Origin of the sequence: Bacillus sp. FSL L8-0528, assembly GCF_038593085.1 — a bacterium.
GTDB lineage: Bacteria > Bacillota > Bacilli > Bacillales > Bacillaceae > Bacillus > Bacillus paralicheniformis.
This window is the reverse complement of the sequence record NZ_CP151961.1, coordinates 3,151,485-3,207,326: the sequence shown is the minus strand read 5'-3', so window position 1 is coordinate 3,207,326 and position 55,842 is coordinate 3,151,485. Positions and strand designations below refer to the sequence as shown.

Annotated in this window: 62 protein-coding genes, 2 riboswitches and 1 other annotated feature (1 of these 65 cut by a window edge); of the genes, 41 read left to right on the top strand and 21 right to left on the bottom strand. The window is 46.0% G+C overall.

Going from position 1 to position 55,842, the window contains the following annotated elements; translation table 11 throughout:
• On the bottom strand, positions 1 to 115 hold the 5' portion of the coding sequence (locus MHI30_RS16330; protein ID WP_023855818.1) for a cytochrome ubiquinol oxidase subunit I. The gene continues 1,211 nt to the left of window position 1, outside the view; only the first 115 of its 1,326 coding nucleotides appear in the window; the start codon lies at positions 113 to 115; its stop codon lies off the left edge, out of view.
• Positions 116 to 307: 192 nt separating this feature from the next.
• Here MHI30_RS16330 and MHI30_RS16325 point away from each other — a divergent pair, with 192 nt between their 5' ends.
• Positions 308 to 553: a type B 50S ribosomal protein L31 gene (locus tag MHI30_RS16325; protein ID WP_003184624.1), complete on the top strand. Its 246-nt coding sequence runs from the start codon at positions 308 to 310 to the stop codon at positions 551 to 553.
• 287 nt (positions 554 to 840) lie between these two features.
• Here MHI30_RS16325 and MHI30_RS16320 read toward each other — a convergent pair whose 3' ends face one another.
• Positions 841 to 1,833: a zinc ABC transporter substrate-binding protein gene (locus MHI30_RS16320; protein WP_075751860.1), complete on the bottom strand. Its 993-nt coding sequence runs from the start codon at positions 1,831 to 1,833 to the stop codon at positions 841 to 843.
• 98 nt (positions 1,834 to 1,931) lie between these two features.
• On the bottom strand, positions 1,932 to 3,113 hold the full coding sequence (locus MHI30_RS16315) for a GTP-binding protein (RefSeq protein ID WP_075751861.1): 1,182 nt from the start codon (positions 3,111 to 3,113) through the stop codon (positions 1,932 to 1,934).
• A gap of 126 nt (positions 3,114 to 3,239) precedes the next feature.
• Between MHI30_RS16315 and MHI30_RS16310 the strand changes: the two genes are divergently transcribed.
• Complete coding sequence (locus MHI30_RS16310) at positions 3,240 to 3,809, top strand: carbonic anhydrase (protein WP_075751862.1); 570 nt, start codon at positions 3,240 to 3,242, stop codon at positions 3,807 to 3,809.
• Here the strand turns inward: MHI30_RS16310 and yidD are convergent.
• The gene (gene yidD / locus MHI30_RS16305; RefSeq protein ID WP_075751863.1) at positions 3,806 to 4,033 is read right to left on the bottom strand and encodes a membrane protein insertion efficiency factor YidD; all 228 of its coding nucleotides are present in this window, start codon (positions 4,031 to 4,033) and stop codon (positions 3,806 to 3,808) included. The genes MHI30_RS16310 and yidD overlap by 4 nt on opposite strands.
• Before the next feature lie 137 nt (positions 4,034 to 4,170).
• Here yidD and MHI30_RS16300 point away from each other — a divergent pair, with 137 nt between their 5' ends.
• Positions 4,171 to 4,644 (top strand): S-ribosylhomocysteine lyase, encoded by a 474-nt coding sequence (locus tag MHI30_RS16300; protein ID WP_020452682.1) that lies wholly within the window; start codon positions 4,171 to 4,173, stop codon positions 4,642 to 4,644.
• Between the two features lie 131 nt (positions 4,645 to 4,775).
• Complete coding sequence (locus tag MHI30_RS16295) at positions 4,776 to 5,219, top strand: FixH family protein (protein ID WP_075751864.1); 444 nt, start codon at positions 4,776 to 4,778, stop codon at positions 5,217 to 5,219.
• Here the strand turns inward: MHI30_RS16295 and ytzI are convergent.
• Positions 5,213 to 5,356, bottom strand: a complete 144-nt coding sequence (ytzI, locus tag MHI30_RS16290; RefSeq protein ID WP_020452680.1) for a YtzI protein — start codon at positions 5,354 to 5,356, stop codon at positions 5,213 to 5,215. The genes MHI30_RS16295 and ytzI overlap by 7 nt on opposite strands.
• A gap of 133 nt (positions 5,357 to 5,489) precedes the next feature.
• Here ytzI and MHI30_RS16285 point away from each other — a divergent pair, with 133 nt between their 5' ends.
• The 4 genes from MHI30_RS16285 to ytkD all read left to right on the top strand — a co-directional run bounded on the left by MHI30_RS16285 (position 5,490) and on the right by ytkD (position 7,509).
• Positions 5,490 to 5,927, top strand: coding sequence for a Dps family protein (locus tag MHI30_RS16285; RefSeq protein ID WP_003184609.1), 438 nt, complete (start codon positions 5,490 to 5,492; stop codon positions 5,925 to 5,927).
• 150 nt (positions 5,928 to 6,077) lie between these two features.
• Entirely contained in the window at positions 6,078 to 6,482 is a 405-nt protein-coding gene (locus MHI30_RS16280; protein ID WP_020452679.1) for a phage holin family protein, read from the top strand.
• 47 nt (positions 6,483 to 6,529) lie between these two features.
• The gene (locus tag MHI30_RS16275) at positions 6,530 to 6,853 is read left to right on the top strand and encodes a hydrolase (protein WP_075751865.1); all 324 of its coding nucleotides are present in this window, start codon (positions 6,530 to 6,532) and stop codon (positions 6,851 to 6,853) included.
• A 179-nt stretch (positions 6,854 to 7,032) separates the two neighbouring features.
• Positions 7,033 to 7,509, top strand: a complete 477-nt coding sequence (ytkD, locus tag MHI30_RS16270; protein ID WP_020452677.1) for an RNA deprotection pyrophosphohydrolase — start codon at positions 7,033 to 7,035, stop codon at positions 7,507 to 7,509.
• Positions 7,510 to 7,539: 30 nt separating this feature from the next.
• Here the strand turns inward: ytkD and MHI30_RS16265 are convergent, their stop codons facing one another.
• The 3 genes from MHI30_RS16265 to MHI30_RS16255 are packed head-to-tail and all read right to left on the bottom strand — an operon-like array spanning position 7,540 to position 10,084.
• Positions 7,540 to 8,364, bottom strand: coding sequence for an ABC transporter permease (locus MHI30_RS16265; protein WP_075751866.1), 825 nt, complete (start codon positions 8,362 to 8,364; stop codon positions 7,540 to 7,542).
• Positions 8,351 to 9,115, bottom strand: coding sequence for an ABC transporter ATP-binding protein (locus MHI30_RS16260; protein ID WP_075751867.1), 765 nt, complete (start codon positions 9,113 to 9,115; stop codon positions 8,351 to 8,353). The genes MHI30_RS16265 and MHI30_RS16260 overlap by 14 nt, the downstream gene beginning before the upstream one ends.
• Before the next feature lie 12 nt (positions 9,116 to 9,127).
• Entirely contained in the window at positions 9,128 to 10,084 is a 957-nt protein-coding gene (locus tag MHI30_RS16255) for an ABC transporter substrate-binding protein (protein ID WP_237562606.1), read from the bottom strand.
• A 145-nt stretch (positions 10,085 to 10,229) separates the two neighbouring features.
• On the opposite strand from MHI30_RS16255, the gene MHI30_RS16250 reads away from it, so the two are divergent.
• Entirely contained in the window at positions 10,230 to 11,054 is an 825-nt protein-coding gene (locus MHI30_RS16250; protein WP_065643611.1) for a prolyl oligopeptidase family serine peptidase, read from the top strand.
• A complete protein-coding gene (locus MHI30_RS16245; protein ID WP_009329422.1) occupies positions 11,055 to 11,297 on the top strand; it encodes a DUF2584 domain-containing protein in 243 nt (80 codons plus the stop codon).
• A 41-nt stretch (positions 11,298 to 11,338) separates the two neighbouring features.
• Here MHI30_RS16245 and MHI30_RS16240 read toward each other — a convergent pair whose 3' ends face one another.
• The 3 genes from MHI30_RS16240 to pckA form a co-directional block, all read right to left on the bottom strand.
• Positions 11,339 to 12,523, bottom strand: coding sequence for a dicarboxylate/amino acid:cation symporter (locus MHI30_RS16240; protein WP_075751869.1), 1,185 nt, complete (start codon positions 12,521 to 12,523; stop codon positions 11,339 to 11,341).
• A 123-nt stretch (positions 12,524 to 12,646) separates the two neighbouring features.
• The gene (locus tag MHI30_RS16235) at positions 12,647 to 12,781 is read right to left on the bottom strand and encodes a hypothetical protein (protein WP_256700606.1); all 135 of its coding nucleotides are present in this window, start codon (positions 12,779 to 12,781) and stop codon (positions 12,647 to 12,649) included.
• Positions 12,774 to 14,357 (bottom strand): phosphoenolpyruvate carboxykinase (ATP), encoded by a 1,584-nt coding sequence (gene pckA / locus MHI30_RS16230; protein ID WP_075751870.1) that lies wholly within the window; start codon positions 14,355 to 14,357, stop codon positions 12,774 to 12,776. Before pckA ends, MHI30_RS16235 begins: the two co-directional genes overlap by 8 nt.
• 194 nt (positions 14,358 to 14,551) lie before the next feature.
• Positions 14,552 to 14,689, top strand: a riboswitch (SAM riboswitch).
• 390 nt (positions 14,690 to 15,079) lie between these two features.
• Between pckA and metK the strand changes: the two genes are divergently transcribed.
• On the top strand, positions 15,080 to 16,282 hold the full coding sequence (gene metK, locus MHI30_RS16225) for a methionine adenosyltransferase (RefSeq protein WP_003184586.1): 1,203 nt from the start codon (positions 15,080 to 15,082) through the stop codon (positions 16,280 to 16,282).
• A 144-nt stretch (positions 16,283 to 16,426) separates the two neighbouring features.
• On the top strand, positions 16,427 to 18,325 hold the full coding sequence (gene asnB / locus MHI30_RS16220; protein ID WP_075751871.1) for an asparagine synthase (glutamine-hydrolyzing): 1,899 nt from the start codon (positions 16,427 to 16,429) through the stop codon (positions 18,323 to 18,325).
• Positions 18,326 to 18,366: 41 nt separating this feature from the next.
• Here asnB and MHI30_RS16215 read toward each other — a convergent pair whose 3' ends face one another.
• From MHI30_RS16215 to MHI30_RS16205, 3 genes are all read right to left on the bottom strand, one after another.
• On the bottom strand, positions 18,367 to 19,503 hold the full coding sequence (locus MHI30_RS16215) for a glycosyltransferase family 1 protein (RefSeq protein ID WP_075751872.1): 1,137 nt from the start codon (positions 19,501 to 19,503) through the stop codon (positions 18,367 to 18,369).
• 58 nt (positions 19,504 to 19,561) lie between these two features.
• Positions 19,562 to 20,086, bottom strand: coding sequence for a phosphatase PAP2 family protein (locus tag MHI30_RS16210; RefSeq protein WP_075751873.1), 525 nt, complete (start codon positions 20,084 to 20,086; stop codon positions 19,562 to 19,564).
• Between the two features lie 174 nt (positions 20,087 to 20,260).
• Positions 20,261 to 20,779, bottom strand: a complete 519-nt coding sequence (locus MHI30_RS16205; RefSeq protein ID WP_075751874.1) for a gamma carbonic anhydrase family protein — start codon at positions 20,777 to 20,779, stop codon at positions 20,261 to 20,263.
• Between the two features lie 43 nt (positions 20,780 to 20,822).
• On the opposite strand from MHI30_RS16205, the gene MHI30_RS16200 reads away from it, so the two are divergent.
• The gene (locus MHI30_RS16200) at positions 20,823 to 21,602 is read left to right on the top strand and encodes an alpha/beta hydrolase (protein ID WP_075751875.1); all 780 of its coding nucleotides are present in this window, start codon (positions 20,823 to 20,825) and stop codon (positions 21,600 to 21,602) included.
• A 14-nt stretch (positions 21,603 to 21,616) separates the two neighbouring features.
• Positions 21,617 to 22,696: a tetraprenyl-beta-curcumene synthase family protein gene (locus MHI30_RS16195; RefSeq protein ID WP_075751876.1), complete on the top strand. Its 1,080-nt coding sequence runs from the start codon at positions 21,617 to 21,619 to the stop codon at positions 22,694 to 22,696.
• 40 nt (positions 22,697 to 22,736) lie between these two features.
• Here MHI30_RS16195 and gltP read toward each other — a convergent pair whose 3' ends face one another.
• The 3 genes from gltP to MHI30_RS16180 form a co-directional block, all read right to left on the bottom strand.
• A complete protein-coding gene (gene gltP, locus MHI30_RS16190; RefSeq protein WP_075751877.1) occupies positions 22,737 to 23,987 on the bottom strand; it encodes a glutamate-aspartate/proton symporter GltP in 1,251 nt (416 codons plus the stop codon).
• 165 nt (positions 23,988 to 24,152) lie between these two features.
• Positions 24,153 to 24,737, bottom strand: a complete 585-nt coding sequence (locus MHI30_RS16185; protein ID WP_075751878.1) for a class I SAM-dependent methyltransferase — start codon at positions 24,735 to 24,737, stop codon at positions 24,153 to 24,155.
• On the bottom strand, positions 24,734 to 25,702 hold the full coding sequence (locus tag MHI30_RS16180; RefSeq protein WP_075751879.1) for a TIGR01212 family radical SAM protein: 969 nt from the start codon (positions 25,700 to 25,702) through the stop codon (positions 24,734 to 24,736). The genes MHI30_RS16185 and MHI30_RS16180 overlap by 4 nt, the downstream gene beginning before the upstream one ends.
• Before the next feature lie 153 nt (positions 25,703 to 25,855).
• On the opposite strand from MHI30_RS16180, the gene MHI30_RS16175 reads away from it, so the two are divergent.
• From MHI30_RS16175 to MHI30_RS16145, 7 genes are all read left to right on the top strand, one after another.
• The gene (locus MHI30_RS16175; RefSeq protein WP_003184568.1) at positions 25,856 to 26,128 is read left to right on the top strand and encodes a YtzC family protein; all 273 of its coding nucleotides are present in this window, start codon (positions 25,856 to 25,858) and stop codon (positions 26,126 to 26,128) included.
• Between the two features lie 125 nt (positions 26,129 to 26,253).
• Entirely contained in the window at positions 26,254 to 26,382 is a 129-nt protein-coding gene (locus MHI30_RS16170) for a hypothetical protein (RefSeq protein WP_256164402.1), read from the top strand.
• A 41-nt stretch (positions 26,383 to 26,423) separates the two neighbouring features.
• A complete protein-coding gene (locus MHI30_RS16165; protein ID WP_075751880.1) occupies positions 26,424 to 26,816 on the top strand; it encodes a GntR family transcriptional regulator in 393 nt (130 codons plus the stop codon).
• Positions 26,809 to 27,687: an ABC transporter ATP-binding protein gene (locus tag MHI30_RS16160; RefSeq protein WP_075751881.1), complete on the top strand. Its 879-nt coding sequence runs from the start codon at positions 26,809 to 26,811 to the stop codon at positions 27,685 to 27,687. The genes MHI30_RS16165 and MHI30_RS16160 overlap by 8 nt, the downstream gene beginning before the upstream one ends.
• Positions 27,681 to 28,658 (top strand): ABC transporter permease, encoded by a 978-nt coding sequence (locus MHI30_RS16155; RefSeq protein ID WP_020452659.1) that lies wholly within the window; start codon positions 27,681 to 27,683, stop codon positions 28,656 to 28,658. The genes MHI30_RS16160 and MHI30_RS16155 overlap by 7 nt, the downstream gene beginning before the upstream one ends.
• Positions 28,659 to 28,683: 25 nt before the next feature.
• Positions 28,684 to 29,382, top strand: a complete 699-nt coding sequence (locus MHI30_RS16150; RefSeq protein ID WP_075751882.1) for an ABC transporter ATP-binding protein — start codon at positions 28,684 to 28,686, stop codon at positions 29,380 to 29,382.
• Entirely contained in the window at positions 29,372 to 30,703 is a 1,332-nt protein-coding gene (locus MHI30_RS16145; protein ID WP_075751883.1) for an FtsX-like permease family protein, read from the top strand. Before MHI30_RS16150 ends, MHI30_RS16145 begins: the two co-directional genes overlap by 11 nt.
• A 27-nt stretch (positions 30,704 to 30,730) precedes the next feature.
• Here the strand turns inward: MHI30_RS16145 and MHI30_RS16140 are convergent, their stop codons facing one another.
• A complete protein-coding gene (locus MHI30_RS16140; RefSeq protein WP_075751884.1) occupies positions 30,731 to 31,411 on the bottom strand; it encodes a hypothetical protein in 681 nt (226 codons plus the stop codon).
• A 130-nt stretch (positions 31,412 to 31,541) separates the two neighbouring features.
• Positions 31,542 to 31,649: riboswitch (SAM riboswitch) on the top strand.
• A 56-nt stretch (positions 31,650 to 31,705) separates the two neighbouring features.
• Here MHI30_RS16140 and MHI30_RS16135 point away from each other — a divergent pair.
• The 5 genes from MHI30_RS16135 to MHI30_RS16115 all read left to right on the top strand — a co-directional run bounded on the left by MHI30_RS16135 (position 31,706) and on the right by MHI30_RS16115 (position 37,987).
• A complete protein-coding gene (locus tag MHI30_RS16135; protein WP_075751885.1) occupies positions 31,706 to 32,530 on the top strand; it encodes a MetQ/NlpA family ABC transporter substrate-binding protein in 825 nt (274 codons plus the stop codon).
• 120 nt (positions 32,531 to 32,650) lie between these two features.
• The gene (locus tag MHI30_RS16130; RefSeq protein ID WP_026579040.1) at positions 32,651 to 33,832 is read left to right on the top strand and encodes an MFS transporter; all 1,182 of its coding nucleotides are present in this window, start codon (positions 32,651 to 32,653) and stop codon (positions 33,830 to 33,832) included.
• 220 nt (positions 33,833 to 34,052) lie between these two features.
• Positions 34,053 to 34,382 (top strand): DUF4257 domain-containing protein, encoded by a 330-nt coding sequence (locus tag MHI30_RS16125; protein WP_142238592.1) that lies wholly within the window; start codon positions 34,053 to 34,055, stop codon positions 34,380 to 34,382.
• Between the two features lie 102 nt (positions 34,383 to 34,484).
• Positions 34,485 to 34,691 (top strand) — a binding site (T-box leader).
• Between the two features lie 112 nt (positions 34,692 to 34,803).
• Positions 34,804 to 37,218: a leucine--tRNA ligase gene (gene leuS / locus MHI30_RS16120; RefSeq protein ID WP_075751887.1), complete on the top strand. Its 2,415-nt coding sequence runs from the start codon at positions 34,804 to 34,806 to the stop codon at positions 37,216 to 37,218.
• A 364-nt stretch (positions 37,219 to 37,582) separates the two neighbouring features.
• Entirely contained in the window at positions 37,583 to 37,987 is a 405-nt protein-coding gene (locus MHI30_RS16115) for a VOC family protein (RefSeq protein ID WP_075751888.1), read from the top strand.
• 5 nt (positions 37,988 to 37,992) lie between these two features.
• Here the strand turns inward: MHI30_RS16115 and MHI30_RS16110 are convergent, their stop codons facing one another.
• Positions 37,993 to 38,886: a LysR family transcriptional regulator gene (locus MHI30_RS16110; RefSeq protein WP_020452651.1), complete on the bottom strand. Its 894-nt coding sequence runs from the start codon at positions 38,884 to 38,886 to the stop codon at positions 37,993 to 37,995.
• A 127-nt stretch (positions 38,887 to 39,013) separates the two neighbouring features.
• On the opposite strand from MHI30_RS16110, the gene MHI30_RS16105 reads away from it, so the two are divergent.
• From MHI30_RS16105 to MHI30_RS16085, 5 genes are all read left to right on the top strand, one after another.
• Complete coding sequence (locus tag MHI30_RS16105; protein ID WP_075751889.1) at positions 39,014 to 40,264, top strand: amino acid permease; 1,251 nt, start codon at positions 39,014 to 39,016, stop codon at positions 40,262 to 40,264.
• A 31-nt stretch (positions 40,265 to 40,295) separates the two neighbouring features.
• Positions 40,296 to 41,183 (top strand): dienelactone hydrolase family protein, encoded by an 888-nt coding sequence (locus MHI30_RS16100; protein WP_075751890.1) that lies wholly within the window; start codon positions 40,296 to 40,298, stop codon positions 41,181 to 41,183.
• A gap of 18 nt (positions 41,184 to 41,201) precedes the next feature.
• Complete coding sequence (locus tag MHI30_RS16095) at positions 41,202 to 41,966, top strand: NAD(P)-dependent oxidoreductase (protein WP_075751891.1); 765 nt, start codon at positions 41,202 to 41,204, stop codon at positions 41,964 to 41,966.
• Positions 41,967 to 42,107: 141 nt separating this feature from the next.
• Entirely contained in the window at positions 42,108 to 42,986 is an 879-nt protein-coding gene (locus MHI30_RS16090) for a carbohydrate ABC transporter permease (protein WP_020452647.1), read from the top strand.
• A gap of 16 nt (positions 42,987 to 43,002) precedes the next feature.
• The gene (locus tag MHI30_RS16085; protein WP_020452646.1) at positions 43,003 to 44,508 is read left to right on the top strand and encodes an extracellular solute-binding protein; all 1,506 of its coding nucleotides are present in this window, start codon (positions 43,003 to 43,005) and stop codon (positions 44,506 to 44,508) included.
• Between the two features lie 31 nt (positions 44,509 to 44,539).
• On the opposite strand, the gene MHI30_RS16080 is transcribed toward MHI30_RS16085, so the two are convergent.
• A complete protein-coding gene (locus MHI30_RS16080; RefSeq protein ID WP_075751892.1) occupies positions 44,540 to 46,849 on the bottom strand; it encodes a helix-turn-helix domain-containing protein in 2,310 nt (769 codons plus the stop codon).
• Between the two features lie 215 nt (positions 46,850 to 47,064).
• Here MHI30_RS16080 and MHI30_RS16075 point away from each other — a divergent pair, with 215 nt between their 5' ends.
• The 10 genes from MHI30_RS16075 to MHI30_RS16030 all read left to right on the top strand — a co-directional run bounded on the left by MHI30_RS16075 (position 47,065) and on the right by MHI30_RS16030 (position 54,132).
• The gene (locus MHI30_RS16075; protein ID WP_020452644.1) at positions 47,065 to 48,030 is read left to right on the top strand and encodes a sugar ABC transporter permease; all 966 of its coding nucleotides are present in this window, start codon (positions 47,065 to 47,067) and stop codon (positions 48,028 to 48,030) included.
• Positions 48,031 to 48,058: 28 nt separating this feature from the next.
• Positions 48,059 to 49,180, top strand: a complete 1,122-nt coding sequence (locus MHI30_RS16070) for a glycoside hydrolase family 105 protein (RefSeq protein ID WP_075751893.1) — start codon at positions 48,059 to 48,061, stop codon at positions 49,178 to 49,180.
• Entirely contained in the window at positions 49,177 to 49,665 is a 489-nt protein-coding gene (locus tag MHI30_RS16065; RefSeq protein ID WP_075751894.1) for a lipoprotein YteS, read from the top strand. Before MHI30_RS16070 ends, MHI30_RS16065 begins: the two co-directional genes overlap by 4 nt.
• Before the next feature lie 21 nt (positions 49,666 to 49,686).
• Positions 49,687 to 50,964 (top strand): Gfo/Idh/MocA family oxidoreductase, encoded by a 1,278-nt coding sequence (locus MHI30_RS16060; RefSeq protein WP_075751895.1) that lies wholly within the window; start codon positions 49,687 to 49,689, stop codon positions 50,962 to 50,964.
• A gap of 14 nt (positions 50,965 to 50,978) precedes the next feature.
• Positions 50,979 to 51,626 (top strand): YesL family protein, encoded by a 648-nt coding sequence (locus tag MHI30_RS16055; protein ID WP_075751896.1) that lies wholly within the window; start codon positions 50,979 to 50,981, stop codon positions 51,624 to 51,626.
• 37 nt (positions 51,627 to 51,663) lie between these two features.
• Complete coding sequence (locus MHI30_RS16050) at positions 51,664 to 52,023, top strand: DUF1992 domain-containing protein (protein ID WP_023855528.1); 360 nt, start codon at positions 51,664 to 51,666, stop codon at positions 52,021 to 52,023.
• A gap of 103 nt (positions 52,024 to 52,126) precedes the next feature.
• The gene (locus MHI30_RS16045) at positions 52,127 to 53,245 is read left to right on the top strand and encodes a hypothetical protein (RefSeq protein WP_162009189.1); all 1,119 of its coding nucleotides are present in this window, start codon (positions 52,127 to 52,129) and stop codon (positions 53,243 to 53,245) included.
• Positions 53,242 to 53,376 (top strand): hypothetical protein, encoded by a 135-nt coding sequence (locus tag MHI30_RS16040; RefSeq protein ID WP_256700609.1) that lies wholly within the window; start codon positions 53,242 to 53,244, stop codon positions 53,374 to 53,376. The genes MHI30_RS16045 and MHI30_RS16040 overlap by 4 nt, the downstream gene beginning before the upstream one ends.
• Before the next feature lie 82 nt (positions 53,377 to 53,458).
• Positions 53,459 to 53,773, top strand: coding sequence for a rhodanese-like domain-containing protein (locus MHI30_RS16035; RefSeq protein ID WP_075751897.1), 315 nt, complete (start codon positions 53,459 to 53,461; stop codon positions 53,771 to 53,773).
• 176 nt (positions 53,774 to 53,949) lie between these two features.
• Complete coding sequence (locus tag MHI30_RS16030; protein WP_003184510.1) at positions 53,950 to 54,132, top strand: sporulation protein Cse60; 183 nt, start codon at positions 53,950 to 53,952, stop codon at positions 54,130 to 54,132.
• 34 nt (positions 54,133 to 54,166) lie between these two features.
• On the opposite strand, the gene MHI30_RS16025 is transcribed toward MHI30_RS16030, so the two are convergent.
• On the bottom strand, positions 54,167 to 55,702 hold the full coding sequence (locus MHI30_RS16025; RefSeq protein ID WP_142238593.1) for a BCCT family transporter: 1,536 nt from the start codon (positions 55,700 to 55,702) through the stop codon (positions 54,167 to 54,169).
• Between the last annotated feature and the right edge of the window lie 140 nt (positions 55,703 to 55,842).

The window sequence follows — 55,842 nt, the reverse complement described above, 5'->3', positions numbered from 1 at the left end:
AGATCAGCTCGGCCAGCAAAATCATTAAAGGAATTCCGACACCGAGCGAGGCGAAAATAATATGGAACCCCATCGTTGTTCCGAAAAGGCTTCTTGCAAAAATCAAGTCATTCATCCGGAAAACCACCTTTCATTTACACCATTTTGCTTTTTATTGTTTACCGCCTTTTTTAGATTATTCTTCCTGTGAGCGGTTAAAATGGATAAGGTGTTCAGAACATGGCAAATGAACATTCATTTTTGACACAAGCATATGAAAGGTATATAATAAAACGTAATAATTACGTTTTGTTAGGAGGAATGGCACATGAAACCAAATATTCACCCGAAAACTTATCAAGTGATCTTTCAGGATGTAAACAGCGGGTACCGTTTTTTAAGCCGCTCAACTAAAACTTCCGATGAAACGGCCGAGTGGGAAGACGGCAAGACATATCCCGTTATAAAAGTTGAGGTAAGCTCAGACACCCATCCGTTTTATACCGGAAGACAGAAATTCAATGAAAGAGGCGGAAGAGTCGAACAGTTCAAGAAAAGATTTAATATGGATTAAATGAAAAAGACCGGATGTTTCCGGCCTTTTCAGATTGTTGACAAAATCCCAAAACGGCTCTTAGTTTTGGGATTTTGTCATCCTTTCAGCGTGATTGAAAACCCTTGCAGTCTAGGAAGGCCGAGCATTGGAGCGGAGCGAATGTTGGAATTCGTGAGCACCGACGCGCAGGCCTGACAACGAATGCGAGGGTTTGGCGACACGCTGAAAAAGACCGGATGTTTCCGGTCTTTTTTTCGTCTATATAAAAAACAAGCGCATGAGGTCTCTCATGCGCTTGATCTTTGTTATTTGTTTGATAAAGCTTTTTTCAAGACGTCCAGGTTTTCTTTCATGATGGTGGTATAATCTTTGCCGCTTTCAATGTCTTCTTTTGTTACAGATTCAAGGTTTTTCATCGTCAGGCTTTCGGCTCCGATTTCTTTTTTGATGATCTCGGAGATTTTGCTGCTGACATTGTTTTCAAAAATGACATATTTAATTTTATGTTCTTTCGCTGTTTTAACAATGTTTTCAAGCTGCTTTTGTGAAGGTTCTTCAGTAGGCGAAAGGCCGAGAACGCTTATTTGTTTAATGCCGTAGCGTTTTTCCCAGTAGCCGTAGGCGGCATGTGAGACGAGAATTTCTTTTTTATCAGCTTTGTCGACGGTCTGTTTAAAGTCTTTGTCAAGCTGCTCCAAATCTTTTTTTAGAGATTCATAGTTTTTCGTAAACGTTTTTTCGTGTTCCGGTTCTAATTTTACGAGTTCGTCTTTAATGTTTTCGGCCATTTTTGCAGAAAGGACAGGATCGAGCCATACGTGCGGGTCATGATCTCCGTGGTCGTGATGATCGTGGCCTTCGGCTTCTCCGTGTTCATGTTCTTCTTCATGAGCATGCTCATCGTGTTCGCCTTCCTCTTCACGTGACAGAAGGTCAATGCCCTCTCCGGCTTTGACGATTTTGACGTCGCTGTTTTTTAATGTGTTTACAGCTTTGTCTGCGAATCCTTCCACACCGACTCCAGAGTAAATAAAGGCATCCGAGTCGGAAATCTCCGCCATCGTTTTTGAGCTTGGCTCGTAAGTGTGCGCCTCAACGTTTGGCGGGTAAACACTTTTGACGTTCACATATTCTCCGCCGATCTTTTTGGTGAAGTCTTCAAGCGGATAAATGGTTGTATAGATATCCAGCGTGTCTTTATTTTCTTTTTGTTCACTGGAAGTGCCGTTGCTTGAACAACCGGCTGCTAATCCGGCAGCAAGAATGAATGCAGATGCTAATCCGAATGTTTTTTTCATGGTATTTCTCCTCTCAATGTAAAACTGTAATGGTTCCGATTTAATGGTCCTGTATCATTGTATCGTAATAATTACGATTTGAAAAGAGGAAATGATAGTTAAATATACTCAGGCAGTGAATCATGGAAGGTCGACCAGTCTGAATTCATTTCTTTATCTGTAAGAAGGGTTTGATCCAGGGAGCGGATCACGTCTTCCTGATTCATGTCAATGCCGATAAAAACGATTTCCGTTTTCCGGTCTCCGTATGTTTCATCCCAGTCCGTTTTTAAATGGGGATCCTCTTCAAACGCGAGCTTTTGTTCTTCCTCGGGAGACGCTGCAATCCAGGGGCCTGCGCTTTGGATCATCAGAGAAGAGCCTGCCTGGGACAGAAGGCCTGCTGTGTCATTTCGAGAAGCAAGCCAGAAGAAGCCTTTTGCTCTGATAATATGAGGCGGCCAGTTTTCAAGCCAGCGCTTCAGTCTTTCAGGATGGAAAGGCCTTTGTTTTTGATAGACGAAGGAAGAAATTCCGAATTCCTCTGTTTCAGGTGTGTGCTCTTCATTCAGTTCTTTGATCCACCCCGCTGACTGACTTGCTTTTTCAAAATCGAACGATTTCGTATTCATGATAGCCGAGAGCGGCACTTTTGCGAATGTCGAGGAAATGATTCTGCAGTCCGGATTCAGTTTTCTCAGGGACCAGAAAAGCTTTTCCTGCTCTTCTTTATTGAGTAAATCAGTTTTATTCAAAATGAGGACATCGGCAAATTCGATTTGCTCAATTAAAAGATCGGCCACTTCACGGCTGTCTGTTTCATCTGCCGCCTGTTTCCGTTCCAAAAGGCTCTCGCCCGAAGCGAAGTCCTCAAAAAAACGGCTCCCGTCGACGACGGTGACCATTGTATCAAGTCTGCAATATTTGCCTAAATCAATATCCAGATCCTCATCTTTGTAAGTAAAGGTTTGGGCAACGGGAATCGGCTCGCTGATACCGGAAGATTCGATGAGAATATAATCGATTCCGCCGTTCTCCGCCAGCTTTTGGACTTCGATGAGCAAATCGTCTCTCAGCGTACAGCAAATGCAGCCGTTCTGCATTTCGACAAGCTTTTCATCCGTGCGGATAAGATCCCCTTTTTTCACCAGGGAGCCGTCGATATTTATTTCACTCATGTCATTGACGATCACGGCGATTTTCATGCCGTGCGCTTCATGCAGGACATGCTGCAGCAGCGTCGTTTTCCCGGACCCGAGATAGCCGCTTAAAACAGTGACAGGAATCAGGTTTTGCGTCATGTTTTTCACTTCCTTTAAAACGTAATTATTTCGATTTATACAAAGGAAATCTTACTTGACTTATGAAAAAAATACAAGAAATATGTTATATTTAGATATAAAAAGCGTTTAGAAAGGAAATGAGCCATGAAACTTTTGGAAAGCATTCTACAGTTCAATCACCAGTTTGTTGAGCGGCAGGACTATCAAAAATACCAAACAAGCAAGTTTCCCGATAAGAGAATGGTGATTCTGTCTTGCATGGACACAAGGCTTGTCGAGCTGCTTCCTCATGCCATGAATATGCGGAACGGGGACGTGAAGATCGTTAAGAGCGCGGGTGCACTCGTGGCTCATCCTTTCGGGAGTATTATGCGGAGCATTCTCGTTGCGGTATACGAACTGAACGCTGATGAAGTATGCGTGATCGGCCACCATGACTGCGGAATGAGCAAGCTGAGCTGCGACAGCTTTTTGGATAAAGTCGTTAAGCGAGGCATTCCGAAAGAACGGATTGAGACACTTGAGTACTCCGGCGTCGATTTTGAACAATGGCTGAAAAGCTTTGATTCTGTAGAGGACAGCGTCAGGGACAGTGTAAGCGTGATTCGAAACCATCCGTTGATGCCGGAGGAAGTACCTGTTCACGGACTTGTCATCGATCCGGAAACAGGCAGACTGGATCTTATTGTCAACGGATATCCGGAAGAGCGCTAATCCTTTTGCTTTTTTTCCGGAACGGGATCTATCCCGCCGGGATGGAACGGATGGCATTTCAGAATCCGCTTAATGGTGAGCCATCCGCCTTTAAATGCACCGTGCTTTTCGATCGCTTCACGGCCGTAATTGGAGCATGTCGGATAAAAACGGCAGGTCGGCGGAAGAGCCGGTGATATCCATTTTTGATAAAAGCGGATGAGCAGCAGGAATAAGGTTTTCATGTTTTTCGCACCTTTTTTATTTTGACCTTATTATAATATAAGCAAAAAACTGATAAAAAGGAAAAGCATTGACCTAAAAACTTATCGGTAAAGTATGATATAATACAAAAAGACCGATTAGAGGGGAGAGAGGAACCATGCCTTCAGTTGAAAGTTTTGAACTTGACCATAATGCAGTAAAAGCGCCTTACGTCAGACACTGCGGCGTCCATAAAGTGGGATCGGACGGCGTCGTCAACAAGTTTGACATCCGTTTTTGCCAGCCGAATAAACAGGCGATGAAACCTGATACGATTCATACTTTGGAGCATCTCCTTGCATTTACGATCCGCACGTATGCGGAAAAATATGACCACTTTGATATTATCGACATTTCGCCGATGGGCTGCCAAACAGGTTATTACCTGGTGGTGAGCGGTGAACCGAAAGTGGAAGAAATCGTTGATTTGCTTGAGGATACGTTCAAAGAAGCCGTTGAAGTGACTGAAATTCCGGCGGCTAACGAAAAACAGTGCGGCCAGGCAAAGCTTCACGATCTAGAGGGCGCAAAGCGCATGATGCGTTTTTGGCTTTCGCAAAATAAAGAAGATCTGCTCAAAGTGTTTGGATAAAACGTTTGAAATAAACCGGCTCAGAAGAGAGCCGGTTTTCATTTTTTGTTCACAAAGAAAATAATGCCATATATCCCTGAACTTTGCTACACTTTATATTGTAATACATATCATAGAAGAAGGGTGATAGGATGCGTTTGGGAAAATGGTTTATTCTCTTATGTTTAGCAGTCGGTCTTTCCGCCTGCAGCCAGGGGGACAAGCAGGCGGCATCAGATGAGGAGCCCAAAGTGCTGACGGCCAAACTGGCGGCTCCTGAAGCGGCGGCCAAAAATGAAAAGGCTGTCATAAAAGCGACCGTGCGCTATGGGGACGAGCCTGTTGCAGATGCCGATGAGGTGGAGTTTGAATGCTGGAAGGCCGGGAGTAAGGAAGATAGCGAGCTAATCAAAGCGAAGAATGAAGGAAAAGGCGTATACAGCATTGAAAAAGCGTTTCCTGAAGATGGCCATTACAAAGTCCAAGTCCATGTCACGGCGAAAAAACAGCATACAATGCCGGTTGCAGACATTAAGGTAGGGAAGGCAACGGATGTGACTGATGAAGATGAAAAAGAAGAAGCCCACCATCACTGATGAGGCTGTTCTTCTTCCCGCGACGGAAGGGGATCGACTTCATGCTTGTAGTCATAAGCTTTTGATGTTGTAACAAGCGATACGGCCAGAACGGCGCCGGTAATCAGAATTCCTACAATAATCCAAAAGAGGATCATCACTTACCTCCGAATAGCTTTTTCCATTAGTTTACCATATCAGGCAAAGAAAATCATGATAAAGAGTAAAAGAAATGTTTCCTGCACAAGCTAAACGGGTAAATCAAAAGTAAACGAAAAGGAGGACGACCTTATGTCTGAAAAATTGAAAGCAACCGTCAACAAACAAGTCGCGAACTGGACCGTTCTATATGTGAAGCTACATAATTATCATTGGTATGTGAAAGGGAAAGATTTCTTTACGCTGCATGAAAAATTTGAGGAACTTTACACAGAAGCGGCAGAGCATATCGATGATTTGGCTGAACGCCTTTTGGCTATACAGGGCTCCCCGGTCGGAACGATGAAGGAATGCCTTGAAATGTCCGCGATTAAAGAAGCGGACGGAAGCGAGTCTGCTGAACAAATGGTGCAAAATATTTATAATGACTTTTTAACGGTGGCTGAGGAGCTGAAAAGCGGAATGGAGCTTGCCGATGAAGTCAATGATGAAACGACGGGAGACATGCTGCTCGCGATTCATCAATCGATCGAAAAACACAACTGGATGCTGAAAGCCTACTTAGGGTAAGAAAAGCTCGGGCAATGCCTGAGCTTTTTTTTATTTTCGTTCTTTTTAAAGCCTTTTTTAGAAATTGTCAAACAATTCATCCAAGCCTTTCAAAGTCTTTTTTCATAGGATAAGCTATGAAAAGTCTTTTTTGAAAGGATGTTGAAGCATATGTTTAAGGACTTAAGCATCTTTTCGCTCTTTACAATCGGTTTATCGGCCATCGGATTTTTGTTTGGCCGAATCGAATATTTATTTATGATCTTAATAACGCTCATGGGAATTGAATTTGTCAGCAAAAGCTTGAACGAATGTGTGGAAGATCGATTTACAATGAAGAGGCTGTTTACAAGGCTGGCGAAAAAATTGGTGACGCTCTTTCTTATATCCGTTGCCCACCTTTTTGATCAGATGCTGCAAACAGGCAGTTCGATCCGCGATTTTTCTATCATGTTTTATATTTTATATGAAGCGTTTCAAATCATAAGCACGGCTCATTCGTTAGGAATCCCCGTGCCGCAGATGTTATTGGATATTTTAAATACCATAAAGGAAAAACTCCGGGGAAAGCCGTAACATTTTAAAACAACTGGTCATACTAACACGAAAAAGGATGATTGGCTTTGGAAAAAAGGACATACTATGTTTCGGTGCAAGATGGAATGATTTCACAGAGCTCAGACGCTTCCCCGTGGGAATTTCAAATTTCAGCGACAGATGATGACATCATTATATTAAGGGAGTATTTTGATCAGCTGTATTCAGAAGACTGGATTAACTTTTTCAGAGCTCACGTGCCGGCAGTCGAATACCATTATGACAGTGCAAATGACAAAATGGACGAACTGCGCAAAGACATTTACTCGATGCTTTACCGTCTGGGCAATGAAGAAACCAAGTTGTTTATCAGTGAAAACGGACTTGCCGAACTCAATTCAGCAGATTAAACGAAGCACCATCAAGCACGGAGTTACCCAGCCTTGCCGCCTTCTCACTCAGAAATGGACACTGAAGTTCTGAGGGAACAATAAAATTACTGAGCTGAACTGGACAAAAACTCTACCGAAAGAACCAATATATGATATGATGAGTGGAAGAAGCAAGGAAACGGATAAGAGGGATTAGGATGTACGAATTTAAAGATTTTTACCGTAATACGGTTCAGCTTTCTTTTGAAAAGGAACCTTTTTCAAAAGAACCAAAGCATGTGTGGGTGATCTGCCGTTACGAAGATCAATGGCTGTTGACAAATCATAAAGACAGGGGCCGTGAATTCCCAGGCGGCAAAGTCGAACCAAGCGAAAATGCTGAGGAAGCGGCTTTGCGGGAAGTGAAGGAAGAAACAGGCGCTGTCGTAAGAAAGCTGACCTATCTCGGACAATATAAAGTTCTTGGCAGAGAGAAAGTGATCGTCAAAAATATTTATTTTGCCGATATCGAAAAGATCGAAAAACAGCAGACATACTATGAGACAAATGGCCCTGTTTTGCTGAAGAGCCTCCCGAAAGATATCGCTAAAAACAGAAATTACAGTTTTATAATGAAAGATTCCGTCCTGACGATCAGTCTTGAAAAGCTGAAAAAGGCCGGCATCATCAAATAAAAAGCCCTGCATTTGCAGGGTTTTTTCATGTTATACTCTGCCTTTCATCCACTTTCTTTCCAATAGCTCGACACCCTGATACATCATCGTTGCGAAGACGGCGATGATCAGGAGGCTCAGCATGACGAGGTTGAAATTAAAGACTTGAAAGCCGTAGATGATCATATAGCCGAGGCCTTGAGCCGACACTAAAAATTCTCCTACGATGACACCGACCCAGCTCAAGCCGACGTTGACCTTCAGTGTAGATATGATTGTCGGAATGGAAGCGGGCAGAATGACTTCTTTGAAAATCTCGCGTTTCGTTGCACCGAACGTCTTCATGACTTTTAAATAGTTTTCATCGATTTCTTGAAAGGACGTGTAGACGACGATTGTCGTAATGATAACGCTGATGATGGCGCCCATTGCAATAATACTCGTCAAGCTGGGGCCGATCGCCACGATGAGAATAGGGCCAAGCGCCACTTTCGGCATCGCATTTAAGACGACAAGATACGGATCCAATATTTTGGAGAGCCTCGGGAACCACCATAGAAGGGCGGCCAGAAAAGTTCCAAGCAATGTTCCGGCCAGAAAGCCGAGGATGGTTTCAAATACGGTGACACCGATATGCCCCGGCAATGATCCGTCTCCCATCTTTTCGAGGAAAAGCGACCAGACGGCTGAAGGAGAGCTGAAGATCAGCGGATCGATCCACGCCAGACGGCTTGCGGTTTCCCACAGTGAAAAGAAAACGATGAAAATCGCGATTTGATAAAAGCGGACCCGCCTTTTTTCGGCCTGCTGCTCCTTTAAAAAATCCTCATGAAGGAAGTCAATTTTTGATTTCAGATGTTTGTTATTCAAGGTCATTGAGCTCCTTCCATATGTTCTGAAAGAGGGGCTGAAATTCCGGTTCCTGCCTCGCTTCAAACGGTGTCAGCTTCCTGATCGGTTCAGGAACGGCAAATGTTTTATGGATGGTGCCCGGCTGCTTTGAAAATAGCAATATCCGATCGCTCATCGCGATCGCTTCACCGATATCATGGGTCACGAGCACCGCTGTTTTTTGATACGTCTTTAACGTGTTGAACACCAAATCTTCGAGGTTCAGTTTTGTCTGATAGTCAAGGGCTGAAAAAGGTTCATCAAGCAGGAGGATATCGGGATCGACAGCGAGTGTGCGGGCAAGCGCCGCCCTTTGTCTCATACCGCCTGAGAGCTCTTTTGGATACTTTTTTTCAACCTCGTAAAGCCCGAATTTTTTCAGCAGGCCGAGAGCGGTTTCCTTTGTTTCCGGTCCGAATTTTTTGGAAATATGCAAACCGATTAAGACGTTTTCTTCAATGGTTTTCCAGGGAAATAAATAATCCTGCTGGAGCATATAACCGATGTGGCGATCCTCTTCGTCAGGCGTGCATCCTTCCACCAGGACGCTTCCTTCCGTGGGGGAAACGATGCCGGCGATGATCGATAAAAGTGTTGTTTTGCCGCATCCGCTTGGGCCGAGAAACGAAACAAATTCGCCTTTTTCGACTTCAATGCTGACGTTTTCCAGCGCTGCTGTTTTTTCCTTTAATGAAAAGTAAGTATGTGTGACATCCTGAACTTGCAAAAAAGACACTGCGGCCACCTCCTAGTGATTTTTTGTGACCTTTTCGGCGATCTTTGTATTGACCAGCTCTTGATGCGGGGTGCGCTTCGGCAGCTCGCCTGCCTCATCCATGATGGTTTGAAGCTGGTTCCATTCTTTTTCATCCAAAACAGGCTCAAGGGCAAAAGACCGTTGTTGTTTATACCGTTCGATTGAAGATTCAATGATTGAAAGCTCGGTATCTTTAAAATAATCTTGAATGCTTTCGGCAGCTTCTTTTGCAGAGTGCGTCTCCACCCACTGCTGCGCTTTATAAACCGCGCGGGTGAACTTTTCGACCGCTTCTTCGTTTTTCGTTAAGTAGCTTTGTTTAGCCATGAATGTCGTATATGGAATTCGGCCCGATTCTTTTCCGAAGGAGGCGACAATGCGGCCGATGCCTTCTCTTTCAAAAATGGAGGCCTGGGGTTCAAATAATTGAACATAATCGCCTGTACCAGATGCAAAGCTGTTTGCGATATTCGCGAAATCAATCGTTTGGATCAGGTCCACATCCTTTTGGGGATTGATGCCTTTCTGTTTCAGGACAAATTCGCCCGCCATCTGCGGCATTCCGCCTTTGCGCTGGCCAAGGAACGTTTTGTTTTTCAAATCATTCCAGCTGAAATGCCCCGAATCGTTCCTGGCGACGAGGAATGTTCCGTCCGTCTGGGTGAGCTGTGCAAAATTAATCACCGGATCGCTTGCGCCCTGGGCATTCACGTATATTGACGTTTCCGAGCCGACAAGCGCAATATCGGCGCCGTTTGACAGAAGGGCAGTCATCGTTTTATCTCCGCCCCAGGTCGTTTTCAGCTCAACATCAAGGCCTTCTTCTTTAAACAAACCTTCAGACAAGGCGATATATAAAGGCGTGTAGAAAACGGAACGGGTCACTTCCGCCAGACGGATCTTTTCGAGCTTTTGACCGCCGCATGAAGCAAGGATAAACAGCATCATAATGAAGGATAATATGGTAAAAAAGAAACGCTTCAAACCGATTTCCCTCCTTTGATTTCGGTTATTTTCGGCATAAAATAGTTTATGTTATATACTAAACAGGTGTGAGAGGCAGCTGCGGATTAAAAAAGAGGTGACGTGACGAATGTGGTTAGAAAAAAGAAGGTTTCCATCGCCGAACAAAAAGGTGCGTCTGTTTTCCGTCACATACCTTTCGCAAGGACTCAAGGTTAAGGGGCTCTTGGCGGAACCGGCCGCTCCCGGACATTATGACGGATTTTTGTATTTGCGCGGCGGAATTAAAAACGTCGGGATGGTCAGACCGGGCCGAATCGTCCAGTTCGCTTCACAGGGCTTTGTCGTTCTTGCTCCGTTTTACAGAGGCAATCAAGGAGGAGAAGGCGATGAAGACTTTGCGGGTGATGACCGGGAAGATGCTTTTGCCGCTTTTCGTCTTCTTCAGAAGCACGAACTGGTAAAAGACGGACGCGTACACATTTTTGGCTTTTCCCGCGGCGGGATCATGGGTATCTTAACGGCAATCGAAATGAAAGAAGCGGCCGCTTCGTTTGTGTCTTGGGGCGGTGTCAGCGATATGGTCATGACCTATCGCGAACGCAAAGATTTGCGGCGGATGATGAAGCGGGTCATCGGCGGGACGCCTGAAAAGGTTCCTGAAGCGTACGAATGGAGGACGCCTTTTGATGAGCTGGAGAAGATTGAAGCGCCCGTGCTTTTGATCCACGGAGCAAACGATGAAAATGTCTCCATCGAGCATGCGCGGCGTCTAGAGCGCGAACTCCTGCAAAGAAACAAGTCTGTGGATACGTGGTATTTCAGTCGATATACCCACTATTTTCCTCCGCGGGAAAACAGGCGGATTGTAAGAGAATTGTCTCAATGGATGAAAAGCCGGCCTTGGACAAGTTATGGTAAACTAAAGGAAAAGAGAAAAGGAGGGGGACTTTAGGTGGGAATGCCAGTTGAATTTAACACGATGATTGTGACTAAAGGAAAAGAAACACGGGTTGAGGAAAATGTGTTTACACTTGAGAAAGAAGGTTATCGGGTTTACCCTCTTCATGTGCCGCTTGAAGTCAGAAAGACTAAGCGGGGCGACATTACCGGCACCGCGCAGGCGGAGCGTCTTGAATGGTCAGACGGACGGACTCATTTAACATACAGGCTCGTATCATTAAATTCGACGAATTAAAAAAAAGCCAAGGCGCGGATAGCGTCCTTGGCTTTTCTGTATTATGCAGGCACATCTTCCTCTTTTCCGATACCTTTTTTGGAAGTCAGCCTGTGAATCAGCATGGTGAGAGCGCCGTCTCCTGTCACGTTCGTTGCTGTACCCAAGCTGTCTTGAGCAAGGTAAAGTGCGATCATCAATGATACGCTGGTTTCATTAAAGCCGAGCATCGACTGCAGCATTCCGGCCGCGGCCATGACGGCACCCCCCGGGGCACCGGGGGCTGCGACCATTGTGACGCCAAGCATTAAAATGAACGGCATCATGATCGAAAAAGTCGGCGTTTGACCGTTTAGAATCATCACGCCCATTGCACAGCTCGTCAGTGTAATCGTGCTACCTGACAAATGAATATTGGCCAGGAGCGGAACGGCGAAGTCAGCCACTTTTTGGCTTGCTCCCGTTTTTCTGACTTGTCTCAACGTGACGGGAATCGTTGCCGCTGACGATTGTGTGCCGAGCGCGGTGAAGTATGCCGGCGCCACGATTTTCAACAGCGACAGCGGATTTCTGCCGTTTGCGGCGCCCGCAACGGAGTACTGAATCAAAAGTATGACGAGGTGAAGGACGATAATCATCACGAAAACTTTTGCAAATACGGATAAAATCGTCTGCACCTGACCGCCGAACGTCATATTGGTGAAAATACCGAAAATATGAACAGGCAGTAGCGGAATAATAATATATGATATCAGCTTTTCAACGATCGTTTGAAATTCATCGAACGCGTTTTTTAATGTTTTTCCGGGCAGATAAGCGATTCCGATTCCCATGATGAAAGCAAAAATCAGTGCGCTCATCACGCTCATAAACGGCGTCATTTCAATTGTGAAAAATCCTGCTTGCAAAACTTCTTCCGGATTTTTAAATTCCTGCAGCTGATGGCCGGTAATGATCGCGGGGAGAAGATTTGATCCGACAAGGTACGCCAGGAGGCCGGCAAAAATGGTTGACGTGTAGGCGATACCTGCTGTAATGCCAAGGATTTTTCCGGCGCCGCGGCCGATTTGTCCGATGCCGGGAATAATAAAAGCGATAATAATAAAAGGAATGACGAATTTAATGAAGTTTCCAAAAATATCATTGAAAGTAGCGGCTGTTTTGACAAACCAAAGCGGAGCAAAGCTTCCGACGATAACACCAAGAACAATTGCCGTAATAATTCTCGGCAGTAATCCAAATTTCATAGATGTGTCCTCCTGATATATACAAATGTTCTTATCATATTATCATATGAAAGATTTCTTTTGTAAAAAATAAAAAAAGTCTGTATTTTCAAATAATAACAGCCGAGAATTGGAAGCGTTTCATCACAGGCGGTGCTTGATTGTCATCTTGATCATTGTCCAGAAAATGGCATCGGTCGCTGACGGGCGAAGGGGATTTTTAATAAACTGCAGCAGCGCAGAATACCTGCGCTGCTGCAAGCGGGCTGAGTTAAACAAGCGGTCCTCCGGCTTTTTCGATGTTTTCGGTATTAGAGAATTTTTTGAAATTCTTTTTGAATGCATTCGCCAAGTGGATCGCTTTTTCCTCGTATTCGTTTTCATTTGTCCAAGTTTTAGCCGGGTCAAGCACTTGGTCAGGCACACCCGGAACATGGACCGGTGAATGAAGTCCGAAAATGCGGTCAGTCTTCATTTCGGCGTTATCCAGTTCTCCTTCTATCGCAGCCTGAACCATCGCTCTCGTATAAGCGAGGCTCATTCTTTCCCCTGTTCCGTATCCGCCGCCGGTCCAGCCTGTATTGACGAGAAAGACGCTGACGCCGTGCTCATCGATTTTTCTTCCGAGCATTTCAGCGTACACATGTGCAGGGAGCGGAAGGAACGGGGAACCGAAGCAGGTCGAGAATGTGGCTTCAGGAGCGGTGATCCCGCGTTCGGTGCCGGCGAGCTTGCTTGTATATCCGCTCAGGAAATGATACATGGCTTGTTCTTTCGTTAACTTGCTGATCGGAGGAAGCACGCCGAAAGCATCTGCCGTCAGAAATACAATGGTCTGCGGGTGTGCTGCGATGCTCGGCTTGACGATGTTGTCAATCGCGTCAATCGGGTAAGCCGCTCTCGTGTTTTCCGTATAGAATGCGTCGGAATAGTCCGGCTCCCCGGTTTTACCGTCAACCACGACATTTTCAAGAACGGAACCGAAGCGGATCGCATTGTAAATCTGCGGTTCTTTTTCTTTGCTTAAGTTAATGCACTTGGCGTAGCAGCCTCCTTCAATGTTGAAAACGCCTGTGCTGGACCAGCCGTGTTCGTCGTCACCGATCAGCTTCCGCTTCGGATCGGCGGAAAGCGTCGTTTTGCCTGTGCCTGACAATCCGAAGAAGAGAGCAGTTCCGCCTTCCTCGCCAATGTTTGCCGAACAGTGCATCGGTAAAATGTTTTGTTCAGGAAGAAGATAATTCATAATAGAAAAAATCGATTTTTTCATCTCTCCGGCATATTCAGTGCCTCCGATTAAAATCGTACGCTTCTCAAACGACACGATGATAAACGTTTCAGATCTGGTTCCGTCAATGAGCGGATCGGCTTTGAAATGCGGAGCGGAAAGAATCGTAAACGGCTGTTCTTCAGGTTTTTTATCATGTTCTTCAGGTCTGATGAACAACTGTCTTGCAAACAGGTTGTGCCAGGCGAACTCGTTGACAACTGTAATCGGAAGCCGGTATTTTTCGTCTGCTCCTGCAAACCCTTCAAATACATACAATTCATCGCGTTCCTTTAAATAGCTGAGCACTTTTGTGTACAGCCGGTCAAAGGCGGCTTCTGAAATCGGCTGGTTCACTGCGCCCCAATCGATTTTGTCCTTTGTGCTCGCTTCTTCCACAATGAATTTGTCTTTTGGCGAGCGGCCGGTGTATGTACCGGTTGTAGCCCGCACGGCTCCGGAAGATGTTAAGACTCCTTCTTTGCGTTCAAGGACTTTTTCAACCAAAAGGGGAACGGATAAGTTCAGCTGAACGTTTTCGCCCGTTAATAACGTTTGTAAGTCAGTTGTTAAATCTACAGAATTCATAAAAAACCTTCCTTTGCGTGTTTTTTAATGTGTATAACATTAATGTAGAATTAGTATAACACATTTACTCTTATAGTCTATACCGTTTCTTCATTTTTCGTTCGGGTTTTTTCTCGAAAGACAAGTTTAAATTTATTTCGGCCGATATTGACATAACAAGCCATTTTAAGATAAGATATTTCATTGAGCGGATACTCTTATCCCGAGCTGGTGGAGGGACAGGCCCAATGAAACCCAGCAACCGGTTTCTCTTATTAATGGAAAAAAACAGTTTCTGAGACAACTACGGTGCTAACCTGATGCAAGGTGTTCAATACCTTGAGCGATAAGAGTGAAAGGCACGCAATACCAGACCCTTTCCTCAGCGAATAGGAAAAGGTTTTTTTATTGCATAAATCGAGATACAAAAATTGCTAAAAAAACTGCCTTCAGGAGGAAGGTACTCGGCGTTTTTCACAGGACGTGAAAGGTTTTAGCCGAGTATCAAGCAGGAGGAAGGTACTGGGCGTTTTTCACAGGACGTGAAAGGTCTAGCCGGGCAGCCAGTCAGGAAAAATTCTGTTAAGGGGAATTTTGACTTAGAATCTCGTCAAGAATAGCATATGGAAATTGTTTCAAAACGAGAGCGTATGAAGCCCGAGTATCGTCATATAATCAAGAGGGACGAGATCCGTATCATACTTAAGATCACGGCTGATCTTCATATACAGGAGGAAACATAAATGAGCAAAAACCGTCGGTTATTTACATCAGAGTCAGTTACGGAGGGACATCCGGACAAAATTTGCGACCAGATTTCGGATAGTATATTAGACGAAATTTTAAAGAAAGATCCGAATGCCCGCGTTGCCTGTGAAACATCTGTGACAACCGGATTGGTGCTGGTAAGCGGTGAAATCACGACGTCCACTTACGTCGATATTCCGAAAACAGTCCGCGAAACGATTAAAGAAATTGGCTACACACGTGCAAAATACGGTTTTGATGCCGAAACTTGCGCGGTCTTAACGTCTATAGATGAACAGTCTCCAGACATTGCAATGGGAGTCGACCAGGCGCTTGAAGCGCGTGAAGGAGCAATGAGCGACGCTGAAATTGAAGCGATCGGAGCCGGAGACCAAGGTTTAATGTTCGGTTTTGCCTGCAACGAAACAAAGGAACTTATGCCTCTGCCGATTTCGCTTGCTCATAAATTGTCTCGCCGTTTGACAGAAGTCCGCAAAGAGGAAATTCTGCCGTATCTGCGTCCGGACGGAAAGACACAGGTAACTGTTGAGTATGATGAGAATAACAAGCCGATTCGCATCGATACAATTGTCATTTCGACTCAGCATCACCCTGAGATTTCGCTTGAACAAATTCAGCGCAATCTGAAAGAGCACGTCATCAACCCGGTAGTGCCAAAAGAGCTGATCGATGAAAACACGAAGTACTTCATTAATCCTACAGGCCGTTTTGTTATCGGTGGACCGCAGGGAGATGCCGGTTTAACAGGACGCAAAATCATCGTTGACACCTATGGCGGATATGCCCGTCACGGCGGCGGAGCGTTTTCCGGTAAGGATGCGACAAAGGTTGATAGATCTGCAGCTTATGCTGCGAGATATGTAGCGAAAAATATCGTCGCCGCAGGCCTTGCTGATTCCTGTGAAGTGCAGCTTGCCTACGCGATCGGTGTCGCACAGCCGGTATCCATTTCAATCGATACATTCGGTACAGGCAAAGCCAGTGAAGAAACATTGATCGAAGTGGTTCGCAAAAACTTTGATCTAAGACCTGCCGGCATTATTAAAATGCTCGATCTTCGCCGTCCGATTTACAAACAAACGGCAGCTTACGGACATTTCGGCCGCCTCGACCTCGATCTGCCTTGGGAGCGCACAGACAAAGCAGATCAGTTGAAGAAAGATGCATTAGGAGAATAACAACCGCATAGCCGCTTTCATAAGCGGCTTTGTTTTTCGATGGCAAAAAGCGGGCGGATGTGAAACGTTTTTCTTTAAACACTTGTCTAATCAAGAAGCAGACTTTGATTTCTGCACGAAATTTAAAAAATCGGAGGCAATACTATGTGTGGATTTGTAGGGGTATTCAATCATCGCCCATCATCCGAGACAGCAGCCCAGGAAGAACTGATTAAACAAATGAATGAAATGATTGTACACCGCGGTCCGGACGATGATGGGTACTATCATGATGAGCATGTAGGCTTCGGATTTAGAAGACTCAGCATCATCGATGTGGAAAACGGAGGACAGCCTCTGTCTTATGAAGATGATTCCTATTGGATTATTTTTAATGGAGAAATCTATAACTATATAGAACTGAAAGACGAACTTATTTCAAAAGGATACGAGTTCAAAACCGATTCAGATACGGAAGTTTTGCTTGCGACTTACCGCCACTACAAACAGGAAGCCGCTTCCAAGCTGCGCGGAATGTTTGCTTTTTTAATCTGGGATAAAAAAGAACAGCTCCTATACGGAGCGCGCGATCCGTTCGGCATTAAGCCGCTCTATTTTACGAAAACGGACGGCCATGTTTATTTTGCGTCAGAAAGAAAGAGCCTGATGGCTGTTGATGCCGATTTGGAATTGAATGAAAAAGCGCTTCAGCAGTATACGTCATTCCAATTTGTACCGGAGCCTGAGACGCTTGACAAAAAGGTGCAAAAAGTAGAACCGGGCCATCAGTTTACTGTCCGCCCGGGCGAGGATATTCAATTTAAAACATACTGGAAAGTTCAATTCAAGCCTGTTCAGACCGAAGAAGACAAGCTTGTTCAGGAAGTAAGAGACGCGATCTTTGATTCCGTAAAAGTCCATATGCGAAGCGATGTGCCTGTAGGTTCCTTCCTTTCCGGAGGCATCGACTCTTCTTTTATCGTGTCGGTGGCGAAGCAATTCCATCCCAACTTAAAAACGTTTTCTGTCGGCTTTGAACATGAAGGCTTCAGCGAAGTTGACGTTGCGAAAGAAACCGCTGAAAGGGTCGGCGTGGAAAACTTCAGCGCGATCATTTCCCCTGAGGAATATATGAACGAGCTTCCAAAGATCGTCTGGCATCTGGATGATCCGCTGGCAGACCCTGCTGCGATTCCTTTGTATTTTGTCGCGAAGGAAGCGAAGAAGCAAGTTACGGTTGTTTTGTCCGGAGAAGGAGCAGATGAGCTGTTCGGCGGTTACAATATTTACCGAGAGCCGCTTTCATTAAAGCCGTTTGAGCGAATTCCGTCCCCGCTGAAAAAGATGCTTCTGCACGTAGCTTCAGCGATGCCGGAAGGAATGAAAGGGAAAAGCTTTTTAATGAGGGGCTGTACACCTCTTGAAGAGAGATATATCGGCAACGCAAAGATTTTTGAAGAAGGCATGAAATCAAAACTTCTTCGCCAGTATGACAGCAACCTCTCTTACTGTGACGTGACAAAGCCATATTTTGAAGAAAGCAAGTCCTACAGCGAAATCAACAAAATGCAGTATGTCGATATCCACACATGGCTGCGCGGTGACATTTTGCTGAAGGCTGACAAAATGACGATGGCCAATTCACTGGAACTCCGAGTTCCGTTTTTGGACAAAGTCGTATTTGAAGCGGCTTCCAAAATTCCGGAAGAGCTGAAAACGAAAAACGGCACGACAAAATATCTGCTTAGAAAAGCGGCGGAAGGCATCGTTCCAGATCATGTCTTAAACCGCAAAAAGCTAGGGTTCCCTGTGCCGATCCGCCACTGGCTGAAAAACGAAATGCATGACTGGGCCGTGAACATCATTAAAGAGAGCGAGACAGACGCATATATCCATAAAGATTACGTGCTTCAGCTTCTTGAAGACCACTGCGCCAACAAAGCGGATAACAGCCGCAAAATCTGGACGGTTCTCATCTTTATGATCTGGCACAGCATTTTTGTTGAAAAGCGCTTTGTACCGGAAGAACTGAACCATCAGCCAAAAGAGGTCATTATCGTTTAAGCCAAAAAAGAAGGTTTTCGTTAATCGAAAACCTTCTTTTTTTATGCCGGTTTTTCAGCTGATAAATCTGCAAGCACATGTTCACATTCGGAGAGGAGATTGTCAAAAATCACGTCCCACGACTGGGTAAGGGCATAGCTTCTCGCATCGTATGACATCCGTTTTTTTAACGGCACGTTGGAGAGGACGCGCAATATATTTTCGGTGAATGCATCCGGATTTCCAGGTTCGGAAAGTAGACCGTTTCTTCCATTTTGTATAAAGTCTTTCAGGCCGCCGGAATCTGCCCCGATAACAGGCGTCCCGCAGGCGAGCGCTTCAAGCGCGGAATTTCCGAAGGTTTCCGTCGGAGAAGGAAAGACGAAGAAATCTGAGCTCGCATAAATGCTTGCCAGCTCTTCTCCTTTGACATAGCCGGCAAAAGTCATGTTGAGAGGAGCTTGCTTCTCAAGCTCTTTTTTTAATGGACCGTCTCCGGCGATCAGCCAGTGGATGTCATCTTTCAAAGCGGGGTGATTTGCGATCTTGAGCAGCGTCTCCAAGTCTTTTTCAGGTGCAAGCCTTCCGACATAGCTGAGGATATAGGTTTCCTTTATGCCGTATCGCTTGCGGATGTGTTCGGTTTGATACGCCGGACTGAACAGCGAGCAGTCCACGCCGCGCTTCCAGATGGAGAGGTTCCTGAATTGTTTGGCTTTGAGCTGCATAAACGTTTCGCGCGAAGGGACGAAAACTTTTCGAAAATCTTTATGAAACCAGTGCATATATTTCCATAATAGTTTGGAAAACATTTGAAGATCATAATATGAAAGGTACTGGTCAAAATCGGTATGGTAAGAGCCTACGATGGGGATGTTCCATTTCTTCGCAAGCTTGAGCCCCGCCAGGCCGATATTAAAAGGAGTCGCAATGTGAATGAGATCGGGGTGGAATTCGCGGAGTTCTGATTTCATTTTGATGAGATTAGGAAGAGCGATTCTGCACTCGGGGTATAAGAAGAACGGCATGCTCGTAAACCGGCTGATGCGGCTCGAAAATTGTGTTTCATGCGTGCTTTCCGGCGCAAATACTTTATAGGGTATCCCGTTTTTTTCAAGATAATCCGTATACCTTTTCAGCGTTCTGGCGCAGCCGTTCACATCCGGTGTAAAAGTGTCCGTAAATATCGCAATTTTCATCGTGTCCCCTCCTGTTGGTGATGTGAAAATCAGTGACGCTTTGGAAGAAACGGCCGGCTTAGAAGACCATCGCCGACAAAGTTCCGACTGAAATCCCGAGGGCCGTGCCTGCCAGAAAATCCGAAGGATAATGAAGACCGAGATAAATTCTGGAGAGTCCCACACTGATGCCTACCGGAATTAATAAAAGCGCGAGTATCGGAAAGAATATCATTAGCGGTGTAATGACGGAAAATGCCGCGGTCGTATGGCCGGATGGAAAAGAATGATCCTTGAGCGGATTTTGCAAAACCTGTGTTTCCTTTAGCGTTAAATACGGCCGCTTTCTCGGATACAGCTTTTTGATCAGCATGACTTGAAGGTGGCTGACCAAAAGCGCAAGGGCGCTGGCGATCCCCGCTGTACGAACACTTCCGGATCCGAACAGCAAGAGAGCCAGGCAGGCGGAAATCGTGCAGAAAGCCCCTCCCAAATGTGTTGAGGAACGAAAGTAACGGTTTAGTGTTTTTTGATGAAATAAGCTGTTCATACCGAGGAAAATCCGGCATTCAAAGTTGTAGATGCCGACCATCAGTTTATTCAAAAGTCATAACCCCCTTTACATGAATGGCTGCTTCATGTTTATTGTAAAAAATGAATGTTTAGCAAATGATAAGTATTTGTAAAGATTTCGGAAAAGAAAAAAGCCGCAGACGCGTGCGGCCGAAAAGGTTTTTGCTTAAATTATCGGTGGAAAAATGGTAAAGTTGTAGCAAAGCTAATCTTTTTTTTGCAAGGATTTGTAGTATTGTCCTTTTTCAATATATTCTTTGCGAATTCTTTCCATTTCCTGTTTATCTTTGTCGGTTAACGGGCGGATGACTTTAGCGGGCCTGCCGAAGGCGAGGTGCCCGGCCGGGATCTTTTTGCCAGGCGGGACAAGACTGCCTGCCCCGATAAAAGCGCCTTCCCCGACTTCCGCTTCATCAAGAAGAACCGACCCCATTCCGATAAGGGCATGCTTTCGTATCACGGAGCTGTGCAGTGTAACCTGATGGCCTACCGTCACACCGTCTTCAATCACGAGAGGGCGCTCAGGGCTTTGGTGCAGGCAGGAAAGGTCTTGAATGTTCACGCCTTTTCCGATCCTGACCGGGGCGACATCGCCGCGGATAACCGAAGAGAACCAGATGCTTGATTGCTCTCCGATTGTTACATCTCCGGTGATGACCGCGTTGTCGGCGATAAACGCCGTTTCATGAATAACGGGTTCCGTTTTTTTATAAGGGTAGATCATAGGTTTCATCCTTTCATTTATAAAATTGTGTGAGGTGGTCAGCATGTGGTGCATCGAAGCGGAAAGACCTGTTGCTTCAATCGTCATCATTCACGGTGCATGTGAGCATCACGGGCGGTATAAATGGCTGTCCGAAATGTGGCGTTCATCCGGGTTTAATGTCGTGATGGGGGATTTGCCCGGACAGGGAACTTCGACAAGAGAAAGAGGACATATACGCTCGTTTCAAGAATATATTGATGAAGTAGACAAATGGGTCGCCAGGGCGAAAGCATTTGAACTGCCTGTATTTATGCTCGGGCACAGCATGGGCGGCCTGATCGCGATCGAGTGGTTTAAGCAGCAGCAAAGCGGCATTGCCGGTCTCATTTTATCATCCCCTTGTCTCGGGCTGCAATTAAAGCCGAACAAATTTTTGGACTGGCTTTCCAAAGGGCTCAACGTTTTGGCTCCGTCCATGCGGTTTGAATCCGGGATCACGCCTGATAAAGCGACGAGAAACAAAGAAGTCATCGAAATGGACATCAACGATTCATTATATATCACAAAAGTTTCTGTCAGATGGTATCAAGAAATGTTAAAAGCGTTGAAAAGCGCGATGGAGCCGACGGACGCCTTTCTCAACATCCCGCTCTTTGTCATGCAGGCGGGCACAGACTGGCTTGTTGACAAAAAAATGGTCGTCAAGTGGTTTAACGAGCTTGCTTCTTACAATAAGACGTACAGGGAATGGGAGGGCTTATACCACGAAATTTTTAATGAGCCTGAGCGGGAAGACGTTTTTAAAGCGGCCAGAGCGTTTGCGGAACAGTATATGACATAATGGAGGTGCATTCTTTGGCAGTACCGGAGCATCCTTTTGGATTAATGGCTAAAGTATACAGAGAGGTTTTTCCTCTTGTTCATCAGGAATTGGACAAGTGGAAACGAAAAGCTGAAACGATTCAAAATCCCGAGCTGAAAACGCAGGCGAAAGCCAGCATCAGGGATAAAACCTTTCACTGTGAAGGCGGCGGCATTATGGCCCTCCTTTCAGGCGACAAAATCGACAAGTCGATCCGGTTTATTACGGCGTATCAGACGATAAGTGACTATCTCGACAATCTATGCGACCGGAGCACCTCGCTTGACCCGGATGATTTTTCCATGCTTCATCAGTCGATGAAAGACGCGCTGACCGTCGGGGCTGAATTAAAGAACTATTACCAGTTCAGGGAAGACCAGGATGATCAGGGCTATTTGCACGACTTGGTGAAAACGTGCCAAGGCGTGCTTGCGGAAATTGAGAACTATGATCTGATCAAGCAGCATCTGCTTGAGCTTTGCAGCTACTATTGCGATCTGCAAGTTCATAAACACGTCGTGGAGCATGAGCGCGTTCCCCGGCTCGAAGCTTGGTTTGAGAAATATAAATCGGCCTTGCCGAAAATGGAATGGTACGAGTTTTCAGCCTGTGCGGGTTCAACGCTCGGCATCTTCTGCCTCGTATCGTATTCCGTCCGTCCCGATTTTACTGAATCGATGGCCGGAAAGATCCGCGACAGCTATTTTCCGTACATACAGGGACTGCATATCCTGCTCGATTATTTAATTGACCAGGAGGAAGACTTAATTGGCGGAGATTTGAATTTCTGCACGTATTACCCATCGCATTCAGATATGATGGATAGGCTCGAATATTTCATCGAAATGGCGGATGAACATCTGCGCGGGATTCCGCACGAAAACTTTCACCGTTTGATCAACAGAGGTCTTCTGGGGGTTTATTTATCAGACGATAAGGTCGCGGGTCAAAAGGAAATCGGCCGGCTGGCGAAGCGCCTCATTAAAGCGAGCGGAAAAACTTCCTACTTCTTCTATATCAACGGCAGGGCATACCGCAAAATTCAAAAAATGCCGTGGATGAAAAGCTCGTAAAGAAAAGCTCAAACCGTTCATCGGCTTGAGCTTTTGCCGTTTACAAGCTTTCCGTCCGGTATTGTTTTTCAAGTACAAAACGCTTATTATACCGGAAGCTTTTTTCCCATTTTGAAACAACGATGCAGGCGACAGCATGACCCGGCACGTTCACGCCTGTTCGCGCCATGTCCATCACGCGGTCCACTCCCGCGATAATCGCGACTCCTTCAGCGGGAAGGCCGACTGCGTTGGCGGTAGCCAGAAGGACGACGAGCGAACCAGATGGCACGGCGGCGATCCCTTTGCTTGTCATCACTAGCACGAGCATCATGAGCAATTGCTGTGAAATGCTCATGTCTATATTGAAAGCCTGCGCCAAAAAGATACAGGCGACCGATAAATATAGGCTGGAGCCGTCACAATTTAGAGATAAGCCTGAAGGAACCACAAAGGAAACGACCCGTTTTGGGCAGCCGTATTTCTCCATGCGGTCCATCAGCTGCGGCAAGACTGTTTCTGTGCTCGTCGTGGAGAACGCGATCAGAAACAAATCCCAAATCATTTTCAGGACTTCGAAGTATTTAATTTTAAAAATAAGACCGACGATCGGAAATAAAACAAAAAGAACGAGAAACAGTCCGAGAAAAACAGTGCTGACTAATTTTAACATAGGAAGCAGGAGCTCGATGCCGTATTGCCCGACGGATGCGGCCATAAGAGCAAGCACGCCGATAGGGGCTGTGACCATCACCATCTGCGTCAGCTTGAACATGATATTGGCAACAGACTCAAAAAATTTCATGACAGGTTCTGAGGCTTTGCCGATCCCGGCAGCTGCAACGCCGAACAATATCGCAAAGAAGATCACGGCGAGCAAATCATTTCTGGCCATGACGTCAACGATGTTGGTAGGAATGATATCGAGGATCATTTGTTTAATATCGACCACTTTTTCCGTGTAGCCCGAGAGTTCGTCGATATCCTTTTTGGCCAAATGGGAAAGGTCAAGGCCGACGCCGGGCTTTAACACATTAGCCAAAAGCAGCCCGAGTCCTAGCACGAACGTCGTAATCACTTCAAACCAAATAATCGTCTTGATGCCGAGGCTGCCCATTTTTTTCATGCTCCCGCTTCCGGCCGCTCCGATGACAATTGTAGAAAAAACGATTGGAACGACGATCATTTTGATCAAGCGGATAAATCCGTCTCCGACGGGGCGCAGCGCCATTCCGAAATCAGGGAAAAAGTGTCCGATCACTGCTCCAATGGCGAGTGCGATCAAAATTTGATAAGCGATAAATTTTTTCAAAGCGAAATCCCTCCGTATTTTACATGAGTTTTCAATAATTTCGTGACAAAGAGTGAAACACCTTTTCTTTTTAGAAAATTGCGAAAAATTTCTTATATTTTATTTTGATATCGCTTACATTATGTTTGGATAAAAAAATCCTCCTAATGGAGGATCTTCAAGATATCATTTTTGGGCCGCTATTTTCTTTTCGATCGCAATGATAAAAGGCGGATCGTTTCGCTGGTTTAAATATTGGTAACAGAGGACGCGGGCGGTATCCTGGTCGAGCGATGTGCAAAATTCGAGCAGGGCATCCTTTTCCCGCTTTCCTTCGGGATGGCCATGGTAGACGACCAGAACGATCAGCCCCTCATTTTTCAGGATTTTGAGAAGCTGCTTGATGCTGGCGATGGTTGAATCGCTTTTTGTCGTCACCGATTTGTCGCCTCCCGGAAGATACCCGAGGTTAAACACGGCTGCTGCCACCTTGCCTGCGACGTCGTCAGGAAGCGAAGTGATGAGCTCATCATGGCTTTTTTGAATCAATGTCACCCGGTCTTTGTACTCGTTTCCAAGTCTTGCGGCAGTATTCATAAGAGCTGTTTCTTGAATATCAAAGGCATAGACATGCCCGCTTTCACCGACAAGTTCTGCTAAAAAATACGTATCATGTCCGTTCCCCATTGTCGCATCAATGACGATGTCTCCTTCGCCTGCGGCTGTTTTCAGCAGTTCTTTCGCATACGGGAGGATCTTCTTGAGCTTCATGTGGCCATGCCTTCTTTCTCTTTGTTGAACCATTTCCCCTGATAGCTGCCGCGCCTTTCCAGTTCTCCATTGATGGCGTTTAAGACTTCCCATTTATTGACGCTCCACATCGGTCCGACCATCAATTCGATCGGTCCGTCACCCGTAATCCGGTGAATGATCATTTCCGGCGGAAGAATTTCAAGTTGATCGCAAACAAGCTGGACATAATCATCTTGAGAAAGGAATGTTAATTTGCCTTTTTCATACTGCTTCACCATTGGCGTTCCCTTTAACAGGTGGAGCAGATGGATTTTAATCCCCTGCACATCCAAGTCGGCGACCGCTTTTGCGGTTTCCATCATCATGCCGCGGTCTTCGAGAGGCAGCCCGTTAATGATGTGGGAGCAGACGCGGATGCCGTGCTTCCTCAGTTTGTTCACGCCTTCCACATAGCAGTCGAAATCATGGGCGCGGTTGATCAAATCAGCCGTCCGTTCATGAACGGTCTGAAGGCCGAGTTCCACCCAGAGGTATGTGCGTTCATTAAGCTCTGCAAGATATTCGACAACATCGTCAGGAAGACAGTCCGGCCGGGTTGCGATAGAAAGGCCGACTACGCCGTCGAGGCCGAGGACCGTTTCGTATTTTTCGCGAAGAACGCTGACAGGAGCGTGCGTGTTCGTAAATGCTTGAAAGTACGCCATGTATTTGCCGTCTTTCCATTTTTCATGCATTCTGTCGCGCACTTCATTAAATTGGGTCAGCAGATCGTCGGCTCGGTTTCCCGCAAAGTCTCCGCTCCCTGCGGCGCTGCAAAATGTGCATCCGCCGTGTGCGACCGTGCCGTCGCGGTTCGGGCAGTCAAAGCCTCCGTCAAGGGCGACTTTAAACACTTTATGACCGAAATGATTTCTTAAATGATAATTCCATGTATGATAACGTTTTTCACTGTTCGTATATGGAAAAGGGTTGTTCTGATGCAAACAAAAGGACCTCCTTTTAGTATCACGGCATCCTAAAATTGTAGCAAATAAACATGATAAGAACAAACCGATTCCCAATTATTTTCTTCAATGATCAGGGCTGTGATGGTCAAACTAATCACGATGGATTTTTCCATTAAGGAGGGGTTTTCTTTGGCTACAAGACAATCCGTCGGAGAGCACATCCAAAGAAGCGAAGATGCTTATGATTATGCTTTATCTCAATTTGAAACTGCAAGCAGGCAGGAGCATTACAATGAGACAGAGTACAGCGATGCGCAGCTGATGCTTGAAAACGCGGTCAACGAATTAAACAAGCTTTCGCTGTTTGCCAATGAGCAGCAAAGGGAGGAAATTCACCGCAAAAGGCTTCAGCTGCAAACCCTTCAAAACAATATGATTCTGCAGAGATCGTATGAAAGATGAACCCTTTTTGAAAGGGTTCATTTTTTTGAAAAAAGCGATTGACAAAAGAGGACGATGTATTTAATGTATTAGGTGTACTATATCGAGTAATACAATTAACACACACATGTAAAGGAGCAATACTCATGAGTGATAAACATAAGAAAGTAACGCCAATGGTTGTCGTGGCGTTTATCATTGCCTGTTCGTTCTTGTTTGTACTTGCGAAGCTGGGCTTTATAATTCAAGAAAATTTGGGATACGTGTTTTTTTAAAAGTGAATGACCTGAGATTGAACGAGAAAGAAGGGAGATAGATGATTCAAATCGATCCGAGAAGCTCAACTCCGATCTATGAGCAGATCATCCAGCAGATGAAAGAGCTTTGCTTAAAAGGGATAATCAAGCCTGGAGATAAACTTCCTTCTGTCAGAGAGCTTGCAACTATTATCATTGCGAACCCGAACACTGTCAGCAAAGCCTATAAAGAACTTGAACGGGAAGGAATTATTGAAACGTTGAGGGGAAGAGGAACGTATATTTCTGAAAACGCGAAAGTTACGCTTGATGAAGGGAAGATTGCGATGATTAAAGAGCAGTTAAAGCAGCTGATCATCGATGCGCATTACGCTGGGATCGACACTAAAAAGCTGCAGCAGTGGATGGCGGAAATCGACGAAGAAGTGAGAGGAGGCGAAGTGAATGATTGAGCTCAAATCTGTGTCAAAAACGATTGAGGGAAAACAAATACTCAAAAACATCTCCTTTAAGCTGGAGGAAGGAGAAATTTTCGGGCTGCTCGGAAGAAACGGCTCAGGGAAAACGACGCTTCTCCGCCTGATTCAGCAAATCCTGCTGCCTGATGAGGGAGACATCTACTTCGGCAGCGTCAAGGTGAAGGACCATCCGCTCGTCAAGCGCAACATCGTCTATATGCCCGTTCAAAACACATATTTCGAAAAATACAATTACAAACAGCTCGTCAATATTTTACGTAACATTTATCCTGACTTTGATGTTACATACGCAAATGAATTAATGAACCGTTACGATATTCCCGAAACAAAAAAGTACAGGGAATTGTCTACAGGATTGAAAAAGCAAATGTCGCTGATCTTGTCGTTTGCGATCCGGCCGGCGGTCATCCTGCTTGATGAGCCGACAGACGGCATTGATGCCGTCACAAGACAAGACGTTCTCCAGCTGATGGTCGATGAAGTGGCTGAAAACAACACGACGATTCTCATCACATCCCACAGGCTTGAGGATATTGAAAGAATGTGCAACCGAATCGGTTTTCTCGAAGACAATACATTGTCGAACATTATGGATCTTGACGAGCTGAAAGGCGATTTTATTAAAATCCAAATGGCATTTGAAGAAGATGTCAATTTGAAAATCAGAGAAAGGGAAATCCCTGTTTTGGATCACACCGGCGTCTTTTATACGGTGTTGATTCCGAAAGAAGATGATGTGAGCAAACAATTTCTTAAAAGTTTGTCTCCGAAAGTTTGGAACGAGCTTCCGGTCAGTCTTGAGGAAGTATTCATCGCGAAGTATGGAGGTAAGCGAAGATGGTAGACCGCGGACTTTTATATAAAGAGTGGAAACAGCATTTCTGGATTTTTTTAGTTGTGTTTGCAGCGGTGATGCTGAGTGAACCGCTTACGCTTTTGAATGATTATTTCCAGTACCAAGGATGCCTTGCAGAACTGAAAAAATTTCCCGATATGGAGTGCGTTTTATATAAAGATTATGAGATAGGCGGGGCTATGAGAATGTTCTGGGTTGGAGGAGTCGCGCTTGCACTCAGCCAGATCGGGTTTGAACGTAGCAGAGGAACGCTTGATTTCACACTCGGCCTCCCTTATAGGCGCGGCATCATTTTCAATACGAAATATGTCTTCGGCCTTTCAATTCTTTTAACAGCTCAGCTATTATCTTACTTATTATCTTACGCTTTGATTATTTTGTATAAGGTTGATGTCATTCATTTTCATGAGTATTTTATCGGGTCGGTCATTTTCTGCTTTATGGTCTACTCGCTTGTCATGGCGGCGGGCGCGATGACCGGCAATCCGCTGGCCCAGCTGGTCGTTGCATTTTCAACGTCGATCCTGCCGTATTTGCTGATCGGGCTTCCGTTGGCCAACCTTCGAATCATCCGGAGTTTCTTTGGAGGTCACTCTGCTTTCTTTTATGGTGAAACAGAACTATTGGATTATATAACGCCGATCATGTACCTCAACCATTTCGGCATTCAATACGGCAGCCTGGCCTTTACGCTTATTCCGCTCGCCATGGGGATTTTGTTTTATATGATCGGCTACTTCTGCTTTATCAGACAGCAGATTGAACGGAACGGACATTTTTTCCTTTGGGGAAAAATGGACCGGCCGATCCAAATTCTCGTGATTTTATTCGGCATCGGGGGATTCGGGACAGCCTCTGGCTCAAGCCTGTCCAGCTATATCTTCGGTATGTTGATCGGTTCGGCAGTCGGGTTTTTAATCAGTTACTTCTTGATTTTTAAAAAAATAAAACAGCTGTAACCCATAATGGAGAGGAGATTTACAAATGATCAGTGTAGAGCATATTCACCACTCGTTTAAAGTCGGCAAAAAGGGGAGGGAAAATGAAATTAAAGTGTTAAAGGATGTCTCGCTTACCGTCGAAAAAGGCGAAATCGCCTGCATTGTCGGACGGAGCGGTTCCGGAAAATCGACGCTGTTGAACTTGATTTCCGGCTATATCGCCCCGACAGAAGGTAAGATCGTCATTGACGGCACGGATGTCACGAATTACGGCGAAAAAGAATGGGCGGCATTCAGGCTTGAACATTTCGGCTTCATCTTTCAAAGTTTTCAGCTGATTCCGAGCCTGACGACTTTCGAAAATATCGAGCTGCCTCTGACTTTAAAAGGTGTTCATCCGTCTGAGCGGAAGCAACGCGTCAATGAGATGCTTCACCGCGTCGGCCTTGAAAACCACGCCGGCCACTATCCGAATGAGCTTTCAGGCGGACAGCAGCAGCGCGTCAGCATCGCCCGCGCTTTGATTTTGAATCCGTCAATCATTTTAGCCGATGAACCGACCGGAAGCCTCGATTCCGAAACAGAGCAGGAAATCCTGGAATTCATTCGGCAGCTGAACAGGGAGCGCGGCATTACATTTGTGATCATCACGCACGATGACGAAGTGGCATCGATCGCCAATACGAAATTTCATCTATCTGACGGCGTGTTAGAGAAAGGGGAAGAGACTGTTGAAGTTTAAGGATCAGTTGAAGTTCATTAGAAGAAATATGAAGAAAAACCGCCTGCGTGTATTCATGACCATTCTCGCAACAACGGTGGCCTGCGCGTTTTTAATCGTGCTCGCATCCGTCGGATTCGGCCTGCAAAAATCGATGACTGAACAGCTGATGAAAGAGCAGATCGTGACTGAGATAAATGTTGTCGGAAAAGAAGGGCAAAGCGATCAGAAAGTTCAAAAGAAAGACTTGAAAGAGTTTGAAAATCGCAAAGATGTGTCCGCGATTATCGAGCGCACGAAGGTTTTCGCACCTGCTGAAGCAAAGTTGGGCAACAGGACAAACAATCAAATTCAGTATGTCTCAATTACCGACATGGCCGCCGAGCAAAAAGCCAATATCAAACTCGATCGCGGCCGCGTAGCGAAAACACCGAATGAAATCGTCGTCGGCTACCATTTCGGAAAGAATCTCTGGACGAAAAAAGAAGCCCAAGATTATGAAAAGCAGATGGAAAATAATGCTGAGGAAGTAAAAGAACCAAAAGGATACGCAGAAGATATTCTCGGCAAAACAATTGAATTAAAGATCTCAAAAATGGATGAAAAAACAGGAGAAGAAGGGAAAGCGAAAACATATGATCTGAAAGTTGTCGGAGTGACGAAAAAACCTTCTTATGAATGGGCAAGCGATTCAACAGTCTATGTCAGCAACGACATGCAAAAAGACATCACCGGTTTTCTGAAGGCGGACAAAGACAACGGCACGATCGAAAAAACGCTCTCGGTTTACGCGGATAACTTTGAACATGTCGGACAGCTGACAACAGATTTGGAGGATAAAGGCTACTACGTCGATTCAATAACGAAAAAACTCGATAGCATCAATCTTTTTTTCATGGCTTTTAAAATCGGTCTGATCTTCGTCGGAGTCATTGCCGTCTTGATTTCAGCGATCGGCATTTTCAACACGATGACTATGGCGGTTACAGAGCGGACGCAGGAGATCGGCATTATGAAAGCGATCGGGGCAAGCCCGAACGTGATCCGGAAAATGTTCCTGTTGGAAAGCGCCTATATCGGTATCTTAGGATCTGTTTTAGGTATTATCATTTCATATGGCGTCAGCTTTTTAGTAAACATGATTATACCGGTGATTTTATCATCGGTTTCAGAAGGAGAAGCGAGTGCGGCAGAGCTCAGCATCACCTTCTCGTACATTCCGGTCAGTCTTGTCCTCATCGCGACCTTGATCAGTGCAGGTGTCGCCATTCTTTCCGGCTTGAATCCGGCCATTAAAGCGACAAGAACGAACGTGCTGACAGCATTAAGAAGAGAGCTGTAAAAAAAAGCCGGCGGTATGCCGGCTTTTTTAACGTTTCGGAGGTCTGTACCCCGCATCACGCGCCTCCTGTTCTGTGCAGAACCAGCGAGCGACGTTTTTCGTGCGGTCATAATATGTACTTCCCGGTGTATGATAAATATGGTTGACGCTTCCTTTGATTTTGCACTCCTGTTTGCTTTCACCGCTGCTTTTCTTAGCGGCGGGCGCGCTGTGTGACGTTCCGGCCTGAGCGGTGGCGTTCTTTTCTTTTACAGTGGCTTCGGCACTGCCGCTTTTTTCTTCAGCCTTGGCCAGTTTTTCTGACAGCGATTTTGTTTTTTTCGTAAGCGAGTCTTTTTCTTTTGTCAGTTTTTCATTTTCTTTTTTTAATGTGTCATTCTCCGTTTTGACTGCCTTCAGTTTTTCGTTTGCTTGATTGAGCTGCTGCTTTAATGCGGTTTGCTCCTTTTGCACAGCGCTGTGTTCAGTTTTCAGTTCTTGAAGCTCGGTTGTCAGGTCCTCTGTTTTTGTCTCATCGACGGCATATGTTTCTTCATCGTAATAAGGAAGAGAGATGATCAGGAGGAGAAGTCCGCCTGCAAAACAAGGATAAAAGAGTTTTCTGGAAAACCTTTTGCCTGGAGAAAAGATCCTTTTGATAAAATGAAAGGCAAGATAGCAGATGGAAAAAATGAAGGATAAAAACCCGATCAGCATGATAGATTCCATGATTCGTCTCCTTTCGTGTTTGATAACTATATTTTAGCTTAAAAAGAAAAAAATGTTTATGCCAAAAAACTTCTTGCAAATCTAAATATTCAAACGTAAAATAGAGAAATCATTTAAAAACCGAATATGGAGCTTATAAAGAGAGATGGAGGGACTGGCCCGGCGAAATCTCAGCAACCTGCAGCAGAGCAAGGTGCTAAATCCAGCAGAATGTCAGGCGCATTCTGAAAGATAAGTTGAACAACTCTTTCAGGCGCTGAAAGAGTTTTTTTTATTTTGGAGGAGGAGATATACATGAACAAGTTATTAAAATGGACTTCTGCGCTGGTACTGGTCCTAAGCTTGGCGCTTCTGGCCGCATGCGGAAACAATGCCGAAAGCGACGGCAAAACGATCAAAATAGGCGCTACTGCAGGACCGTATTACGATATGGTCAAAAAAGCGATTCAGCCTGAACTTGAGAAAAAAGGCTACAAAGTTGAAGTTGTCGAATTCACCGACTATGTACAGCCGAACACGGCATTAAGCGAAGGCGAACTCGACGCCAATTTGTTTCAGCATGAGGTTTTTATGAAATCATACAATCAAGAAAACAATAAACATCTTGCGGCGCTCATTTCTGTGCCGACCGCTCCGATGGGTCTCTATTCTGCCAAATATAACGACTTGAACGATGTCAAAAACGGGGCGGAAGTGGCTGTGCCAAACGATCCGGCCAATGCCGCCAGGGCATTTTTAACGCTTCAGGATCAGGGGCTGATTCGGCTGAAAAGCGATGTCGACACATTGAAAGCATCTGTGCAGGATATTGCAGAAAATCCGAAAAAGCTGACATTTAAACAGCTTGAATCCGCCAATCTTCCAAGAGCTGTCGATGACCTGGATATCGCGGCTGTCCCGGGCAATTTCGCTCTCTCCGCCAATATGAAGCTGCAGGACGCGCTGGCGCTTGAGAACATGCCTGACCGCTACCGCAATCAAGTGGTAGTGGATGAAAAAAACAAAGACAAGCCATTCGCCAAAGATCTCAAAGAAGCGGTAAAATCCAAAGCTTTCGAAGATGCGATCGATCGGGAATTCGCCGGCTTCGGAAAGCCGAAATGGATGACGCAATCATAAAAAAATTCCCCCTTTAAAAAGGGGGTTTTTTATGTTGAAAATCGAAATCGTGTCAATTGAAAAAAATGGGCAAAACGAATAGAATCTAGAGGGAATGCTAAAGAGAAAGAAGGAAACGCTATGCCGCGCACATTATGGCTATTGGTCATCGGAATGTTTATCAATGTCACAGGGGCATCTTTTTTATGGCCGCTGAATACAATCTATATCCATCAGCATTTGGGAAAGTCGCTGACAGCGGCCGGATTTGTGCTGATGCTGAACTCAGGGGCAAATGTGCTGGGCAACTTGTTCGGAGGATATCTATTCGATAAAATCGGCGGATTTAAAACGGTCGTTCTTGGAATTGTGATCACATTTGCGAGCCTTTCAGGCCTCGTCTTTTTTCACGATTGGTTCCAATACATTCTTTTCTTAACTTTGGCCGGTTTTGGATCAGGGATTGTGTTTCCGGCATGCTATGCAATGGCCGGCTCGGTTTGGCCGGAAGGCGGCAGAAAGCCGTTCAATGCTGTATACGTGGCGCAAAATGCAGGGGTGGCAGTTGGTTCAGCGCTCGGCGGAATTGTCGCGTCTTTTTCATTTACGTATGTTTTTCTGGCGAATGCGATGCTGTATGCCGTTTTTTTCATGATTGCGATTTTCGGATTTAGACGCATCCGCTCTGAAAAAGCCATGCAGTCTTCTGTTTTGGATCATGCTGATTCAGTCAGCGGGAAATCGAGATTTTCCGCGCTTTTGGTTATATGTACGGGCTACCTGCTCGGCTGGGTCGCTTATTCGCAATGGTCCTCGACCATCGCTTCACACACCCAGGAGCTGGGGATATCTCTTGGGCAGTACAGCGTGCTTTGGACAGTGAACGGTGCGCTTATTGTTTTCGGTCAGCCGCTGATCGGTTTTTTTGTGAAACGGTTTGCCGAATCGCTGAAAAACCAAATCGTGATCGGATTTGTCATTTTTATGATGGCATACGGAATTTTGTTTGGCGCTGAACGGTTTCCGGCGTTTCTTGCCGCGATGGTTGTGCTGACCATTGGCGAAATGCTTGTATGGCCGGCTGTGCCGACAATCGCAAACCGTCTCGCTCCGAGGGGAAAAGAAGGATTTTATCAAGGGTTTGTCAACAGTATGGCGACCGGCGGAAGAATGATCGGGCCGCTTTTTGGAGGAATGCTGGTTGATTATTTCAATATGCAGCTTTTGCTCGCGGTTCTGCTCGTATTGCTGCTGTTCGCAATAGGAACGGCGTTTTTATACGACAGGAAGGAAAAGCAGCTCTCCGCACAATCAGATGCATAAGTGATATAGAAAAAATAGGTAATTGTAATTATACGAAAATGAATCGAAGGAATCAAGATTATCAACCAAATCTTCACATATAATGGAAGAAACAAGCTTTTTTTCTTCTCAGACAGAACACATTTTCTGTATGGTAGTATCGAATATCATCGCAAGGGGTCTAGGGGGGCTGCTCGATGGCCTGAAGTCGCTTGACTAAACTAAGGGCTTTAGGAAGGTGATGAAGATGCTGCATCAAGTTTTGGTTGCTTGTTTGATTGGAGGGATTATGGGGGTTCTCGGGCACATTAAAAAAAGAGGACGCCTCGAGAAACCGAGAACAACGAAACGATTCATTTACCTTGGATTTTTTGAAGATATTCTTGTCGGAATGGTTGCTTCTATTTTGCTTGTTTTATCTGCGGAACCTGATTCTGGAATTCAGCTTGTCGTGTTGTCGATCATTGCCGGCTACGGCGGTGAAGCTGTATTGAGAAGCTTTGACTTTGTCAGAGAACAGCAGGCAAATGTACAGAACTCCGAACGGCAAAACAAATCTCCACACGATTAAGATCCTCACTCTTACCCTTTTTTCAGCACATTCCCATTGTATACAAACCTGCTTGCACTTATGAACAGAATTCTATAAAATACAGATAAGATTACGGTTACGGCAAGAACAGTGAAGAGGAGCAGTAAGAAGCCTAATTTGTTTCAGAGAGTTGACGGATGGTGAAAGTCAATCAAATGAGCTTCCGAACTCGCCTCAGAGTTGCAGCAGTGATGAGCTGCTGCCGCGTATCTGCGTTACAGATATCAAGTGAGTGTGCCGCATGCACACTAACAAGGGTGGTACCGCGGGAAATCTCTCGTCCCTTCTTAGGGATGGGAGAGTTTTTTTGATTTTAGAATAATCTGAATATAACGCTGCCAGTCCCGTCCATACTTGAAGACAAAGAAGCCGTACTCATATTCAAAGGAGGTTTTTACAATTGAGTTTTGACCATCAAACAATCGAGAAAAAGTGGCAGGACTATTGGCTGAAAAATAAAACGTTTGCCACGCGTGAAGATAAATCGAAACCGAAATTTTATGCATTGGACATGTTTCCGTATCCGTCAGGCGCAGGCCTTCACGTCGGACACCCTGAAGGCTATACGGCGACCGACATTTTGTCCCGCATGAAACGGATGCAAGGGTACAATGTCCTCCATCCGATGGGCTGGGATGCATTCGGGCTTCCTGCGGAACAATATGCGCTGGATACGGGAAACGATCCTGCCGTCTTTACCGAGCAGAACATTGCCAACTTCCGCCGCCAGATCAGAGCGCTCGGCTTTTCGTATGACTGGGACAGAGAAGTCAATACAACAGATCCGGACTACTATAAATGGACGCAGTGGATTTTCTTAAAGCTTTACGAAAAAGGTCTCGCTTATGTAGATGAAGTCCCTGTAAACTGGTGTCCTGCGCTTGGAACCGTTCTTGCCAATGAAGAAGTCATCGACGGCAAAAGCGAACGCGGCGGCCATCCTGTAGAACGCCGTCCAATGAAGCAGTGGATGCTGAAGATTACCGCTTATGCCGACCGCCTGCTTGAAGATCTGGAAGAACTCGACTGGCCGGAAAGCATTAAAGAGATGCAGCGCAACTGGATCGGCCGTTCCGAAGGGGCGCATGTTCATTTTGCGGTCGACGGCACAGACGAAACGTTTACGGTTTTCACAACGCGGCCTGACACATTATTCGGTGCGACATATGCCGTTTTGGCTCCGGAGCACGATCTGGTTCAAAAAATCACGACGCCTGAACAGAAAGACGCGGTCGACGCATATATCGAAGAAGTTCAATCAAAGAGCGACTTGGAGCGGACAGACCTTGCCAAAACAAAAACAGGCGTCTTCACAGGTGCTTATGCGGTCAATCCGGCAAACGGGGAAAAAATTCCGGTCTGGATCGCGGACTATGTCTTGGCTACATACGGAACCGGAGCGGTCATGGCGGTTCCTGCCCATGATGAGCGGGACCATGAATTCGCATCAGCATTCGGGCTGCCGATCAAAGAAGTCGTCAAAGGCGGAGATGTTGAGAAAGAAGCATATACAGGCGACGGCGAACACATCCATTCAGACTTTCTGAACGGCCTTGATAAAGCGGCTGCGATCGAAAAAATGATCCAGTGGCTTGAGGAAAACGGGAAGGGCGAGAAAAAGGTAACATACCGCCTCCGCGATTGGCTGTTCAGCCGTCAGCGCTACTGGGGCGAGCCGATCCCGGTCATCCATTGGGAAGACGGCACATCGACTCCGGTTCCTGAAGAAGAGCTGCCGCTGATCTTGCCGAAAACGTCGGAAATCAAACCGAGCGGAACGGGTGAGTCCCCTCTTGCGAACATTAAAGAATGGGTGGAAGTGACAGATCCTGAAACAGGCAAAAAGGGAAGACGCGAAACGAATACGATGCCGCAATGGGCGGGAAGCTGCTGGTACTTCCTGCGCTACATCGATCCGAAAAACCCGAACGAACTGGCTTCCCCTGAAAAATTAAAGGAATGGCTTCCTGTCGATATGTATATCGGAGGGGCGGAACACGCGGTTCTTCACTTATTGTATGCGCGCTTCTGGCATAAATTCCTTTATGACATCGGGGTCGTTCCGACGAAAGAGCCGTTCAAACAGCTTTATAACCAAGGAATGATTCTTGGTGAAAACAACGAAAAAATGAGCAAATCGAAAGGCAATGTCGTCAATCCGGACGAAATAGTGGAGACGCATGGCGCGGACACGCTCCGGCTGTACGAAATGTTCATGGGGCCTTTGGATGCATCGATCGCCTGGTCAACGACAGGACTTGACGGCGCCCGCCGCTTCCTTGACCGCGTATGGCGTCTGTTCATCGATGACAAAGGCGGGTTAAACGAGAAGATCGTTGAAGGAGCTGGCGAAACGCTTGAGCGCGTCTACCATGAAACGGTCATGAAAGTGACAGACCATTTCGAAGGTCTGCGTTTCAATACAGGTATTTCTCAGCTGATGGTCTTCATCAATGAAGCATATAAAGCTGATCAGCTTCCGAAAGAATACATGGAAGGCTTCGTGAAATTGCTGTCTCCTGTCGCGCCTCACTTGGCTGAAGAGCTGTGGAGCCGACTTGGACATGAGGAAACGATCACGTATGAAGCATGGCCTGTCTATGATGAAGCAAAGCTCGTTGATGACGAAGTCGAAATCGTCGTTCAGCTGAACGGAAAGGTGAAAGCAAAGCTGAACGTTCCAGCCGACGCCGACAAAGAACAGCTTGAAGAGCTGGCGAAAAATAATGAAAAAGTAAAAGAACAGCTCGAAGGAAAAACGATCAGAAAAGTGATCGCTGTACCTGGAAAGCTTGTAAATATTGTCGCAAATTAATAGAGAAGCCCCTTCAACCCGAAGGGGCTTTTCAGCTTGCCGACAAACCCGCGCATTCGTTGACAGGCCTGCTAAGCCGGTGCTCACGAATAGGAGAAAGATCAGGCGGCAAACCGCCCGGGTGCCTGCCTGAAAACCGCCGTCACCACATCCTGTGGAAGACCGCTCCGATGCTCGGCCTTCCTAGACTGCAAGGATTGCGGGACAAAGGATGACAAAATCCCAAAACTAAAAGCCGTTTTGGGATTTTGTTAATAATCTGAAAGCCCTGTCATTCCGCCGAAAGGATGAAAATATTTCAGCCGTTCGCTTCGTTTCAAATGATCCATGACCGCTTAAAATGGGAAAAAAGGAGATGATTTTGATGCGTTTTTCCGATTTTTCTGCCGCACAGGTCAGAATCGCCCGGCCTACAGACCGTTTTGACGAAATCGTTTCGTTTTACGAAAAGGGGCTGGGACTGAAAAAGCTTGGCGGTTTTTCCGGACATCAAGGGTATAATGGCGTCATGTTCGGCCTGCCGAATGTCCAATATCACCTTGAATTCACCTCCCATATCGGAGGCAGCCCTTGTCCGGCACCGACTAAAGACAATCTGTTCGTCTTTTATATTCCTAATCAGAAGGAAATCAAGAGCATTTTAAAAAGGCTCGCTGACATGGGCTATCACGAAGTGCCGCCTGAAAATCCGTATTGGAAGGACAAAGGGGCAACAGTGGAAGATCCGGACGGCTGGCGGATCGTGCTGATGAATACCGAAGGCATATAGGGACGTTATGCCTGTGCCCAGTCTCTTGCTTTCGTGCGGACGATATCTGTAAAAGCCGCCATTGCTGGAGAAAGCCATTTGTTTTTATGATAAGCCATTTGAGTGGAAAACAGGGCGTCGCGGACCAGCGTGCCCTGAAGCTTTCCTTCTTCGATATCAGTGCGCGTTGTGATCAAAGGAAGAAGGGATACGCCCAAACCGCACATCACGCACTGTTTAATCGCTTCGACACTCCAAAACTCCATCGTATGGTCGGCAATGACTCCCCTTTGACGTAAATACTCCTCAAAAAAATCACGGTAGCTGCAGCCGTGCTCCGTATATAAAAACGTTTCATTTGCGGTAAAAGTCAAATCATCAAGGGCTTTTTGTCCTGCCGGGTGTTCCTTGGGAAAGATGAACACCATCGGCTCATTGACCAGCTTTTCAACATGAAGGTCGTTTTCTTTCCGATCGTTGTCCAAAAGAAAAGCGACATCGATTTTTCCCTGCTTCAATTCGTCTCTCAGCTGCCAGCACGTGGAAGACTTTAATGTGACCGTGACCTGCGGATATTTGTTAGTAAATTCGTGAAGAATGGCAGGCAATCTGTAAACCGTTAAAGATTCCGAGGCGCCGATGATCAAGTTTCCCGACGGCTCCTGGTCGTTTTCCGGAATGTGCCTCGCTTTTTCATACAGTTCGACCATTTCTGCGGCATAAGGGAGAAGGTGTTTTCCCGCTTCCGTCAGCATCATTTTTTTCCCCAGCCTGTAGAACAGCGGCTTTCTTAATTCTTGTTCGATTGCTTGAACATGCGAAGTCACAGTGGACTGCGCATATCCCAAATAATCGGCAGCACGGGTAAAACCGCCGATATCCACGATGGTTTTGAATGTTTTCAAATGTCGGATCTCCATCTCGTCATCCCCCTTTTTTATCTTATATCGAAAAATTCGAAGTTACAGATCGATAATATCTATTTTACTGATGAATTGAACAAGATTACAATCATTTTAAATGACTTTGCGAAAGGATTGTATCAGTATGAGAGAAAAAAAGCTTGGCCCTTTATTATTAAGCGGGCTGATGACGGGGCCCATTTTAGGATCCGGAATCATTCTGCTGCCGCCAATGATTCATCAGACAGCGGGGGACTATGCGATTTTTGCATGGCTGTTGATGTTGGGAATCGGTTTTTTATTTGCCTGGATTTTTGCCAGATTGAGCGTCGAGTATCCGAATGATGCCGGGATTGCTTATGCGGCTGAAAAAGCGTTCGGTTCCCGTGTTAAAAAGTTGGCAGTCTTTTATTTTATCATGGCTGCGAGCTTCGGTCCCGCCGCCGTATTAATGACGGCCGGCGAATATATTCATTCTCTTGCGGCCGGCACGGCATTTCCTGCTGAACTGTACGGCTTCATTTTTTTTATCTTTTGTATGGTAGTTCTTTGCTTTAATCTTTCATTTGTCGGCATGGTTGCACTCATTTTCTCTACTGCCGCGGCTCTTATCCTGTTTGGAAGCAGCGCGGCTTCCGTGCCTTACTTCCGTGAGGGGCCGCTCGTAGACGGAACATTTCAGTTTGCTGATTTTGGACGCGGATTGCTGCTGTTGTTCTGGGCATTGGTCGGATGGGAAATCGTCGGCAACTACAGCATGGAAGTGAAAAACCGCGGGAAAACGATTCCCCGGGCCGTCGTGATCAGCAGCCTGACGGTAACGGTCATATATTTGGCGACTGCGGCAGCTGTTCAGTGGATTGATCCGGGATTCTTCGCAAACGGACAATTGAAGCTGGCGATGATGCTGACGCCGTTGTTCGGATCTTTTGCATTGCCTGTGATCGCAGTCCTCACTGCTGTCCTCTGCATGTGCGCTTATTTTCAGGTGACAGGCGGAGCAGCCAGGCTGGTGGCATCGCAGGCCGGCGGGCTGTTTGCCCGCAGATCAAGGGGAAATCAGCCGATGGCAGCGCTGGGGCTTATATTTTTCATCCATACCGTCGTTTTCGTCTGCCTGATGTTTCACTTTCTTAATGTTGAGACGCTGGTCCTGATCGCAAACGCCTTTTTCATCTGCAACTCGCTGTGCGGTCTTGCCGCTGCTTACAAGCTGCTATCCGGCCGCGTTTACAAAATAGGCTGCCTCTTTCTCATGGGGTGCTTCTCGCTGCTTCTTTTGTTTTCATCACCCTGGGTCTTACTGTTTATCATGCTTGCCAGCGCCTTGTTTGTGGTGAACTTCCGTCAACTTATCATCTGGAAAAAGGTAAAACGCCCTTTCAAATCGTATTAATCAATCAAACGGAAAAAGAAAGGGGAACACGATGCGCAGTCAACTTTTCAAACTGCTCGGCGATTTGCCGGGGAAAAAAAGCATTGATGTGAGCACTCTTAAAATTGAAGAAAAGTCATCTTTTATTCTCGAAACGCTTTTGCTTGAGTTAAACGGAATTGAAGCGGTGCCGGCCTATTTTGCAAAACCGAAACAGATGAACGGCAAGCGGCCGGCCGTGCTTTACTGTCATTCACACGGAGGACGTTACGAAAGGGGAAAGGAGGAGCTGATTGAAGGAGCGGATTACTTGCAAACACCGCCGTTCGCCGAGGAATTGACGGCCTTGGGATTTTCCGTGCTTGCGATTGACCATTGGGCTTTCGGAGACAGGCGGGGCAAAACGGAGAGTGAGATATTTAAAGAAATGCTTTGGACAGGGCGGGTGATGTGGGGAATGATGGTCTTCGACAGCATCAGAGCCATCGATTACCTGAGCATGCGGGAGGACACAGACGAAAGCCGCATCGCTTCACTCGGCATGTCGATGGGAGGTCTGATGGCCTGGTGGACTGCTGCATTGGATGAGCGGGTCAGCGTATGCGTTGATATATGCGCGCAGGTGGACAGCGAAACATTAATCAAGACGCAGAATTTGGACCGTCACAATCTCTATTCGTATGTTCCAGGGCTGGTCAAGCACTTTTCAACCGCTCAAATCGAAAGCCTGATCGCTCCAAGGCCTCATTTAAGCCTGGTCGGAACCGCAGATAAACTAACGCCAGTTCAAGGGATTGACCTCATTGAAGAAAAGCTGTCCGATGTGTATAAAGAAAAAGGCGCCGGTGAACGCTATGAAGTGTTTCGCTCTCATTCAGGGCACTTCGAGACAGCCGGAATGAGGCATAAAGCGATCGGTTTCTTAAAAACATGGCTGTAAAACAGGAGGTGAATCACTGTGAAAAAGGTGACGATCATCGGAGGGAACGGCACGGTCGGCCGCGTATTAGCATGCGGATTGGCAGGCGAAGGATACGAGGTGACAGTGCTGGATTTAAAAGAACCGGATGAAAAGCCGGCTGTCCGCTTTGTCCGGGTGGATGCGGCAGATTACAATGAAGTCGTGAAAAACATTCCTCTGAATACGGATGCGGTGATCAACCTTTTAGCTGTAAAGCCGTCGGGTGATTTGCTTGACCGGCAGGAGTTTGAGAAAATGACGGATATCTTTTTTAAAGCGACATATACGATTTTGCGGGCGGCGGCGGAGCTCGGGGTGCCGAAGGTGGTTTTTGCAAGCAGCAACCATGTGACAGATGTGTATGAAAAGGACGGAGATTCTCTGCTGGGGAGGCAGATCAACACTGATGACTACCCGCAGTCGAAAAGCTTGTACGGCTTGCTAAAATTGGCGTCCGAAAATCTCGGCTACCTTTTCTCGCACCAATTAGACGCCAAGGTTTCCGTGATCAATCTGCGGATCGGGACAGCCGCTGAAAATGAGCAAGAAACGCTGCGCGCAAAACCGAGGAGCAAAAAAACGCTGTTATCCCACCCCGACCTTATCGGGATTTTTAAAGCCGCAATCGAATCCGGCAAAACATATGGTACATATTATGCTGTCAGCGACAATAAGGGGCGGCCGTGGTCGATCGATTCCGCCATTCGGGAACTGGGGTTCAAGCCGAAAGTAAGCGCCTCAGACATCCTTGATGAAGACTGACGTATCATCTTCTAAGGTGATGATCTTTTTCTCCGCTTTTCTGATCCTGCTTAAAAAATGATTATAGACGCTCTCCTTTCTGTTTGCTACATTTTAGACACGATATCGTAATATTTTGACAGCGCTTACAAGGAGGGGGAAATGACGATCAGGCATTCTGCTGGAAGCCGCGTGTTTGACATATTGAATTATTCATTTTTAACAGGGTTCGGATTGGTTTGTGTGCTGCCGTTCATTCACGTTATTGCAGCCTCTTTCGCGACAGTTGAGGAGGTCATTTCGAAAAAGTTTATCTTAATACCGACGACTTTTTCGCTGGATGCGTACAGGTATATTTTTTCAACTGACATTGTGTACAGAAGCTTAATCATTTCTATTCTTGTCACAGCCGCAGGGACAGCGGTCAGCATGTTTCTATCCTCTTTAATGGCATACGGGTTGTCGAGAAAGGAGCTGATGGGAAGGCGCGTCCTCATGTTCTTGGTCGTGTTCACGATGCTGTTCAGCGGAGGGATGATCCCGACCTTTCTCGTTGTAAAATCGCTCGGATTGCTCGATACCTATTGGTCTCTGATTCTTCCGACGGCCATCAATGCGTTTAACTTGATAATTTTAAAGAACTTTTTTCAAAACATACCGTCAAGCCTCGAGGAATCCGCCAAAATCGACGGCTGCAATGACATCGGCATCTTCTTCCGCATCATTCTTCCGTTGTCTTTGCCGGCGATTGCGACAATTTCGCTGTTTTACGCCGTCACCTATTGGAATACGTACATGCAGGCGATTCTGTACTTGAGCGATGCGACAAAATGGCCGATACAAGTTTTGCTTCGCCAGATTGTCATCGTATCAAGCGGTATGCAAGGGGATATGACGGAAATGGGAGCAGCCGCGGCGCCGCCGGAACAAACGATCAAAATGGCGGTCATTGTCGTTGCAACCATACCGGTGCTGCTCGTGTATCCGTTTATTCAAAAGCACTTTGCAAAAGGCGCTCTTTTAGGGTCAATTAAAGGATAAAAACGGAGGGGACAATATGGGGAAAAAATGGCTGATCGCGATTTTTGCGTTCGCGCTTTTGGCCGGCGGGCTGCTTGGCTGTTCGAACAGCGGAGCAGATCAGGCTTCTACAAAGGATGAGAAAATCGACCTGAACTCGCCTTTGGACTTGAGCTGGATGGTAATTCTTTATCATCAGCAGCCGCCGAAAGATACGGCGATTAAAAAAATCGAGGAACTCACCAATACAAAGCTCGATTTAATGTGGGTGCCTGATGCGGTAAAAGAAGACCGCTTAAACTCAGCGCTCGCCGCCGGAAACCTGCCGAAAGTCGTCACCATTCAGGACATTAAAAATTCATCTGTCATGAATGCGTTCAGGTCGGGGATGTTTTGGGAGGTCGGCCCTTATTTAAAGGATTATCCGAATTTAAGCAAGATGAACAAGCTGATCAATAAAAACGCTTCGATCGACGGAAAGCTTTACGGCATCTACAGGGAGCGCCCGTTATCAAGACAGGGGGTTGTCATCCGTAAAGACTGGCTTGACAACCTTGGGCTCGAAATGCCGAAGACGGTTGATGAACTTTACGAAACAGCGAAGGCATTTACAGAAAAAGATCCTGACCAAAACGGAAAGAACGATACGATCGGCTTTGCCGACAGAAACGATTTGATCTACGGCGCCTTTAAAACATTGGGGTCCTATATGGGCATGCCGACTGACTGGGAGGAAAAAGACGGCAAGTTCACGCCTGACTTCATGACAAAAGAGTACATGGATACGATGAAATATATGAAAAAACTCTATGATGAAGGGCTGATCAACAAAGACTTCCCGGTTACGAGCAAAACGCAGCAGCAGGAGATGTTTTCACAAGGGAAAGCCGGCATTTATGTCGGAAATATGGTCGATGCCGTCAATTTAAGAGACCAGTCTGTCGATGATAAAATGGAGCTTGAGATCATCAATCGGATCAAAGGGCCGGACGGAAAGGAACGCGTCTGGGCATCAGGCGGGCATAACGGAATCTTTGCCTTCCCGAAAACAAGCGTCAAAACAGAAAAAGAGCTGAAGAGGATTCTGGCCTTTTTCGACCGGATCGCCGAAGAGGATGTTTACAGCCTGATGACTTACGGGATCGAAGGGGTTCACTATAAAAAAGAAGGGAATAAACAATTCAAACGGATCGACGAGAAACTGAAAGACTGGCAGGCGGAAATCCAGCCGCTCGTCTCTCTCGTCGGCATTGATAAACAATATTTGAAAAATACGGGAGATCCGCTCCGTACAAAATATGAAGAGCTGACAGAGGACAATAATGAGATCATCGTCTCAAATCCGGCCGAAAGCTTGTACTCACCGGCCGCATCTGAAAGAGGCGATGAACTGCAAAAGATCATTGATGATGCCACATATCAATTCATCCTCGGCAAAATCAATGAAAGCCAGTTCGAGAAAGCGGTTGAAAAATGGCGGACGAACGGCGGAGATCAAGTAATAGAAGAATATGAGGAGTCATTTAAAAAAGCAGAAAAATAGAAGACAATCCCGGGAAACCGGGATTGTCTTTTTATGCCGAATGATTTTTCAGCTCGCGGTATTTGCCGGGCGTGATTCCTTCCAGCTTTTTAAATGAGCGGATGAAATTCTGCGGATTTTTGTATTTCAGTTTTTCAGAAATTTCTTTTACGGACAGCGTCGTTTCCGTCAGCCAGTTCTTCGCGATATGATGCCTGTAGGATGACAAGTATTCGCTGAACGATATTTTCATTTCTTTCCTGAAGATGCTGCTTAAATAGTTGGGGTTGTAATGAAGCCTTCCTGCGATCGATTCGAGCGTCAAGTCCGTGTCGAATTCCTGCTGGATAATATGGACGATTTTTTCTGAGATGTTTTTGTATTGCGATTCTTCTCTGATGCTGAGTGTATCGATCATCTTGACGATAATCTGCGCGTTCAGCCAGCTTTCGATTTCCTCGATGGTCGTCAGCTCAAAGACGTCGTCGTACAGCATCGTATTTTCGTTCGGTTCAAAAATCTCGATTCCGAGCAAATGCATAAATTCAATCAAGTTGTTCAAGAGCCTTGCAATCGCCACCTGGCAGTGATGCGGATTCATGTTTTCAGAACAAATCGATTCAAGGAGAAGATGAAGCTGTTCGGCCGCTTGTTTACGGTTGCACGTTTTAATAGCTTCAAACAGTTCATTTTGGATCTGCTTTGGAAACTGGGTTAAAAACGCTTTGTTGCGGTCAAGATGCTCATAGAAAATCACCGCGTGTTTTCCTGATTTCAGACGGTATGTCAGCGCTTCAAGCCCTTCCAAATAAGCGCGCTTCGACATTGCAAGGCTTGTAAACGGCTGGCTGATGCCGATGCTGACAAACAATCCAAGCTCTTCATGAATTTTATCCCTGATGGATGATGCGGTACGCTCCAAGTCCTCCTGAAACCTGTCCAGCGGCTGTCCGCGGTTCAGCATGATGATGGTCTGCGTTTTATCAATGACAACCGGCGGGAGGCGCTTATTCTTGGGCACAGATCGTTCGACAAGGCTGTTGATCGCAAACAGCAGGACATCAAGATCCTTTTTTTCATATGATGTGTCTTTCAATGTATCAATTTGCAGTGCAAAAACGGACAGGTGGCTCCAATCTTCAGGGAAGCCGAGCCCTGTAAAACGGTCTTTAATTTCTTCTTCGCTCAGCTTGCCGAGCAAAAGCCTTGTTAAAAAATACTGCTTCAGCTGGGTGACCTGCTGTTCGACGCGCACCTTCAGATCATGGTTTTTATTTTTCATCTCTTTAATATTCCGTTCAATCAGTTCAAATTCGTTTTTCGGATTCTCTTGGCCGGAAGCGGCCCCCGCAGAAAAGCCTGAGACGGATTCGTACAAAACCTTGATCGGCCTGTAAAAATGACGTGAACCAAACCAGGAAAATAGATATGAAAGCGCTAACAAAATGACGCAGGTCGTAAATGTGAACCAGCCGATTGATGCCGTCTGTTGATAAAGTTCCGGAATGGTCGTTAACGAAATATATATCCAATTATTGTAATCTGATTTCTGGTATGTAATGTTATAGGCGGTGTCGCTGACTGTTGTATCAAACTGGCCGTTTTTGTCCTGATGCCGGCGGATCGTTTTGAAATAATCCTTTTGTTTGATCGATTGCCCAATCATTGACGGGTCTGAGTGAAGGATGATCCGTCCGTTGTCATCAAGCACCATCATGCTGTTTGTTTTTGAATGATGAGGCATGCGCTTGACAAGTGAACAAGAAGGAATGCTCGCGATCGCAAGGCCTCTGTTTTCCATGCTGTTCAGGGGAAGCTGTTTGACCAGATTGACGTTGTACAGGCAGTTGCCCGAAGCTCCTTCTTTTGTGGCGACAAGGTCGTTGTTTTTTTCAAGCACCCAGCTGGAACGGCTTTTTAAAGCGTTGTAAAGCGAGATCGTGATGGCTTGTTTTCCCTGATCTAAAGGATATAAACCGGAATTGTTGATATACCACTTTTTTTCTTGGCTGATCAGCGTGATATCCGACAGATCGGTATCGAATGTCTGCAGTTCGTTTAATTCCTTGTTGATTTGGTTATATAGCTGAAAGCGTTCTGGTGTAATGGTGCGGCTGAGTGTCTGAATTAAAGGATAGGAACGGACGTAATTGGTGAAGGAATGGTCAACCGTTTTTAAAATATGCTCGATATTTAGCTGTGTCTGGCCAACGGTTTGGAGCTTTTCGTTTGTAACGTTTTGTTCAATCGTTTCCGCTGATCTCTGATAGGAAAAAAAGCCGACGATGATGACCGGAATGGTGCTCAGAACGAGAAAGAAGGTCACCAGCTTATAGTAAAACTTATATTGTTTTCTCTTCATAAATTCCCCCCCAACAAATCTTCGTTTGAGATGTTCATATATAATTAATCCGACTTTTGTGTGAATTTGTCAATAATCATTTTCTAACCATCGTTTCATTTTATTAGGTTTTGCCGGCTGCCGGGCGAGGTGGGGCCGATGTGATGATATGATTGTAGATTTATTTTTTCATGGTGGGATAAAGTGAAAGCAAACATCACGAAGGGAGGCCGTTTATGAAAGCAGCCGATGTCCAGACCGGAAAAAATCCGGCCCATATTGTTGAAAAAAAACGAAAGACGCGTTTTTGGGAAAAGCTTCTCCAGCAAAAGTATTTATATTTGATGATTCTGCCGGGACTGATTTATTTTTTGCTTTTTAAGTATGTGCCGATGTGGGGGATTGTCATAGCGTTTCAGGATTACCAGCCGTTTCTCGGCATAACGGGGAGCGAATGGGTTGGTTTTAAGCATTTTGAAAGGCTGTTTACCGAACCGACGTTTTTTATGCTTCTGAAGAATACATTGATTTTGTTTTTCCTCAACCTTGTTGTATTCTTTCCGATACCAATTATTTTGGCGCTTTTATTGAATGAAGTCAGAGTCGCATTGTTCAAAAAGTTTGTCCAGACGCTGATCTATATTCCGCATTTTATGTCATGGGTTATTGTGGTATCGCTTTCATTCGTCCTGTTGACGGTTGATGGAGGATTGATCAATGAGATTATCGCCTACTTCGGCGGAGAAAAGATCAACTTTTTGCTGAATGAAAGCTGGTTCAGGCCGATGTATATTCTCCAGGTCATCTGGAGGGAAGCCGGCTGGTCGACGATCATTTATTTGGCGGCGATTACCGCTGTCGACCCGCAGCTTTACGAAGCGGCGAAAATGGACGGGGCCAATCGCCTGAGGAGGATGTGGCATGTCACACTACCTGCGATCAGAAGCGTCATCGTTGTTTTGCTTATCTTGAAAATCGGCGATACGCTCGAACTCGGCTTTGAGCATGTGTATCTGCTTTTGAATGCAACGAACCGCGAAGTGGCCGAGATCTTTGATACGTATGTATACACGGCCGGATTAAAGCAGGGGCAGTTCAGCTACAGTACAGCCGTCGGTTTATTTAAAGCAGCTGTCGGTCTCATTCTTGTCATATTTGCAAACAGGATGGCGAAGAAATTTGGAGAAGAAGGAATATATTAATATTTTTTGATGAAAGGAATTGAATGACATGAATCAATCTCTCATCACAAAAACGCCTCTTTACATTGCCGAAGAAGCGGCCAAAACAATAATGAAAGCGTATACACCAAAGGAGCTGCCGCCGGCCGGACGCTGGCACTACCATCAGGGCGTATTTCTGTGCGGACTGATTCGCCTCTGGGAAGAAACGGGGAAAGAAGCATACTTCAAATATGTAAAAGAATACGCCGATGAGCTCATTGACGGCTGCGGGAATTTTTATTTCAGGAGGGATGAACTGGACGCCATACAAGCCGGACTTATCCTTTATCCTTTGTATGATGAAACGGGCGATGAACGCTACCGTAAAGCCGCCAAAAAGCTGAAGGGCCTTTTTGATACGCTGAATCAAACAGAAGAAGGCGGGTTTTGGCATAAAGATAAATATCCTTACCAAATGTGGCTTGACGGGTTGTACATGGGAGGGCCTTTCGCACTCAAGTATGCAAGAGCGTTCAATGAGCCTGAACTGTACGATATGGTCATCCTCGAAGAAAAACTGATGAGAAAACATACGAAAGACTGCAGGACGGGATTATATTATCATGCGTGGGATGAAAAGAGGGAAATGCCCTGGGCCGACCCCGTTTCAGGCTGTTCTCCCGAATTTTGGGGAAGGTCAATCGGCTGGTACGCGCTTGCACTGAGCGATATGATCGAACTGCTCCCGCAGGGGCATGACACAAGACAGGAGTGGACCCGGGCGCTTCAAGAGATGGTCAAAAGCATTGCCGATTTTCAAGATGAACGCACAGGGTTATGGCACCAGGTTGTCGATAAAGGCGGACTTCCGGATAATTGGCTTGAAAGCTCCTGCTCGTGTTTGTATATGTACGCGATGACGAAAGGAGCTCGCATGGGCTATATCGATTCATCATATATTGATAGAGCCGCAAAGGCTTTCAAAGGACTCGTCGAAGAGAAAATCGAGCTGAGCGCAAAAGAAGGCTTGCTTTTAAAAGATATTTGCGTCGGAACTTCTGCAGGGACATACGATTATTATGTCGGGCGGGAAAAAAGCACCAACGATCTTCACGGTGTCGGCGCATTGATCATGGCACTTGTAGAACTTGAAAAGACCGGCCGCTTTTCCCGCGAGGCAGCGAAGTGAAGAACTTCGCTTTCTCCGTCCTTCTATTTGCAGCAGTGCTTCTTTTTTCCTCATGCGGAAAGGATGGAGGCCGGGGAACAGACGTATTGATCTTTTCGGATGCACCGGCTGAAATAAAGGAAAACGTCCAGCGCGCTGCCGGGAAAGAACAGCTCAACATCACCGTTTTCCCGGCTGCACCGGAAAAACTTCTAGTTGAAATTGCGGCGAAAGAAGGAGATCTGTTTATCGTTCCAGAAGACATGTTTAAACCTTTTTACGATCCTGAAGGACTTCAGCCATTGAATGTTGCCTCGGAAGAAAAAGAGCCGTACAGCGCTCCGGGTAAAAACGGGGACGTACAGCTGTATGCGGCTGTCATTGAAAAAGGAGAAAAACGTTTGAACGGCTATACGTTTCAGCTGAATACAGACATGGCAGCTTTCATACCGGTCTATGCGAAGAAAACCCCTGAAGCGACGGAACTCATCGAAGCGCTTCGCTGAAAATGAAAGGGGGAGGAACCGATGAAAACATATGCGATATGCGGTCTGAGCGGCCGCGCTTTTAACATGTTTATCGAGCCTCTAGTGGGAAAATACGGGGAAGAACACCGCATTGCTGCGCTCCTGGACAGCGATCCGCTAAGGGAAGAAGTCTGCAAAGACAGGTTTCCGGCGCTTCATCCTGTCCCGTTTTTCGAGGAGAAAGCGTTTACCGAAATGCTTGACAAAATCAAGCCAGACGCCATTATTGTAGCAGGCCGTGATGATACGCATGTCCGCTATATATTGGGCGCTTTACGGGCGGATATCGATGTGGTCACTGAAAAGCCGATGGTGACAACGGCACGGGATGCGGCAGCCGTGTTAAAAGCCGAAGCCGCGAGCAAAGGAAAAGTGACCGTTACGTTTAATTACCGCTGCAATCCGTACCACCGCAAGATCAAAGAGCTGATACTTGAAGGAAAGCTCGGCACGATTACGTCGGTTGACTTGAACTGGTACATCGATACGTATCACGGCGCAAGCTATTTTAAACGCTGGAACAGGATGAGAGCATACTCCGGCGGGCTTTCCGTCCATAAGTCAACTCATCATTTCGACCTTGTCAATTGGTGGCTTGATCAAACGCCTAGCGAGGTTTTTGCCTATGGCGGCCTGTACTACTACGGACCCGGCGGCGAAATGAATCCTGAAAAAGGGGAAAAACGCTATTGCGGAACATGCCATGTCAAGAAGAAATGCCGCTATTATATGAGGTGGCAGGCAGGCGACCCGCAGGACGACCATGTTAAAACCAACGAAAGCCAGCATCTGCTCTATACCGATTACAGGCCTGACGCGTGTATTTTCGATGAAGAAATCGATATCGAGGATACGTATGCAGCCGTTTTGAAATACGACAAAGGGGCGCTGCTGAATTACTCCGTTCATTTTTCAGCCCCGTATGAAGGCTACCGGCTTGCAATCAACGGGACAAAGGGAAGGCTTGAAACGCAGGAATATCATGCGCCGGCAAGGGTTCCCTTTGAAGTTCCCGAACAGACCATCGATTATTATCCGCTGTTTGAATCGAAAGAAACGATTCGCGTCGTCAGGCAGCCCGGCGGGCATGGCGGAGGAGATCCGCTGCTTTTGGAAGAGCTGTTTGGCGGAGGAGACCCGTTGAGGAATTACGACATTCTGGCCGGTGCCGAAGCAGGCGCCTATTCAATTGCAGCCGGCGAGGCATTATGGCGCTCCATCAAAGAAAAAAAGCCGATAGGAATCAGTGAACTTCTGTATACCCGGCAATATACATAAAGGGGGGGGAATTCGTGGAACAAAGTGTCTCCATGGGAAGGGTGCTGAGCTTTTGTGATTGGGTGCTGAAGTTTTTTTACGCCAATCTGCTGTGGTTTGTTTTTACGATGCTCGGCCTTGGCGTCTTCGGGTTTATGCCGGCGACGACTGCATTGTTTTCCGTGATGAGAAAATGGATTATGGGCAAAACCGATATTCCGATATGTAAAACGTTTTGGCAGGCGTACCGCGGCGAGTTTTTTCGTTCCAACGTCATCGGTCTTATTCTGGCGGCAGTTGGCATCATCATTTATGTTGACCTTGCTTTTATTTATCCGGAGCATTTCCTATTGCACGTTCTCCGGTTCGTCATTATGATTTTTGGATTTTTGTTTTTGATTATGCTGTTTTATATGTTTCCGCTGCTCGCCCATTTCGATTGGAAGAAGCGGATGTATTTTAAGTTTTCGCTGATTCTGGGCATATCGTATTTGCAGTATACATTAACGATGATGGCGGTCACTGCCGTGCTTTATATCGCTTTTGCCTTTCTGCCAGGAATCGTTCCTTTTTTCAGCGCCAGCCTGCTCAGCTATGCGGTCATGTGGCTGGCATATCAAGTATTGAAAAAAGCGGAGGCCGTAGAACAGAGGGAAACCGTCATAACGACAAGACACACCTGACCCTTTGCTTCAGGTGTGATGAGAGGAGATGGCTCATATGAGTGAAGAATTTGAAAAACGATATCTTCACTGGATTGATCAAGCCGTAAAGGAGAGCGAAAAGAAAGACGACTTCAAGTCCCTCCCCGGTTTTGGAAGACCGCTCAGCAAAGAGGCGCTCGAGGGGGATGCGCTTTCGTCAACTCTAAAAAACGCCCGTTATCTGCCGGAGTGGCTGAAGCTGCAAAAGGAAATTAAACAAGAGATTGAAAAAGCGATCAAATCGAATCAGCGCGAAGCGCTGATCGATGCCATCAACCTAAAAATTAAAAAATACAACCTCACCTGTCCGAACCAATTCCAAAAAGGCCTTGTTTCAGCCAAAAACCTCGAAAGTCAGCTCAAATATTGGAGCTGACGCCATTCCTTGCACTTATTCATAAAAATAATTGCCAATAACAATTATCTTCTGTAAAATAAAGTTAATAAATGTAATTTTATGTTTTTAAAAAGAAGAAAGGATGAATGAAGAAGTGGAAGCGAAAGCGGCATACGAAAAAGCGGCCGGGCTCTTGAATCAGTGGTACACCATGATCAAGCGCCATGAAGCGCTCCAGGCTGTATCTTTGAGATACGAGATCCGAAACCTGCTTTCTAAAATGGAGAAAAACAGAGATTTGGAGCTCTATTTTCAGCTTTTGGACTATCGCTGCAAATTGATGATGGAGCAGTTTGCAGAATCAGCCGAGCTCTTCCGGAAGATTAAAAGGCAGAAGGAAACGGTTAAGAACGCGGATGACATCATTCAGTACTATTTTTTCTTTTTTTCAGGCATGTATGAGTTTTATGAGAAAAACTATCTTGAGGCGATCAGCTGTTACAAAAAAGCGGAAATGAAGCTGCATAAACTGACCGATGAAATTGAAAAAGCGGAATTTTACTATAAAATCGCGACCGCCTACTACCAAATAGATGATCATTTCAGATCGTTGAACTACTCCGAAAAAGCGCTCTCACTTTTCAGCAAGCATAAAGAATACATAGACAAAACGATCGGGTGCGAAATGATTCTCGGATCGGTTCAGTTTGAACTGTTCCGCATCAAACAAGCCGAGGAACACTACGGCCGGGCGCTTGATCAGGCCGTTTCCCTCCAAAACCGGCGAATCATCGGGCTGATCTATCATAATATGGGTCTGAACTACGCCAAATGCAGCATGCCGCTTTTGGCGGAAGAGCACTTTAGAAAAGCCCTTTCAATCGGTGTCCATGAGCAATCGGTCTTTGGCATTAACACCCTTTTTGAGCTGTCTCATCTCATGTACAAAAACGGTTCTCCCGAAGAAGCGAGACGTCTCTGCAAAGAGGGATTTACCAGAGCGGCGGAACAAGGAGAGGATGAATACGCGGCGAAATTCAGGCTGATTTTCGCCCTGTATGACGCGGGCCATCCGCTCGATATTGAACTTTCGCTTGAATACATGAGCGATAAACGGCTATGGCCGCATGTTGCCGAACTGATAAAAGATATAGCCGATTACTACATGAAATCCGGCGACCATGAAAAAAGCGCGCTTTACCTGGAAAAATCGCAGCATGCCAAGAATCAAATATATAAAATGAAGGAGGAGCTCATATGAAAAAATCCATTTGTTTTTTCGCCGTTATGCTTGTTTGCCTGATAGGAGGAAGCTTCACAGCCGATTCTGCAGCACAGGACGGATCATTTCAGCCATTAGGCAAATCGGTGTTTCCTGACAGCGGACGATAGAGAAAATCTGCTGAAATAGAAATTGCCTCCCGACTTTTGCTATAATAGTCTCACCTAAAGGCAATTGAAGGGAGCAGTAACGATGACGATAAAAGAGATTTCGGCTGATGAGCTGAAAGACAGGCTTGCAAAAGGAGAAACGCTGAACATTATTGACGTCAGAGAAGATGAAGAGGTGGCTGAAGGAATGATCCCTGAAGCCGTTCACATTAAAATGGGGGATATTCCTGAAAAACTCGATGTCTTCGAAAAGGAGCAGCCTTATATTTTTGTCTGCCGATCAGGCAAGCGCAGCGAAAATGTCTGCCTCTATTTGCAGGATAAAGGCTTTGATGTCACCAATATGGTCGGCGGCATGCTCGAATGGACCGGAAACACAAAGCCGAAAACAAAATAAGCGGGTCCGGCTTCTTATCTGTAGAGATAAGAAGTTTTTTTATTTGCAATAGATTATCACATGTTAGGAAACGTTCTGAGCGTCCTGCCGGCGATATTCAAGGTTCTTTCGATCAGGATTTTAAGCATAACTTCGGCTGTGTGCGAATACCTTTCATTATAGAAAGGAGAGAGCGTATGCTGAAGGTAGCCGTTTTTGATGAAGAACACGAAAAAGATTTGCAGCATGAGATCAATGAATTCTTAAAAAAGCTGTCGGAAGACCAGCTGGTCGATATAAAATATGACGTATCAGCCGCATGCGATCCTCAAGGCGAACAGCTTTACTGTTTTTCAGCGTTAATTTTATACAGAACATAAAAAAACAGCTCTTCAAAGGAAGAGCTGTTTTCGTCTATGCTTTTTTCACCCTAGGGCTTCTTGGCTTCTGGAATTTCTCAGCCTGTTTAATTTCTTTCCGCTCTTGTGACAGAGATTTATACAACGATACAAGCATGAAAATCACGACGACTGAGAACGGCAGTGCGGCCAGGATGGCGGTGTTTTGCAGCGCCGATAGTCCGCCTGAATATAGAAGCGCCGCAGCCATTGCTGACTGGATGATACCCCATGATACCTTGACCGAATTCGCAGGGTTCAGTGAACCGTAAGTTGTTTGCATTCCGAGAACAAATGTTGCCGAGTCTGCGGAAGTGATAAAGAATACGGCAATGAGCACCAAGGCAACGATAGATGTAATCATCGCCAGCGGATAGTGGTCAAACACGCCAAACAGCATCGTGTCTGTAGACAGTTTTGCAACGTTGAAAGTCCCTTTTTGCTGAAGATCCATCGCTGAAACCCCGAAAATTGAAAACCATAGAAACGCCAGCACAGTAGGCGCAAACAATACGGCAATCAAAAATTCCCTGATTGTGCGCCCCCTTGATACGCGGGCGATGAAAATACCGACAAACGGCGACCAGGAGATCCACCAAGCCCAGTAGAAAATCGTCCATGAATTGATCCATTCACGGCTGTCCGGATCATTAGGCGCAAGGCGGAAGCTCATTTGCACCACGTTGGAGATATACGTTCCGATCGTGTCCGTAAACGAGTTCATAATCAACACCGTCGGTCCGACAAACAGCATAAAGATCATCAGGACGCCGGCCAGCACCATGTTCGTATTACTCAAGTACTTGATGCCTTTTCCGATACCGCTCCATGCGGAAATTAAGAACAGAACGGTAACGACCGCAATAATGGCCAGCTGCACCTGAAAGCTGTTCGGCACTCCGAATAGATAATGGAGTCCGCCGTTGATCTGCGTGGCGCCGATTCCGAGGCTTGTTGCTACACCGACGACGGTTGCGAAGACAGCGATGCAGTCAATCCCTTTTCCAAGCGGTCCGTTGACTTTGTCGCCGAAGACCGGAAACAGCGTCGCGCTGATCAAGCCAGGCGCGTCTTTTCTGAATTGAAAGTACGCGATGCAAAGAGCAACGATCGCATAGATCGCCCATGCATGCAATCCCCAGTGGAAAAATGTATACCTCAGAGAATCTCTGAAGGCCTGGGCTGTTTCTGTTTCACCTGATGGAGAGCTAATGGCAAAATGGCTGATCGGTTCAGCCGCGCCATAAAATACGAGACCAATGCCCATACCTGCGCTAAAAAGCATGGCAAACCAAGATAATCGAGAGAATTCAGGTTTTTCTTCAGGTTTCCCTAATTTGATCTTTCCGATCGGACTGAAGATCAAAAAGATGCTGAATGCGACAAACAGAGAAACCACCAATAAATAATACCATCCGAGTGTGTTCGTAACATAACCTTGAATCGAAGTCGTTAACGCCTGAAGGTTATCAGGAGCAACGATTCCCCATAATACAGCTGCTGCTGTAATAACAATCACAATCCAAAAAACGCTTGAAATATTTTTCAAAATCATCCTCACCCTCTAATCATTTTTCGTCCTTACTCCCATCATTATGTTTAGTATGAGTTGCACATATAAAATTCATTCTCTCTCAGGAAGTTTGACCTAGCTTCCCCTATTACCCCACAATCAGGTGAAACAAAACTCTT

Excerpts from the sequence above, each read along its gene's own strand:
- MHI30_RS16325 (WP_003184624.1), top strand. The coding sequence starts at position 308 with ATGAAACCAAATATTCACCCGAAAACTTATCAAGTGATCTTTCAGGAT.
- MHI30_RS16320 (WP_075751860.1), bottom strand. The coding sequence starts at position 1,833 with ATGAAAAAAACATTCGGATTAGCATCTGCATTCATTCTTGCTGCCGGA.
- MHI30_RS16315 (WP_075751861.1), bottom strand. The coding sequence starts at position 3,113 with ATGACGCAAAACCTGATTCCTGTCACTGTTTTAAGCGGCTATCTCGGG.
- MHI30_RS16310 (WP_075751862.1), top strand. The coding sequence starts at position 3,240 with ATGAAACTTTTGGAAAGCATTCTACAGTTCAATCACCAGTTTGTTGAG.
- yidD (WP_075751863.1), bottom strand. The coding sequence starts at position 4,033 with ATGAAAACCTTATTCCTGCTGCTCATCCGCTTTTATCAAAAATGGATA.
- MHI30_RS16300 (WP_020452682.1), top strand. The coding sequence starts at position 4,171 with ATGCCTTCAGTTGAAAGTTTTGAACTTGACCATAATGCAGTAAAAGCG.
- MHI30_RS16295 (WP_075751864.1), top strand. The coding sequence starts at position 4,776 with ATGCGTTTGGGAAAATGGTTTATTCTCTTATGTTTAGCAGTCGGTCTT.
- ytzI (WP_020452680.1), bottom strand. The coding sequence starts at position 5,356 with ATGATCCTCTTTTGGATTATTGTAGGAATTCTGATTACCGGCGCCGTT.
- MHI30_RS16285 (WP_003184609.1), top strand. The coding sequence starts at position 5,490 with ATGTCTGAAAAATTGAAAGCAACCGTCAACAAACAAGTCGCGAACTGG.
- MHI30_RS16280 (WP_020452679.1), top strand. The coding sequence starts at position 6,078 with ATGTTTAAGGACTTAAGCATCTTTTCGCTCTTTACAATCGGTTTATCG.
- ytkD (WP_020452677.1), top strand. The coding sequence starts at position 7,033 with ATGTACGAATTTAAAGATTTTTACCGTAATACGGTTCAGCTTTCTTTT.
- MHI30_RS16265 (WP_075751866.1), bottom strand. The coding sequence starts at position 8,364 with ATGACCTTGAATAACAAACATCTGAAATCAAAAATTGACTTCCTTCAT.
- MHI30_RS16255 (WP_237562606.1), bottom strand. The coding sequence starts at position 10,084 with ATGATGCTGTTTATCCTTGCTTCATGCGGCGGTCAAAAGCTCGAAAAG.
- MHI30_RS16250 (WP_065643611.1), top strand. The coding sequence starts at position 10,230 with ATGTGGTTAGAAAAAAGAAGGTTTCCATCGCCGAACAAAAAGGTGCGT.
- MHI30_RS16240 (WP_075751869.1), bottom strand. The coding sequence starts at position 12,523 with ATGAAATTTGGATTACTGCCGAGAATTATTACGGCAATTGTTCTTGGT.
- pckA (WP_075751870.1), bottom strand. The coding sequence starts at position 14,357 with ATGAATTCTGTAGATTTAACAACTGACTTACAAACGTTATTAACGGGC.
- metK (WP_003184586.1), top strand. The coding sequence starts at position 15,080 with ATGAGCAAAAACCGTCGGTTATTTACATCAGAGTCAGTTACGGAGGGA.
- asnB (WP_075751871.1), top strand. The coding sequence starts at position 16,427 with ATGTGTGGATTTGTAGGGGTATTCAATCATCGCCCATCATCCGAGACA.
- MHI30_RS16215 (WP_075751872.1), bottom strand. The coding sequence starts at position 19,503 with ATGAAAATTGCGATATTTACGGACACTTTTACACCGGATGTGAACGGC.
- MHI30_RS16205 (WP_075751874.1), bottom strand. The coding sequence starts at position 20,779 with ATGATCTACCCTTATAAAAAAACGGAACCCGTTATTCATGAAACGGCG.
- MHI30_RS16200 (WP_075751875.1), top strand. The coding sequence starts at position 20,823 with ATGTGGTGCATCGAAGCGGAAAGACCTGTTGCTTCAATCGTCATCATT.
- MHI30_RS16185 (WP_075751878.1), bottom strand. The coding sequence starts at position 24,737 with ATGAAGCTCAAGAAGATCCTCCCGTATGCGAAAGAACTGCTGAAAACA.
- MHI30_RS16170 (WP_256164402.1), top strand. The coding sequence starts at position 26,254 with ATGAGTGATAAACATAAGAAAGTAACGCCAATGGTTGTCGTGGCGTTT.
- MHI30_RS16165 (WP_075751880.1), top strand. The coding sequence starts at position 26,424 with ATGATTCAAATCGATCCGAGAAGCTCAACTCCGATCTATGAGCAGATC.
- MHI30_RS16160 (WP_075751881.1), top strand. The coding sequence starts at position 26,809 with ATGATTGAGCTCAAATCTGTGTCAAAAACGATTGAGGGAAAACAAATA.
- MHI30_RS16155 (WP_020452659.1), top strand. The coding sequence starts at position 27,681 with ATGGTAGACCGCGGACTTTTATATAAAGAGTGGAAACAGCATTTCTGG.
- MHI30_RS16150 (WP_075751882.1), top strand. The coding sequence starts at position 28,684 with ATGATCAGTGTAGAGCATATTCACCACTCGTTTAAAGTCGGCAAAAAG.
- MHI30_RS16140 (WP_075751884.1), bottom strand. The coding sequence starts at position 31,411 with ATGGAATCTATCATGCTGATCGGGTTTTTATCCTTCATTTTTTCCATC.
- MHI30_RS16135 (WP_075751885.1), top strand. The coding sequence starts at position 31,706 with ATGAACAAGTTATTAAAATGGACTTCTGCGCTGGTACTGGTCCTAAGC.
- MHI30_RS16130 (WP_026579040.1), top strand. The coding sequence starts at position 32,651 with ATGCCGCGCACATTATGGCTATTGGTCATCGGAATGTTTATCAATGTC.
- MHI30_RS16125 (WP_142238592.1), top strand. The coding sequence starts at position 34,053 with ATGAAGATGCTGCATCAAGTTTTGGTTGCTTGTTTGATTGGAGGGATT.
- MHI30_RS16115 (WP_075751888.1), top strand. The coding sequence starts at position 37,583 with ATGCGTTTTTCCGATTTTTCTGCCGCACAGGTCAGAATCGCCCGGCCT.
- MHI30_RS16110 (WP_020452651.1), bottom strand. The coding sequence starts at position 38,886 with ATGGAGATCCGACATTTGAAAACATTCAAAACCATCGTGGATATCGGC.
- MHI30_RS16105 (WP_075751889.1), top strand. The coding sequence starts at position 39,014 with ATGAGAGAAAAAAAGCTTGGCCCTTTATTATTAAGCGGGCTGATGACG.
- MHI30_RS16100 (WP_075751890.1), top strand. The coding sequence starts at position 40,296 with ATGCGCAGTCAACTTTTCAAACTGCTCGGCGATTTGCCGGGGAAAAAA.
- MHI30_RS16090 (WP_020452647.1), top strand. The coding sequence starts at position 42,108 with ATGACGATCAGGCATTCTGCTGGAAGCCGCGTGTTTGACATATTGAAT.
- MHI30_RS16085 (WP_020452646.1), top strand. The coding sequence starts at position 43,003 with ATGGGGAAAAAATGGCTGATCGCGATTTTTGCGTTCGCGCTTTTGGCC.
- MHI30_RS16080 (WP_075751892.1), bottom strand. The coding sequence starts at position 46,849 with ATGAAGAGAAAACAATATAAGTTTTACTATAAGCTGGTGACCTTCTTT.
- MHI30_RS16075 (WP_020452644.1), top strand. The coding sequence starts at position 47,065 with ATGAAAGCAGCCGATGTCCAGACCGGAAAAAATCCGGCCCATATTGTT.
- MHI30_RS16070 (WP_075751893.1), top strand. The coding sequence starts at position 48,059 with ATGAATCAATCTCTCATCACAAAAACGCCTCTTTACATTGCCGAAGAA.
- MHI30_RS16060 (WP_075751895.1), top strand. The coding sequence starts at position 49,687 with ATGAAAACATATGCGATATGCGGTCTGAGCGGCCGCGCTTTTAACATG.
- MHI30_RS16050 (WP_023855528.1), top strand. The coding sequence starts at position 51,664 with ATGAGTGAAGAATTTGAAAAACGATATCTTCACTGGATTGATCAAGCC.
- MHI30_RS16045 (WP_162009189.1), top strand. The coding sequence starts at position 52,127 with ATGAATGAAGAAGTGGAAGCGAAAGCGGCATACGAAAAAGCGGCCGGG.
- MHI30_RS16040 (WP_256700609.1), top strand. The coding sequence starts at position 53,242 with ATGAAAAAATCCATTTGTTTTTTCGCCGTTATGCTTGTTTGCCTGATA.
- MHI30_RS16035 (WP_075751897.1), top strand. The coding sequence starts at position 53,459 with ATGACGATAAAAGAGATTTCGGCTGATGAGCTGAAAGACAGGCTTGCA.
- MHI30_RS16030 (WP_003184510.1), top strand. The coding sequence starts at position 53,950 with ATGCTGAAGGTAGCCGTTTTTGATGAAGAACACGAAAAAGATTTGCAG.